Origin of the sequence: Psychrobacter sp. Sarcosine-02u-2, from assembly GCF_002836335.1 — a bacterium.
Classification (GTDB): domain Bacteria; phylum Pseudomonadota; class Gammaproteobacteria; order Pseudomonadales; family Moraxellaceae; genus Psychrobacter; species Psychrobacter faecalis.
This window is the reverse complement of sequence record NZ_PJBX01000180.1, coordinates 1-57,671: the sequence shown is the minus strand read 5'-3', so window position 1 is coordinate 57,671 and position 57,671 is coordinate 1. Positions and strand designations below refer to the sequence as shown.

The following is a 57,671-nucleotide window of genomic DNA, read 5'->3' as shown; positions in this document are numbered from 1 at the left end:
GCTCAGTATCCTGACCCTGTCGATGCTTGGGGCAGTATCGTTCAAGACCCTATCAAAGCTGAACAGTATAAATCTAAGCGTGGTCTTGGTGGCTTTATTCGCTCAACATGGGCAGAGGTCAACGAAATCATCGCTGCCAGCAACGTTTATACCGCTAAAACCTTTGGGCCGGACCGCATTATTGGTTTCTCGCCGATTCCTGCGATGTCGATGGTCAGTTACGCCTCTGGTAGCCGCTATTTGTCGCTTATCGGCGGTGTTTGTTTGTCATTTTATGACTGGTATTGTGACTTACCTCCGTCATCACCGATGGTTTGGGGCGAGCAAACCGACGTACCAGAATCAGCCGATTGGTACAACTCTGATTATATCATCGCGTGGGGCTCAAACGTGCCGCAAACGCGGACGCCAGATGCGCATTTCTTTACCGAAGTACGTTATAAAGGTACCAAAACCGTCTCTATCACCCCTGACTATGCAGAAATCTCTAAGCTGACCGACTTATGGCTCAATCCTAAACAAGGTACAGATGCGGCAGTGGCGCAGGCGTTTTGTCATGTCATTATCAAAGAGTTTTACCTCAAGCAGCCAAGTGATTATTTCTTAGACTACGCCAAGCGTTATACCGATTTGCCGGTGCTTGTAATGCTAGAAGGTGAAGATGGCGCGCGCCGTGCGGGTCGCTACCTGCGTGCTTCTGACTTGGTCGATGACTTGGGTCAAGAAAACAATCCTGAATGGAAAACCATCGCCTTAAATAATGACGGCGAATTGGTTTCTCCGCTGGGCTCAATCGGCTACCGTTGGGGCGAAAAAGGCAAGTGGAATCTTGAGCAAAAGAACGGCACCACAGGCGAAGACATCGATCTGACGCTTACCTTAAAAGACAGCGCTGAGACTTGTGTCGTGGGCTTTGACTACTTTGGTCATGTGGATCATCCGCATTTTACCTCGGTGCCAGGCGAGCCTATCCAGCAAAAAACCGTCCCTTGCAAAACCATTACCCTTGCCGATGGCAGCACCGCCATCGTTGCGACAGTATTTGATTTAACCGTGGCCAACCTTGGTGTTGACAATGGCGTCGGCGGCGAGCACGTCACCGATGATTATAACGATGCAAGCGTACCGGGCACGCCAGCTTGGCAAGAAGTAATTACTGGTCTTAGCCGTGAGCGCGTGATTCAAGTGGCTCGCGAGTTTGCTGAAAACGCCCATAAAACCCATGGTAAATCGATGATTATCATCGGTGCGGGTATGAACCACTGGTATCACCTCGATATGAACTATCGCGGCGTGATTAATATGCTCATGCTGTGCGGCTGTATCGGCAAATCTGGCGGCGGCTGGGCGCACTATGTTGGTCAAGAAAAACTGCGCCCACAAACTGGCTGGTTACCCCTTGCCTTTGCTCTTGATTGGCATCGTCCACCGCGCCAAATGGCCGGTACCAGCTTCTTTTATGAGCACAGCTCACAGTGGCGTCATGAAACCATCTCAGCTCATGAGATTCTCTCGCCAAATGCCAATAAAAAATTCTTCCCAGAGCACATGCTTGATTACAACATCCAAGCAGAGCGCGCAGGTTGGTTACCATCAGCGCCGCAGCTCAACCGTAATCCATTGACCATAGCCGCCGCCGCAAAAGCCAGCGGTAAAGACGTAGAAGAGTATGTGGTCGACTCATTAGAAGACGGCAGCTTACGCTTTGCTTGTGAATCACCCGACAACCCGGTGAACTTCCCGCGCAATATGTTTATTTGGCGCTCAAACCTCTTGGGTTCATCAGGTAAGGGTCATGAATATATGCTCCATTACTTCTTGGGCACCAGAAACGGTCTGCTTAACGAAGAAAACCCGACGGGTCATTTGCAGCCAAAAGAAGTCGATTGGGTAGAAAAAGGCCCTACTGGCAAGCTTGATTTGGTCGTAACGCTTGATTTCCGGATGTCCTCGACCTGTTTGTACTCTGATATCGTCCTGCCGACCGCGACTTGGTATGAAAAAGACGACATGAATACCTCAGACATGCACCCGTTTATTCACCCATTAACTGCCGCCACCGACCCTGCTTGGGAATCTAAATCGGATTGGGAGATTTATAAAGGCATTGCTAAGAGCTTCTCTGAGCTATCAAAAGGTCATTTGGGCGTGGAAACCGATGTGGTTACTCTGCCTATGCAGCATGATAGCCCAGGCGAGCTTGCGCAGCCATTTGGCGGCACCGACTGGAAAACGGCTGGCGAAAAACCGGTTCCTGGTAAAAACTGCCCAATGATTAAAATCGTTGAGCGCGACTATCCTAATACCTATAAGAAATTCACCTCTATGGGTCCGGCTCTAGAAAAACTGGGCAATGGCTCAAAAGGTTTGAATTGGGACATGAAAACCGAGGTCAAACAACTGGGTGATTTAAACCACCGTGTCACTGAGCCGGGTATCTCTGAAGGTCGTCCTCGTCTAAATACCGCGGTGAATGCGTCTGAGATGATTTTGATGCTGGCCCCTGAAACCAATGGCCACGTTGCCGTTAAAGGCTGGGCGGCACTGTCTGAATTTACCGGTCGCGACCATACGCATTTGGCCAAATCCAGTGAGCATGAAAAGATTCGCTTTAAAGATATCGTCGCGCAGCCACGTAAAATCATCTCAAGCCCGACGTGGTCGGGTATTGAATCTGATGAAGTGAGCTATAACGCCGGTTATACCAACGTCCATGAGCTGATTCCTTGGCGTACGATTACCGGTCGTCAACAGTTTTATCAAGATCACCCTTGGATGCAGGCGTTTGGTGAGCAAATGCAGCAGTATCGTCCGCCTATCGATACCAAGACGACGGAGATTATCCAAAATACCAAGCCCAATGGTAATAAAGAGATAGTGCTGAACTTTTTAACACCGCACCAAAAATGGGGTATTCATAGTACTTACTCTGAAAACTTGCTCATGCTGACATTGAGCCGCGGTGGTCCTTGTGTGTGGTTATCAGAAGTCGATGCTGCAAAAGCCGGTATCGTCGATAACGACTGGATTGAAGTCTTTAACGCTAACGGTGCCATTACCGCGCGCGCCATCGTTAGTCAGCGCGTCAAAGAAGGCATGACGATGATGTACCACGCCCAAGAAAAATTGGTCAACGTTCCAGGCTCGCAGCAAACCGGTATTCGCGGCGGTATTCACAACTCAGTGACCCGTACTATCCTAAAACCGACGCACATGATTGGCAGCTACGCGCAGCAGTCTTACGGTTTTAACTACTATGGCACTGTCGGTTGTAACCGTGATGAGTTTGTGGTGATTCGCAAAATGTCGAAAATCGATTGGTTGGAAGAAAAACCAGATGACTCATTACCACGCCCATTGCCAACCACCCTTGATGGTTAATAGCACGTTTATACATTGCTACTGATAAGTACTTATATTAATTGCTTTTATACAAAAGCTTGGAGCACACCCCATGAAAATTCGTTCACAAGTCGGCATGGTGCTTAACCTCGATAAATGTATCGGTTGTCACACCTGCTCGGTCACCTGTAAAAACGTTTGGACCAGCCGCGAAGGTATGGAATACGCGTGGTTCAACAACGTTGAGTCAAAGCCTGGTATCGGTTATCCCAAAGAGTGGGAAAATCAAAATAAATGGAACGGCGGCTGGATACGTAACGCCAACGGCACGATAAACCCGCGTATCGGTGGTAAGTTCCGCGTGTTGGCAAATATTTTTGCCAACCCTGACTTACCAGAGATTGATGATTATTACGAACCCTTTGATTTTGATTATCAGCATCTGCATACTGCTCCGCTCGGTAATTACTCGCCTATCGCCCGCCCGCGCTCAGCCATTACTGGCAAGCGTATGCAAAAGATTGAGTGGGGTCCGAACTGGGAAGAGATCCTCGGCTCAGAGTTTGAAAAACGCCGTAAAGATAAAAACTTTGACAATATCCAAGCCGATATTTACGGCCAGTACGAAAACACCTTTATGATGTACTTGCCGCGTCTGTGCGAGCATTGCTTGAACCCAACCTGCGTGGCGTCATGCCCAAGCGGCGCGATTTATAAGCGTGAAGAAGACGGCATTGTCTTGATTGACCAAGAAAAATGCCGCGGCTGGCGTATGTGTATCTCAGGCTGCCCGTACAAAAAGATTTACTACAACTGGAAATCGGGCAAGTCTGAAAAATGTATCTTCTGTTATCCGCGTATTGAAGCTGGTCTGCCAACGGTTTGTTCTGAAACCTGTGTTGGCCGTATTCGCTACTTAGGCGTCCTACTTTATGATGCGGACAAAATCGCCGAAGCCGCTAGCACCCCTAACGAGCAAGATTTGTATCAAGCACAGTTGGATGTATTCTTAGATCCTAATGATCCTGCGGTCATCGCCCAAGCGTTAAAAGACGGTGTACCACAATCGGTGATCGATTCAGCTCAGCGCTCGCCAGTTTATAAGCTGGCGATGGATTGGAAACTTGCTCTGCCACTGCATCCTGAGTACCGTACGCTACCGATGGTTTGGTATGTACCGCCATTATCACCAATTCAAAACGCCGCCGAAGCCGGTAAAGTTGGTATGGATGGTCTGATTCCAGACGTCGACAGCTTACGTATCCCGCTGCGCTATCTTGCCAATATGCTAACCGCGGGCGATGAAGAGCCAGTACGTTTGGCGCTAAAACGCCTACTTGCCATGCGTAGTTATAAGCGTATGCAATTGGTAGAAAAACAAGAAGTGCAAAGTATCTTGGACGATGTTGGTCTGACCAAACTGCAAGTAGAAGAGATGTATCGCTACTTGGCAATCGCCAATTACGAAGACCGTTTTGTGATTCCAACCGCGCACCGCGAAGAAGCCTTAAGTGACGCTTTTGCTGAGCGTAACGGTTGCGGCTTCACCTTTGGCGAAGGCTGTTCAGGACATTCTGACAACAGCATGTTTGGACAACGTAAAGCCAATCGCCGTGATTTCATCGATACTGTCCAAAAGTGGGAGTCATAAGATGCAAACTACTCAATTTCCTAACAGTCATTCCATGCATGAGCCTATGACGCCCCCGACTATTGGTGCTTCGGACTTGAAGCTGCTCAAAGTATTAAGCTTACTGATAGATTATCCAAACAATGAGCTATTTAGTGGTGATACCCTCGCTGATTGTACCGAAATTGTCGCGCGCTCGACGCTAATTAGCCCAGAAGTACGCACCCATATCATCGACTTGATTGAAGATTTAATCGATACCGGCTGCCTTGAGGCTCAAGCGCGTTATGATGGTCTGTTTGAGCGCGGTCGTTCGCTATCGCTGTGGTTGTTTGAGCACGTACACGGCGAATCGCGTGATCGCGGTCAAGCGATGGTCGATTTGATGGGTCAATATGAAGCAGCCGGTTTTGAGATTAGTGTTAAAGAATTACCCGACTATCTGCCTTTATATCTTGAGTTTTTAGCCTATCAAGCGTCGGTGATTAATGACGATATTCAGATTCGTATGGATATTGCCGATGTTAGCCATATTATCGCCTTGCTTGCTGCTCGATTAGAGGATCGCGGCAGTATTTATCAAGGCTGCTTTAATGCGCTATTGCAAATCGCTGGTAAGCCACTTGCTATCGTTGAAGAGTACCAAGAGCAAATCAGCAAAGAACAGCGCGACGACACCTTTGAGGCGCTAGATAAAGAATGGGAAGAGGAAGTGGTGACGTTTTTGGATGCGCAGCAAGAAGATCGCTGCCCGTCACAAACGAGTACCCAAAATCTTGCGGCCAAAGCGGGCGTTCGAACCACTCCCGCGACAAATACGGTCGATGCCCCTGTACATTGGGTCGATTTTAAAACCAGCCAACCGGTTAAACAATAATAAGGAGAGATGACATGAATATTGCAGATCCGAGTGTACAGTCTGTCGCCAACCTCAATTGGCTACAAATCTTCCTTTTTGGTGTTTATCCGTATATTGCGTTGACCATTGCAATCATTGGTACTTGGGTACGTTTTGACTTATCTCAGTATTCATGGAAATCCGGCTCAACACAGATGCTCAGAAGCAAAAACATGCGCCTTGCCAGCAACCTCTTTCACGTTGGTATTATCGTGGTTTTGCTCGGCCATTTATTTGGGATGTTGACGCCGCATTTTCTTTACGACCGCTTTATTAGCGCCGGCAACAAGCAGATTTTAGCGGTGGTGGTCGGTGGTATCGCGGGAGTATTTTGTTGGTTCGGTCTGGTGATGCTACTATGGCGACGCTTTACCGATGAGCGTATCTCCCACACCTCGTCGTTCTCGGACAAACTGGTACTGGTATTGTTATTTATTCAGCTCAATCTTGGTCTAATTTCTATCTTTACCTCAGTCAAGCATTTAGATGGTTATACCATGATGAATTTGGCCGGCTGGGCACAAGACATTACCATTTTAAGACCTTGGCAGGCAGCGGCGCGTATCGAGCAAACCGACTTGATTTATCAGCTGCATATGGCGCTCGGTATTACACTGATTGCGATATTCCCGTTCACACGGCTTATCCATATTATCAGTGCGCCAATCTGGTATTTCGGTCGCCGTTATCAGATTGTGAGAGAGAAACGTTCGCAATAGAAACGTTCCTAATAGGAATAGCCACAATAGTGATACAGCATTCAAGTTTAGATAAAGCTACGATACCATAAGATTCATTTTTAATGAATCTTATGGTAAAATATTAATTATTAGACCGCTAAACGCTCAATCCCAGCGTTTTCTAAAGCAGTTTAATGAAGGTTATTACGCTCATACACTGAGCTAACGCTTCTAAACTTATCACTGTGTAAATCACTAAAGGATCCACCATGGCGTCACCAAAAACACTAGAGATCGTAAAAGCAACTGTTCCTGTACTTGAAGAACATGGCACAGCAATTACGACCGTCTTTTATAAAAACATGTTCAACCAACATCCTGAACTCTTAGATATCTTTAACGAAACCAACCAAAAACTAGGTCGCCAGCAGACTGCACTGGCTATGACGGTTTTGGCCGCAGCAAAGCACTTGGATAAATTGGCTATACTACTACCACAAGTCACGCAAATCAGCCATAAACACCGCGCCTTACAAATTTTGCCAGAGCACTACCCGATTGTTGGTCATCACTTAGTAGGCGCTATCAAAGAAGTATTGGGCGAAGCCGCCAACGATGACATCATCGATGCGTGGACTGAAGCCTATGATGAAATTGCTGATGTCTTTATTCAGCTAGAAAAAACCATGTATGAGCAAGAAATGTGGGAAGGCTTTGCACCGTTTAAAATCACTGAAAAAGTAGAAGCCGCGACAGATATCGCCGCCTTTACCGTCGTTCCCGCAAACGACGATATCGATTTAAGCAAATTAAGCCTGAGCGCCGGTCAATACATCACGGTCAAAGCCGACCCAGAAGACAGCGACCATCTTGCTCTACGTCATTATTCTTTATACTCAGCCACGAGCGATAAAGGTATCCAATTTGCTGTTAGACGCGACAACCGTAATGAGCATTATGGCTTGGTATCAAACCACTTACATGATCACTTAGACGTTGGTGATACGATTTTATTATCTGCACCCGCTGGTGATTTTGAGCTCAACCAAGACTTAATTCAGCAAAATGATATTCCGTTGGTACTGGTGAGCGCAGGCGTTGGTGTCACTCCGATTTTGTCGATGTTAGAGGCGCAAGTCACCGCCAATCCAAAACGTCCTATCGTTTGGGTTTATGCTTGTCAGAATAAAGAGCATCATGCCTTTGATAGTAAAGTTAATGAATTACTTGCCGCCGCCGACAACGTAGACAAGCACATTTTTTACTTTGAATCTGGGCAAATCCTAGATGAAGCATGGCTTGCTAACTTACCAAAGCCTGCTGATATTTATGTCTGTGGTTCTATGATGTTTATGGAAAGCATCATCGATGGTCTAATGGCCTTAGACCATGGCGTTGATAGCGTTCATTATGAGCCGTTTGGCCCTAAAATGAGCCTAGAGCTGGCTTAAATGATCCATTTAATAAAGTATTGAGGGTGCGAAAAATACGCTCGATACTTTGTTAAAGAAATATAAAGTCAGTGAGCAATTGCCATTAGAGTCACCTTTAAACGCTTCATTAGTGAGTAAATATTTAAAGGTGGCTCTATTTTTTTGTTTAGACCTTTATAAATAGTCTTAATACTTATGGTTTTTATAAAGCTTGTTTTAAAGATAATCGTTATTAGCCATATTTTTTACAGTAACATGATATCGTATTTTAAAATTTCTATTACCAAAATCCTTAGTGGAGTAACGCCATGACTGTCAGTACTTATAATCCAGCCGACCATGCAAATCATCAACACGCTCATGGGCATGGCAGTCACAACCATGACCATCATAGTCATAGCCATGCTCCGACGGGTCGCGGTGATGATATCTTGCGGGTTATGCCAACCTTAAATGATTTGCAAAAACCGCATTCTGACCAAGAGTTTATCGAAAAAGCCATGGCAGAAGAGCGCAGCAACCATAAAAATCTGATTGCCTCTAGCCGTGATGAACTGCCCTCTGTAACCGTCAATGGTGTGATGATAGATAGAACCGCGATTGCCCAAGAGCTGCAATACCACCCTGCCCCAAATAAAGAAGATGCGGTGTTTTTAGCGACGCAAGCCTTGGTGGTGCGTGAACTCTTGCGCCTTGCCGTTTTAGATGAGCCAAGCCTTGGCGAGACAGCATGGCTTGACGATGAAGAAAAAGCCATCTCTGACTTAATAGAAAAAAACGTGCAAGCAACGATGCCCGATATGGCAACCTGCGAGCGCTATTATAAGCAGAATATCACTGACTTTAAGACCGACCCTATTATGAATGTCCGTCATATTTTGTTGGCATGTCCGCCTGAAGACGGCGATGAACGATTAAAACTTAAAAAAACCGCTTACGAATTTATCGAACAAATTAAAGATAATGCCAACCCTGATGCCGAGTTTATCCAACTGGCGCGCCAGCATTCCGCTTGCCCATCGAAAGAGCAAGGCGGCGAGCTTGGCATTATTAATAAAGGTCAGACTGTACCAGAATTTGAAGGCGCGTTATTTAAAATGGATGCAGGACTGGCGCCAAGCCCTATCGAGAGCCGTTACGGTTTTCATGTTGTCGACGTGCTAACCAAAGAGCCTGGCATTCAGATGACTTATGAGCAAGTCAGCCCTGCGATTCATAATAAGCTGAGCCAACAAGCCTTTCACCAATCCTTGTGCGATTACTTATTTACCTTAGCAAACGATGCCGATATCGAAGGTATCGAGATGTCGCTTGAACAAGAAAACATATTTCGCGGCTGAACAATCTATTTTCAGTCAATTAATTTTCATATGATAAAGCCGCATTATGATAGGTAGTGATGATATAAAGTAGCTCGTATGGTATAACGTATCTTGTTAGGTTATACCATCTCGATAGCTAGATGACTTTAGCCGTTGTATAAGCTAAATAGCTATCTCAGTTCAATACCAGTTCAATATATATAAATAAAATAAGTAGGGATTTATGATTACTGTCGCAGGGCTTACCGCAAAAATAACGCAGCGTATAGAAACGTATAATAATGACGATTTTCCGCTCAGCAAAAGAGACGTCGTAAGCTACGATTTATTAGACAGTCGCAATCATATCCTGGCAACAGATATCGTCTCGCCGTTTGCTATCCCTAGACAAAATCTGTCGGCGATGGATGGTTATGCGTTGGCACAAGGCAGTACGCTTGACGCCGAAAGCACGATTGCGATCGTCGGTGAGTCGCAAGCGGGCAGTCCTTATCGTGGTGACATTGTCGCAGGACAAGGGGTGCGCATCTTTACGGGTGCCGTCGTTCCTGACAGCTGCGATACGGTTATCATGCAAGAAAACACCAATTTTGCCGCTATAAAAGACCGTATTGATAAATCAAAGCCTTATGATATGACGCTTAGAAAAACTGCTAAGGCTAATGACAATATCCGTAAGCAAGGCGAAGAGATTGAAGCTAAGGATGTGGTATTACAAAAAGGTAAACGCTTAAATCCTACTGATATCAGCCTATTAGCGAATTTGGGTTTTGATAAAGTCGATGTTTATCAGCCTTTAATCGTTGGTGTACTCGCGACGGGCGATGAATTGGTGGCGATTGGCAATGAGCTGACCAGCCTAGCGCAAATCTATAATTCCAACACCCCGACGCTAAAAACCTTACTCTCAAGCTTACCCGTCACTGTCCGCGATTATGGCATCATCCCTGATGATTTAGATAGAACCACCGCTGCCGTAACCCAAGCGATGCAAGAGTGCGACGTCCTTATCTCTACCGCTGGCGTATCGGTTGGTGACTATGACTTTTTAACCACCGTCATTGAGCAGCTGGGGCAGATTAATCATTATAAAGTCGCCATGAAACCCGGAAAACCGTTTGTCTTTGGCGAGCTGACGCAAAATCTTGCCAAGCCGGTACTATACTTTGGTTTACCCGGCAATCCCCTATCAACTGTCGTTGGCAGCTTACAATTTGTCATTCCCGCTTTGTGGCAAATGGCAGGCGCTGCACCACAAGAGCGACCCATGCAGCTTAGCCTGACCGCTACCCTTAAAAACGATATCAAAAAATCAGCCGGACGGATGGACTTTCAAAGGGGCATTATGTCGCAGAATGCAGCTGGTGAGTTTGAAGTAGAAAGCTTTAGCAAGCAGCAATCGCACCGTATCAAACAGCTGAGCCACGCCAATTGCTTTATTGTCTTGGCGCAAGATTCTGGCAATGTAGCCGCTGGCGAGCAAGTATTGGTTCAGCCTTTTCCTTGGTTATATAGCTAAACGCTGTGTTATTAATAAGGACTGCACTATTAATCCTTACATAGCGGATTAATGGTTACATAGTTAATAACTCTTTATGCCATTAATCGTGAGAAACTGAGGCTTTGCTATCAAATGCTATCTACTACTTTGGTGGTAGTTTTTAGCTTACTTACGGTGAATGGTTATTTGCGCGCAAGCTGTCATAATTAACTATAAATGGAATTTCCCACTCACAACCTGAGGCAACGCCTAAAAGTACACACTATACTTAATATTAATGGTAATCATCTATGAACCATCTTGCCCCCAACGCAGGCAATGTGCAATTGTACTCGCCTGCCGCTGCACCTGCTATTTTTGACGGTGACTTATCGTCGAAAACGGCTCTCTCGTCGACGTATTCTCCGGTCACGCTCTCTCAACCATTAACCGATGGTTTCGCACGACGTCTTACCTATTTGCGTTTATCGATTACTGATTTCTGTAATTTTCGCTGTGAATATTGCCTGCCAGATGGCTATCAAGGCAAACCCCCACAAAACGAACTCAGCGTCACGGAAATTGCTACCCTAATCCGCGGCTTTGCCCAAGTTGGCACCAAAAAAGTCAGGATTACCGGCGGTGAGCCCTCTATACGCCGTGACGTGGTAGACATTATTAAAACCATCAAAAACACCGAAGGTATTGAAACGGTTGCTATGACCAGCAATGGCTATAAACTTGGCAAGCATTTGGCTAACTGGCAAGCAGCTGGGCTGAATCAGCTAAATATCAGTATGGACAGCTTTGATGCTGCGACTTTTCATAAGATGACAGGCTTCGATATGTTGCCGCAGCTGTTGGCTGATATGGATACTCTGCTTGCGACCACAGATATTAAGCTAAAGATTAACAGTATTTTAATGGCAGAAACCGCCTTTGAGAATCTGATAAATGCAATCGACTATGTCAAAGAAAGAGCGGTCACCTATCGCTTTATCGAATTTATGCAGACCAGTGACAACAGCGATTTGTTTTTTGCCCAGCACGCACAGTCTGACATCATCACCAATTATCTAATCAAGCACGGCTGGCAAACCCATGTGCGTGGCAGCAATGACGGTCCAGCGATAGAATATAGCCATCCAGATTATAAAGGCCGTATCGGCATGATAGCCCCTTATGCTGCCCATTTCTGTGACAGCTGCAATCGTCTGCGGGTCAGTAGTCAAGGTAAGGTGCATCTGTGTCTATTCGACCAAGGTAACTACGATATTCGTCAGTATCTCGAGCAAGACGATGTCGCAGGGCTTGTGAATACCCTGCATAGCTTTATGCCGATTAAACCTGAGCATCATCATCTTCACGAATCAAATAGCGGCATGATGAATAATTTGTCGATGATTGGCGGTTAGAATCAAAAATATACTAATAATCAAATTTTTCATTTTTTATCACAAGCGTATTTATTAAGGAACATTCATGAGTAAGCTGCAAGCACCCTTTACCCCGCTTAATATCGCTATTTTAACAGTTTCTGACAGTCGTACTCTTGCAGAAGATACTTCAGGGCAATATTTGGTCGATCAACTGACCGCAGCAGGGCACCAGCTGGCAGATCGTCAGCTGATTATTGATGATATTTATAAAATCAGAGCCGTTATCAGCGGTTGGATTGCCGACCCAGATGTGCACGCTATTATCACCACGGGCGGTACTGGTTTTTATATCCGCGACAGTATGCCAGAGGCGGTTGGCGTCTTATTTGATAAATCAGTTGATGGTTTTGGCGAAATGTTCCGCTTAATCTCAAAAGACGATATCGGCATGTCTACCATCCAATCTCGCGCCGTTGCTGGTATGGCAAACGGTACGGGCATCTTCTGCCTGCCCGGTTCATCAGGTGCTTGCCGCACTGCGTGGGAAGGTATCTTACAAGAGCAGCTCGATAGCCGCACGCGTCCTTGTAACTTTGTGCCGCACTTCATGCGTACCAACCCAGGTCACGATTGATTGATGCTGCAAGTTGCAGACAGCTCAACCCAAGCAGATGAACTCAGCTGCTTAGCCGGTATCGTTATTTTAGCAGGCGGCGCCTCCAAACGTATGGGGTCGCCAAAAGCTGAGCTTATCTTGCCAACGGGTGAGCGTTTGCTTGATTATCATGTCAGACAAGCGCTTGAATTAAGTGCTGCGATGACGAGCGACCTACCTATTATGATTGCGGATAATGGGCGTGGTTTTAGCGTCCATGCAGACTTAATGAAGAAAGATCTGCAGTCGTCAATTTTTCATATTGGAGATTATCTTTCTAGTAATGATAACAAACAAATTGAAACCGGCGGCGCATTGGTAGCGATTGAGGCAGCGCTGCAATCATTAAAGCGTTTGGCAAATTCAAAGCAATTAACGAAAGAGGCAAACTGGCAACAATCTTGGCTGCTGGTCATTAGCTGTGATAGCCTGATTCCTATCAGCGATTTATGGCAAAAACTGCAACCTTATATCACGCAGGCTGACGGCAAGTCTGTCATTTGTCTAACCGATGACAGCCACTTATATCCATTGTTAGGTTTATATCGTTTAAGTATTGAGCCTGAGTTAAAGCAGTATATTGACAATGGACAGCGGCAGGTCATGAAATTTATTAAGCCGATTGTGCAGCCTGTTCCCTTTACCCAAGCATGGCAAGCGTTAACCAATTTTAATACGCCTAAAGATTTTGCCCGTGCTTGTTTGGCTTTAAACGTCTCATGAACCAAGCGACTTATGAAAAAGTTTATTGAAAAAAACCGACCGTTTAAGAGAAATTTGTTTTCTAAGAGAAATAAAGAATGAATAGTGACAATCCAAAAACCAATAATCAACCAAGCAATCAGTCTGGTTTATCGCATTTAGATAGCGACGGTGATATCACCATGGTTGATGTGAGTGGCAAGACAGCCAGTACCAGAGAAGCGTATGCAAGCGGACAAGTGGTTTTTCCTGCGGACATCTATACGCAAATCAAAGCCGCTGACGGTATGACCAAAAAAGGTAGCATCACTCAAACCGCTCATATTGCTGGTATCATGGCAGCCAAACGCACCCACGACCTGATTCCCCTTTGTCACCCCCTGCCCTTGGATAAAATTAGCTTAAGCTTTGCATACGATGATGTCCACCATAGTATTACCGTCACCGCCACGGTGAAAGTCACACATAAAACTGGGGTGGAAATGGAAGCGTTAACCGCCGTTAGCGTCGCCTGCTTGACTATTTATGATATGACCAAAGCCATCTCGCATGACATTGTGATTGATAATATCCATCTTATGAAAAAAACCGGTGGTAAATCCGACTATCAGCATAAGTAAGAATGATTTAAAAAAATAAAGTTCTGAGAAGCATACCGTTAGACAGTGAATAAGCAGTTTATCAATAAGGGAGATTGCTATGAGCACCTTAGTAGAAAGCAATACAGACTCTAAATTAGAAACCATGATGAATATTAACGTCTTATATTTTGCCAGCTTAGCCGATGAGGCCAATTGCCATGAAGAAAAAATCACGGTGCCACAGTCGACTTCATTGACCGAACTCTATGAGCAGCTGCGCCAAAAGCATCGTTTTAGCCGTCCGCAGTCGGAGCTACGGGTGGCGGTAAATGACTATTTTGCTAAGTGGACGGATGATATTTATGACGGCGATAGCGTGGTTTTTATCACGCCAGTGGCTGGTGGTTAATTTAACATAGATTTTTATTAACCTACTTATTCATCCTTTTTTATCAATCTACTTTTTATAAGCGCCGTGACTTTTTGCAATGCTTAAAAGTTAAAAATCTCGTTATACAATATTGTTAAATAATAGGCAGAAAAAATGACAGACAACGTACATGGGCAATCTATGAGTATCAAACGTAGCATCGATGAAGCGTACCTCATCGCTGAACGTGATGGTTTTGCGCTGTTAGATACCGATATTGACGAAAGTCGCCTTAAAAAGACGCTCGATAATGACAGCTGCGGCGCCTTTGTCTGCTTTGAGGGTCGCGTACGCAATCATAATAATGCCACGAGTGTTAATCGTCTAACCTACTATGGCTATGAAGATTTGGCCATCAATCAAGGCCGAGCCATCATTGAAGAAGCCAAAAAGCGTTTTGAGATTCTCGATGCCATTGCTATCCATCGCATTGGCGCGTTAGAGATTGGCGATGTAGCAGTTTGGGTTGGTGTGGTTTCTGCCCATCGCTATCCTGCTTTTGACGCTTGCCGCTGGATATTAGATACCATTAAAGCCGATATTCCGGTGTGGAAACAGGAGTACTATCAAGATGATTCTTCAAAATGGCTGAGCAATAATGGTTAATTAACGGTTAATTAATGATGACTCACTCAATAACATTGATGAAAAATAGGTAGTCGTGATATGCATATCGTTTAGAAAATAATTAAGCCAATAACTATAAAAAACTGATGTATACTGCAAAATTATTCATTTTTACTGACTATTGTTCTTTTTTTAAAGTAGAGGATGTAGGTTATGCAATCAAAACTATCAAATGCTCAGCATCAACCCATTACCAATTTTTCTTATTTAAAACGGTATAAATCGATAGCAACATTGGGCGCATCCGCGTGCTTGGCTTTGGCACTAGGCGCTTGTAGCCAAGAAAACAGCCCTAATGAAACCGCAGTGGTTACAGAAAACGCACCACAGACCACTCAACCTAGTGAAGCCATTCGCATTGCTGCCGCCGCCAATTTATCGGACGTATTGCCTGAAATCATCGAAGGTTATAAAAAAGATAAGAACCTGCCCAATCAAGAGATCGAGGTTACCTTTGCTTCTTCAGGTAAGCTATATTCGCAAATCACTGCCGGCGCACCTTACGATATTTTCTTAGCAGCCAACCAAGAGTTTCCGGCCAAATTGGTCGATGATATGTTTAAAGGTGACAGCAGTCGGACGCCGTTTACCTATACTCAAGGTCAACTCTCCATTTATAGCGCGGCCAAGCCGGTTGATAGTTTGAATCAGAGTACACTGACTGAGTTATTAAAGCGTGATGACAAGACGAAAATTACTATTGCCAACCCTGAGCTTGCGCCTTATGGCGAATCTGCCAAGGCTTATTTACAAGCACAGAACCTTTACGACTCTCTAACGGCACAAAAGCGCATCATTCAGGCGGAAAATATTGGCCAAGCCTTTCAATATGCCCACACAGGTAATGTCGATTATGGCTTTGTCGCCCAGTCGCAAGTGACCGCCATCAAAGCGACGCCTGAGCAATTTTATATTTTACCAGCCGACTCTTATCCTGCTATCCTGCAGGACGGTATCGTTATTACCGATGTTGCTAGCGCAGCAGATTTTACTGATTACCTGCGCTCGCCTGCTGGACAGGCTTATTTTGCTAAAGCGGGTTATTTGGCTGTTAAGTAGCTTGTTTGCAGCAATCTATCGAAAGAATAGGTACGGCTTAGGTTTGCTCAAGTGAGTACTTTAGCCCTTGATATGCTTGCCTTCGTGAAATAAGTGAAATGTGACATAAGTGACATAAGTGACACGTTATCAAGGCAAGCTATCTATAAATAACATGGCATCATAAATAATGTCCTATCAGTGGCGCACTGGATAAAAGGTAGATAGATAATCACGCTATGACGTCCCAGTTTCTTATTTCAGACATGCTGCTGCCGGTATGGGTAAGCATCAAGCTTGCCAGCATTACCACCCTTTGCTTATTGTTATTTGCAACGCCACTCGCCTATTGGCTTGCCAAGCCTAGCCGCGGAAATATCGTTGGGCGCATAAAGATTCTATTGATGGGCATCATTGCGATGCCCCTTGTTTTGCCCCCTACCGTCATTGGTTTTTATTTATTATTATTACTCAGCCCGAGCGTCGGTATTGGACAATGGCTTATCGAGCATAATATCAGCCCTTTGGTTTTTACCTTTGAAGGGCTGGTGATCGGCTCTATCATCTACTCCTTACCCTTTTATATTCAGCCCGTCTATGCTCAGTTTTTGCGTATTCCTCAAAGCGTAATGGAAGTGGCAAGCTTATTAGAGCCTAGCCGTCTTAGACGTTTTATAAAAATTGTCCTACCGCAAGCGCGTATCGGTATTATTCTAGGCGGCTTAATCAGTTTTGCGCATACCATTGGCGAATTTGGCGTGGTACTGATGATAGGGGGCAGCATTTCAGGTGAGACCAAGGTTGTCTCTATTGCGATATATGAGCAAGTAGAGGCACTAAATTATGAAGCAGCGCACCTGATGTCGGGGATTCTTATTATTATGGGTGTTATTATGGTGGCGCTGATTGCTACTGTCAGTCGGCTTAATCAGCGCCCATAAGCACTTGTTTTATAAACCAATAACAAGTCAAATTTCTTGTTGTAAGCAATCAAACTTCTGGCTTACGGCTTTTTTTCGCCAAATCCAAATCGCTGGCATAAGCAAATAAAGCCGGCGCACCGCCAGTATGCCAAAACAACACACTATCGGTTTTCTTAATCTTCCCCCTACGAATCATATCGATAAGTCCGCCCATCGCGCGACCAGTATAAACAGGGTCGACCAATATCCCTTCTGTTTGCGCCGTTAAAGCAATCGCCTCATTTTCTAATGCACCCACTACGCCATAGCCTGCGCCAACATAATCAGAGTTAAGAATCAAATCTGACGCGGTAAATTCATAATCTGTCTTGATTAATTTTGCCGTGCTATTAGCAAGCGCTAGCGTATATTGATCAAAGGCGACTTTATCGGTTTCGCTTTTATCAATATTAATACCGACGATTTGATAAGGTGAGTTAAAGATTTTATTGCCAAGCATTAGGCCTGCTTGCGTACCGCCAGAGCTTGAGGCAAATACGATATGGGTCAAGGATATATCCAGGCTTTGACGCTGCAATTCTAGCTCTTTAAACGCCTCTACAAAGGCTAACGCCCCAAGCTCGCTTGAACCACCGTACGGCACCACGTAGACGTTTTTACCTTGGTTGGTTAATTGCTCAACGATGCTAGGAATGTCCTCGCCTTTGCGATGATTGCCTGCCCAGTGGATATGACAACCAAACAGCTTATCTAGTAAAAGGTTGCCATTTGCCTGCTCCGGCTCTTCACCGCCCAAGACTAAATGACACTCTAGTCCTAAGCTTGCCGCCGCCGCTGCTGTCTGACGGCAATGGTTTGACTGTATCGCGCCCGCAGTGATGATGGTATCGGCACCTTTGGCAAGAGCGTCACCGAGGATAAATTCAAGCTTGCGGGTTTTGTTGCCACCCAATGCCAGCCCCGTATTGTCATCTCTTTTCATATAGATTTTGGGACCGCCCAAGGCTTGACTCAATCGTTTCAGCTCAACCAGCGGGGTTGGAAAAAAGCCTAACGGCTCTCTAGGTATGTGGTTATATTCCATGTTATTTTCTATCCTTATTAACAATAGCCATGTAAAATTTAGCTATTAGCACAGCATACAATAGAAATATAAGTCACGCCGCTACTATTTAAAATGAGCAGACACAAAAAAACCCCAAACAATCTAATGTTTGAGGCGAAACTTGCTTAGACTTAACAGTCTAAATTCGTTTTCTAATACTACAGAAAATGGCGCAGCGGACGGGACTCGAACCCGCGACCCCCGGCGTGACAGGCTGAGCCCATCCCACTCAAGCGTATCAGCGCAGTAGATGGCCTTTAAATCAGCCGCTACGGCTTTCTTATCCGTCCATGGCACAAACTTCATGGAGTAACGCACCATATGCACGATACACAGCTGAACCTGAGCGTTGGGGTAAACGGTGTTGATGGCATCAGGGAAGCCTTTTAAACCATCGACACAGGCCATGAGGATATCTTGTACCCCGCGGTTTTGAAGCTCGGTAAGAACACCCAGCCAGAACTTAGCGCCTTCATTCTCTGAGAGCCACATACCAAACAGCTCTTTTCTGCCGTCAAGTCCCACGCCTAGCGCCAGATAGATAGTCTTGTTGATGATCTGCTTGTCTTGACGTACTTTGACGACGATGCAGTCCAAATAGACGATAGGATAAACACTGCTCAGCGGCCGGTTCTGCCAAGTGGTGATGTCCTCTAATATGTTATCGGTGACTCTTGAGATAAGAGAGCTTGAGATGTCGACATCGTAGAGCTTTTTAATGCTCTCTACAATCTCGGTGGTGGTTTGACCCTTGGCGTATGAGCGAGGATAAGCAAGTGTGTGGGGCACACTTGCCCGAAGCGCAAGACGTCAGGCTATGCCTGTAGTGGAATATGATTTTATCATCGAGACCTGAGATACGGGTTTGGTGCTTACTGACCAGCACAGGCTCAAAGCTGCTATCGCGGTCTCTTGGAGTAGATATCTCAAGATCGCCTGTGTCACTGCGGACGGTCTTTTTAGGGTGCCCATTGCGCTTATTAGGTTTATTGGCTTTCTCATGCTTAGGATAGCCGAGATGATCTTCCATCTCAGCCTCTAAGGCAGTATCGATAAAGGATTGCATGAGCTGCTTTTGGAAGTCTTTGATGTCATCGAAGCTGCTCATGCTACCAGCCATTTGTTCAGCTAGTTTCTTGATATCAGATTGAGTTGTCATTGCTTATCCTCCGGTTAGTGAATTATAAGCAGTTACACACTTTTTAGGAAAGGCTCATTACCCCTTATACCCCTTGAGCTATAAGGGTTTTTTATTGCCGAATTACAATTAACTGAACCTGTCAACAGCGCTTCTTTACCAACTTAAACCTTCTATTTTGATATTTAGACTTATCAAGACAGTAGAACTCCTTACCCCTCCAACACATTTGTTCTGCCCAGTTTTAGCCCCTTAAAGAAACAATGGCTTTTATTCACAAGTATTAATAAACCATCGTGGTGCATAGGAGCCTATAGGTCTATTTTGGTGCAAAAAAAGAAGGCTTCTTACTCAACAAAGAACCACAGTGGTGCAATTTTCTATATTTTTGGCTGGCATAGATATTGAAGTAATAAAAATAGTAAAAACAGTCAAAGCCATTGATTGACTCACCTTGTTGCTATTTTACTCTTTTTGGAGAAGTTTATGTCTTTATTGCCGACCTTTGCTACCGCTACCACACAGAACAGCGCCCCTCGTACCGACTTACGATTGACCTCACGCTTATCTATAGTGGCGCTTGCCGTTGTAGGTAGTTTGAGCCTTGCTGGCTGTCAAAAGCCAGCCGAGACGAGCTCGGAGACGACAGCTAGCGATACCACCACTCAAAGCGCAGCGGCGGCTAATGGCGATACTATTAAAGTCGGTATTTTGCACTCTTTATCAGGGACGATGGCCATCTCTGAGACCTCGCTAAAGGACACCGCGCTAATGACGATTGAGGAGATTAATGCCAACGGCGGGGTGCTCGGCAAGCAATTAGAGCCTGTCGTCGTTGACCCTGCCTCTGACTGGCCGTTATTTGCTGAAAAAGCGCGCCAGCTCCTCACGCAAGATGAAGTAGATGTCATCTTTGGCGGCTGGACCTCAGTGTCGCGTAAGTCGGTATTGCCCGTCGTTGAAGAGCTCAACGGCTTGATGTTTTATCCGGTGCAGTACGAGGGTCAAGAGCAGTCTGAAAACATCTTTTATACCGGTGCGGCGCCCAATCAGCAAGCTATTCCTGCCGTTGAATACTTGATGAGTCCTGAAGGCGGTAGCGCTGAGCGCTTTGTATTATTAGGCACGGATTATGTCTATCCTCGTACCACCAACCAGATACTACGCGCTTTTTTACAATCTAAAGGCGTTGCCGATAGCGACATTATGGAAGAGTACACGCCATTTGGCTTTAGCAATTATCAAACCATTGTCTCTAATATCAAAAACTTCGCTACGGGCAAAAAGACAGCAGTGATATCAACCATCAACGGCGACTCCAACGTGCCTTTTTATCGCGAGCTTGGTAATCAAGGTATTGACGCCGCTGATATTCCAGTCATGGCATTCTCAGTTGGTGAAGAGGAGCTACGCGGTATCGATACTAGCGCGCTGCAAGGGCACTTAGCGGCATGGAACTACTTTATGTCGGTCAAAAACCCAACCAATAACGACTTTACCAAAAAGTACAAGCAGTATGCGCTCGATAACAACTTACCCAATGCCGACAATGTCGTCACTAACGACCCTATGGAGGCCACCTACGTCGGTATCAATATGTGGAAGCAGGCGGTGGAGGACGCGGGTAGCACAGATGTGGACAAAGTCCGTATCAGTATGGGCGGTCAGACTTTTGCTGCCCCTTCAGGCTATACGCTAAAGATGGATGCAGAGAACCATCACTTGTGGAAACCGGTCATGATCGGTCAGATTCGCCCCGATGGTCAATTTGATGTGGTCTATAAGACACCCGAGGTTATCCAAGCTTCACCGTGGAGCCAATACATTCCTAAGTAAGGATTATCCTAAGCTTTACTTTCTTATTGGTATCAATATCAGCAAACCTTGATAGTCCCGCCAAGCTATAGGCTAGCTTGGCAGGGTTGGAGGAGTGTTTACTATAAAAAAGGATTCCACTATGTCGCCTTATCCCTCTTTTATATATGCTTTTATATATGACGCGCAGGCTAGCGGCTTTAACAAGGCCTTTAGTGCTGTTAGTCTTAGTCTGAGCCTATCATTTGTGCTTCTTTGCTTAGCATTTGTGCTCGCTTTAACCCCGCTTCCCGCTTCGGCTGCCGACACCGCAGTAGACAGTCATTCCCCTGCCAATACAGTAGCGACCACCTCTAATCTTGCCAGCGATGATAAGAGTTTGCTTACGCAAAATGCGCAGTCTTTGACTACGCCTGCCGCGCTTACCAGTCCAGTTACCAGTCCAGTTACCAGTCCAATTAACAGTCAGGGCGATGCCATTGAGCAGTTTGTGGCTGCAGACTTTAGTCAGCGCCAAGCGATGCTGGGTCAGTGGCCAGGCTCCGCTGAGAGTCTCGATACGTTAGTTGAGCTGATTGATAATGATGAGCTGTATCAAGGCAACGGTGGGCAAACTTATTTGCTAAACGCTGATGACGAGCTGTTTACCTATCCTGATAGAGATCTGACGGACGAATGGCCAAGCGATCTGGCGCAAGTAACATTGACTAATGCCCTGCGCTCCGCACTGGTGTTTGGGCAAGCAAAAGTGAAGCTGGATTCAGACGATCCGGCGCAGCGCTTGCAAGCGGTGAGTATCCTTGCTGATAACATCGAACAAATAGATCCTGCAATCGTCAGCGCAGCGGCCGTGCGCGAAGATGACGCAGAGGTGAGCGCCGCGCTTAGTATCTTGGAGGCGAGGCTAGATTTTCGCGATGGCGACGTGGCTACCCAAATCGCCGCGCTTGACGTGCTCGCTGACAGCGATAGCCCGCAAGTGTTAATCGATGTCAAACAGGCGTTGGCAAACGACAATCTTGATCCTAATCTTGAGACGGCGTTGCTGGCGGCTGAAGCAAGTATTGAGCAGCGCATCTCGATCAGCACATGGTCGGGGCATCTGTTCACCGGTCTTAGTACCGCCAGTATTTTACTACTAGCAGCGCTAGGGCTTGCAATTACCTTTGGGCTGCTTGGCGTCATCAATATGGCACATGGCGAGCTGATTATGATTGGCGCGTACGCCACTTATGTGGTGCAAAACCTATTTCAAGCCTATCTGCCTGAGATGGCAAGCTGGTACTTACTCGCCGCGATACCCAGTGCGTTTTTGGTCAGCGCTGTGATCGGTATGGTCATCGAGCGTATCGTGATCCGTCCGCTCTACGGGCGTGAGCTTGAGACCCTACTGGCGACGTTTGGTATCAGTTTAATTTTGATGCAGCTGATACGCATGGTGTTTGGCGCGCAAAACGTTGAGGTCAGCAATGTCTCATGGCTTAGCGGCGCGTATCAAGTGTCCGCAAGCCTTGCCCTTCCCTATAACCGCATTGCTATCATCGGCTTTACGGTCATTATTCTGCTGCTATTGGTGTATTTACTTAACAAGACGCGCTTTGGGCTATTTGTACGCGCGGTAACGCAAAATCGGCAGATGGCACGCGCGGTTGGTATCTCCTCTGCGCGCATCGATATGCTGGCCTTTGGGCTTGGCTCGGGGCTGGCAGGATTGGCAGGCTGCGCACTCGCGCAAGTCGGCAACGTCGGACCCAGCTTAGGTCAGACGTATATCATCGACGCGTTCTTAGTTGTCGTCGTCGGCGGTGTCGGTCAAGTATGGGGCGCAGTGCTCGCCTCTTTAGGTTTAGGCGTCAGTGGTACGGTGCTTGAGATTGGTATTGGCGCGGTGCTTGCCAAAATTGTATTACTGGTTCTTGTGATTCTGTTTATTCAGAAGCGGCCACAAGGTTTATTTGCACTAAAAGGCCGTTTTGTTGATTAAGGAGAAGGCTATGAGAATCATCACATTATTATCTGATACCCCGCGCAGCGCTGTATTTATCGGCTTATGCTTTTTGCTATTACTTATCGTACCGTGGCTGCATCTGCTGCCTATCACCTCTCCTTTTCACCTCTCCGCTTACTGGATTACCCTTATTGGTAAGATTATGGCGCTAGCAATGGTGGCGCTGGCCCTAGATTTAGTCTGGGGGTACGCGGGTATTTTGAGCTTAGGGCATGGGCTGTACTTTGCGCTTGGCGGTTATGCCTTTGGTATGTACCTCACGCGTGAGACCGCAGGCGACGGTATCCCTGATTTTATGCGCTTTTTGAGCTGGACTGAGCTGCCGTGGTATTGGGCAGGGACGCAGCACTTTTGGTGGGCGAGCGCTTTGGTGCTATTGGTGCCAGGTATCGTTGCCTTTATCTTTGGCTTCTTTGCTTTTCGCTCAAAAATAAAAGGCGTGTACTTCTCGATTATTACCCAAGCTATGACGTACGCGGCGGCCTTACTGTTCTTTCGTAATGAGACAGGCTTTGGTGGTAACAATGGTTTTACCGGTTTTACCACTCTTTTGGGCTACGACATTACTGCCGCCTCCACGCGCGCTACCTTGTGCTTTGTGACCGCACTGGCACTACTGCTATCTTATGCTGGCCTGCGTTATTTGATGGGTCAGCCTTACGGGCGCGTGCTTGGCGCTATTCGCGATAGTGAAAACCGCTTGCAGTACTTAGGGTATCGCACGCTTTGGTACAAGCTATCGGCATGGGTGCTATCAGCGGTTATCGCTGGTATCGCAGGGGCGCTGTACGTCCCGCAAGTGGGCATCATTAATCCTGGCGAGATGAACCCGATTAACTCCATTGAGATGGCTGTGTGGGTCGCTGCTGGTGGCCGCGGTAATCTTATCGGTGCCATCTTAGGCGCAGGCGTCGTCAACGCGCTCAAGACTTACTTTACCGTCGCCTATCCTGAGGTCTGGCTATTAATACTTGGCAGTCTGTTCGTCGTTGTCACCCTATTTTTACCAAACGGCATTATTGGTCTGCTTGGACGCTTTAAAAAGGAAAAATCTGATGCTCAATAATCATTTATCAACATCGCTTGTCTCTAAGCTGTCTAGCAATTTACCTGATAAAGCGCCTAAGAGGTCGCTAGCTATGACAGCTCAGGCGCTTGATGAATACGACTACGATGACGACCATAGCGACGGTTTGAGTCACCCTAAGCCTCGCGGCGCAGACTTTAGCCACGGTATTGCGCTGTACCTTGAGGAAGTGAGCGTCTGGTTTGACTCATTTCGGGCGCTGAACAACTTGTCCTTGTACATCGAAGAAGGAGAGCTGCGCTGTATTATCGGTCCTAATGGCGCGGGCAAAACAACCTTGATGGATGTGATAACCGGTAAAACCCGTCCTACCGAAGGTAGCGTGTTCTTTGGGCAAACCTATAATCTGGCGACTATGTCAACAGAACAAATCGCAGAATCGGGTATCGGGCGCAAGTTTCAAAAACCGACGGTGTTTGAGAACTTTAGCGTGCTCGATAATTTACTGCTTGCCGCGCCCAAAGACAAACGCGTAATGGGCAGTTTGCGCCGTAGGCTTGATGCCGATACTCGAAACACACTTGAGGCGACCCTTGAGCAGATTCGCTTGACAGACAAAACCCGCCTGCCCGCAGGCCTCCTCTCGCATGGGCAAAAGCAGTGGTTGGAGATTGGTATGCTGCTGATGCAAAGTCCTAAGCTTATCTTGCTCGATGAGCCAGTCGCTGGTATGACGGACGCTGAAACCGAGCACACCGCTGAGCTATGTCTGCGCCTCAAACAAAATCATACCTTAATCGTCGTCGAGCACGATATGAGCTTTATTAATGCCATTAGTGAAAAGGTCACGGTACTTGCCCAAGGGGCTATTTTAGCCGAAGGTACTTTAGCTGAGGTGCAAGAAAATGAGGCGGTCATTGAGTCCTATCTTGGACGCTAATGGCTTGACTTTTACTGCTTAAAACCATTTAAACATAGGAGCCTCTATGCTAGACGTTAAGGCAATCAATCAGTACTACGGCGGCAGTCATATTTTGCGTGACGTGTCATTTACTGCGCCGGTTGGCGAGTGCAGTGTAATACTCGGGCGTAACGGCGTTGGCAAAACCACTTTGCTTAAATGTCTGATGGGCATACTCCCAATCAAGTCAGGACAGGTTGTCCTCGATGGTACAGACATCAGTAAGCTCACTCCTGAGCAGCGCGTGCGCGCCGGACTCGCTTACGTGCCCCAAGGGCGCGATATATTCTCAACACTGACGGTAGAGGAAAATATTTTGATCGGTATGGCCAAGTTCTCCCGCAGCAAAGCGGGGCGCGTTCCCAAACACTTATACGACATCTTTCCGGTACTCGATGAGATGAAGCACCGGCGCGGCGGTGATCTGTCAGGAGGTCAGCAGCAGCAGTTGGCAATCGCACGCGCACTGGCCTCAGAGCCGCGCGTGCTGGTACTCGATGAGCCTACCGAAGGCATCCAGCCCTCAATTATCAAGGATATCGGACGGGTCATTAAGGATTTAGGCCATCAAGGGGATATGGCGATTGTACTGGTTGAGCAGTTCTATGAATTTGCAGAGGAGCTGGCGGATAACTACACCGTGCTCTCGCGCGGACAAGTGGTCGCTCAGGGCGCAGGAGAGGATATGGCAAACAACCACATTCAAGAGTTGGTAGCCATCTAAAAGCATACGTTTCAAGAATGCTTTTAAAAGCGCTTTTTTAATAGCATACGTCTCAAAAGGAACATTTTATTTTGACTTGGCAATCTACGCTACATCTTTATTTTGACCATACAGCTGACGCGGCAAAAACTCGGCTGTATCACCGTGCCCATACTGGGGCACTGGTGGTACAACGCGCACTGTATCCTGAGCCTGATCACCAAGCAGGGATTTGTCATATCTATGTGTTATATCCTCCCGCTGGTATCGCGGATGATGACCGCTTAACACTGGAGTACAAGCTAGAGGCCAATAGTCATGCGGTGATTACTACCCCAGGCGCGGGAAAATGGTACGGGCAACGACAGGCGCAGCGCCAAGCGCATTATGGCGAAGCACAAAAATGTGGCAAATCAAGTCAGCCTATAGACAGCAGTAGCAGCACTTTGCTTGATAAGCGCTTATTAAGCGCTACGGTTGAGGCCGTACAACATATCAGCGCCTACCTCGATGACCACGCTATCCTTGAGTGGCTGCCCCAAGAGAGCATTTATTACGATCACTCTGTCTCTAACGCTACTAACCGCTTTTATTTAACCCAAACCGCCAGTTTGCTCACTTGGGATATCGCCGTGTTTGGTCGTCAAGCGTACCGAGAGACTTTTGCTCATGGTCACTATGCCAATCGTTTAGAGATATGGCGAGATAACGTGTTATTGGTCAAAGAGCATACCGCGCAGCAGGCCGATACCCGCTGGTTTACCTCAGTACTCGGGCTAAATAATCAGCACGTGCATGGCTCGTTTTGGGCCATACCCAGCATTGATACCATTCAAGCAGAGCTAAAAAACAACCCATTAAAGCTGGGACAGTATTTAGATGAGACGATCAGCGAGATACGCAGTCTTATCGATAAACATTCCTTACCCATTTATTGTACGCACAACTATCAAGGGATCAATTGTCGCTACCTAGGGTCTGATGTACGAGCTTGTTTTGAAGCCTTTTACCAAGCCCGCGAGCTTATCAGGCGCAAATGGTATGCGCTTGAGCCGCATCGACCAAGGATTTGGGACACTTAGTTTTTAACTCTGACCTATTCTAAAGCGATAGCTTTTGACAATAGACTCTATTGATCAACAGCGATGTGACTAGGGCGTGTCCCTATTTTAAAAATGGTGATGAAAATGAGATAAATTAAAGGCAAACAAGGAAAATAGCGCAGGTAATATCAAGATATTGGCCAGCTATTTGACACCGTTTGCCAAAGATTTAGCCATTTTTAGCCCGTTTAGTCATAAACGCTTGAATTAGGGACACGCCCTAATGTGATAAGTAAATAAACAAATAACATGACCACTCATTATTAAGGCTATTAAGGATAATCCGATGCAACTAACCCCTACCGAAAAAGACAAACTCATGCTATTTACCGCCGGTATGGTCGCTGAACGTCGTAAAGAGCGCGGCGTCAAGCTCAACTATCCAGAAGCCATCGCTTATATCAGTATGCTGCTTATGGAAGGCGCCCGTGATGGCAAGACCGTAGCGCAGCTAATGAGTGAAGGCGCGACTTATCTCTCAACTGATGATGTCATGGACGGTATTGCTGAGATGATTCACGATGTACAAGTCGAAGCCACCTTCCCTGATGGCACAAAACTTGTGACCGTACACAACCCTATCGTCTAGTAAGACCTATAGAACCATGAAGGATGACAAAAATGAGCAAAAATAAAAAGATAAAAGCAGGCGAATATAGAATCAAAGCAGGAGATATGGCCCTAAATGCGGGTCGCTGCGTGCAAAGCGTAGAGGTCGTCAATACAGGTGACCGTCCCATTCAGATCGGCTCGCATTATCATTTCTTTGAGGTCAACGAGGCATTAAGCTTTGATCGAGAACCCACGCTTGGCTACCGTCTCAACATCGTACCCGGAACTGCGGTACGCTTTGAGCCGGGGCAAGCGCGTGAAGTAGAGCTGGTTGCCATCGCAGGTCGTCAGCACATCTATGGTTTTGCAGGTAAAGTGATGGGAGCGGCCGATATCAAGAGCACGCCACACACCTCGCAAAAACGCGTGGATAGACGCATCCATGCCGAGCACTTTGGCCCGACCACAGGCGACAAAGTGCGCTTGGCCGATACCGACTTATGGCTTGAAGTGGAGTATGATTTGACCAGCCACATCGACCAGCGTCCTAATACGTGTAGCGTCAGTATCGGTGAGGAGGTGAAGTTTGGCGGCGGCAAGGTCATCCGTGATGGCATGGGCCAATCACAGCTGCTTGGTAGTCAAGTAGCCGACACCATTATCACCAATGCTTTGATTGTTGACTATACCGGTATTTATAAGGCCGACGTGGCTATCAAAGAGGGTCGCATTAGCGGTATTGGCAAAGCCGGCAACCCTGATATTCAGCCCAATGCGACTCTGCCGATTGGCGCAGCGACTGAGATTATCGCTGGAGAAGGCAAAATCCTAACTGCTGGTGGTGTTGACAGTCACATTCACTTTATTGCTCCCCAGCAATGCGAAACAGCCTTGATGTCTGGAGTCACCACCATGCTTGGCGGCGGTACTGGGCCTGCCGAGGGCACTCTAGCCACTACTTGTACGCCAGGCGCTTATCATATTCAAAGTATGCTAAAAGCCAGCGATGCTATTCCTATGAACATTGGGCTGCTTGGTAAAGGTAACGTTAGCTTACCTGAGCCTATTATCGAACAAGTTGCAGCGGGGGCTATCGGTCTAAAACTGCATGAAGACTGGGGCTCAACACCGCAGGCTATTGATAATTGCTTGAGTGTGGCTGATGAGTACGATGTGCAGGTCGCTATCCATACCGATACATTAAATGAAAGTGGCTATTTGCATAGCACGTTAGCTGCTTTTAAAGAGCGCTGCATCCATACCTTTCACACCGAAGGCGCAGGCGGTGGTCATGCGCCAGATATCCTAAAAGCCATTGGCGAACCCAACGTCTTGCCGTCGTCAACCAATCCGACGCGTCCTTTTACGGTCAATACCATCGATGAACACCTCGACATGCTCATGGTCTGTCACCACTTAAGCCCAGCCATCGCCGAGGATGTGGCTTTTGCTGAGAGTCGTATCCGCCGCGAGACTATTGCTGCTGAGGACATTTTGCAAGATATGGGCGCCATCTCCATGATGAGCAGCGACTCGCAAGCGATGGGGCGCGTAGGAGAGGTCATTATTCGCACGTGGCAGACCGCTGATAAAATGAAAACGCAGCGTGGTCACTTAGCACCTGACCAAACGGCCAAAACGGAGCAGTCCTCAGAACATATCACCTTAAGTCATGCCGACTTTGATAGCGGTAATGATAACTTTCGTATCAAACGCTATATCTCTAAATACACCATCAATCCCGCTATTACCCACGGTATCAGCGATGAGGTCGGCTCTATTGAAGTTGGCAAATGGGCGGATCTGGTTTTATGGTCACCCGCGTTTTTTGGGGCAAAACCGGACAATATTATCAAAGGCGGGTTGATAGCTGCCGCGCCTATGGGCGACCCTAACGCCTCCATTGCTACCCCGCAGCCTGTCCACTATCGCCCTATGTTTGGCAGCTTCCCTAAAACGGTAGCGCAAACTTGTATCACCTTTATGTCGCGTACTGCCTTAGAGAAAGGTGTTGATAAGCAGTTGGGACTAAATAAAGTCATTAAAGCAGTACACAACATTCGTCAAATGCGAAAACAAGATATGAAATTTAACAGCTACTGCCCGATTATGGAAGTCAATCCAGAGACTTATGAGGTTCATGCTGATGGGGAGCTGTTGACCTGTGAGCCTGCTGACTATTTACCAATGGCTCAGCGTTACTTTTTATTCTAAAGGGCTTTTATAGTAGTGCTAACTCAGCTCACTAGACATCAACCCCCTATTCCCCTATTTGAACGGACGATAAAGCAATTTATGAAAATATATACACAGCGTCTCGACCCAGCAGCGCTTAGCGCCAAGCAGCAAGCCGTTATTGATGATCAAAAACAGGCACATCACTTTTTATATCTCGATTTCGATACCCGTCAGCGTAGCCGCTTTAAAGCGCAAACGCAGCAGCAACAAGCCGTCGGTATTGACCTACCGCGCACAGAAACCATCAAAAATGGCAGTGTGCTGGCTAATAATCAAGGCGAATTGATACAGGTGATGGCCGCTAAGCAAGCGTTAATCAAAGTCACCGCTGATAATAGCTTCGATCTTATGAGGGGCGCTTATCATCTAGGTAACCGTCACGTGCCTTTAATGATTACCCCTGACGCCCTGTACTTTGAGCCTGACCACGTGTTAGAGGCGATGCTGGGTCAGCTTGGCCTACATACTCAAGCGGTACAAGCAGCGTTTGAACCAGAAACGGGAGCCTATAAAGGTGAGCACGGGGGACACGCTCACGGTCATGCGCATAGCCATACTGATAGCCATGGACACAGTCACGCTCATCACAGCCATGCTTATGCATATGCTCATACTCACAGCGCTCAAAGCGATAACGGACATTCGCATAGCGATGGCAACGCTTATGACTAATCATGAGACGCCCTTAGCGCAATCGAGCGCAAACGCGGTAGACGCAATAGACGCGATAACTGCGCTAAACTCTATAGATATAGACGTCACCGGACGTTTGCTTATGCTGGCGTCAAGTAACCTGCCGATCGGTAGTTACACCTATTCACAAGGTATAGAACCGGCTATTGAGTCCGGGCTTATTTGTGACGAGGCCAGTAGCTTGGAGTTTATGAGCGACTATTTAGCACTGGCATTATGTCGTTACGAGCTACCGCTATTGGCGCTTATGATGGCAGCGCTTATGAGTGATGATAACGCCCTTACTGATGCTTTAGGTGCCGATTACCACGCCAGCCGCGAAAGCAAAGAGTTTGTCTATGAGTCGAGCCAACTGGCACTGTCTTTATCGGCTTGGCTTGGTGATGTGCTTGAGCTTGACGTGCCTGATCGTCTGCTTGCTCATGGGTTTTTACCCTTATTTGCACATATCAGCTCGTATTGGCAACTTGAGCCTGCGCAAGCTATGACTACCTATGCTTTTGGGCAAATTGAGAACATGGTGCTGGCGGCGGTCAAGACTGTACCACTTGGACAAATGGCAGGTCAGCGTATCATCTGGCAGTTGCAGCAGTTATTAAGTGAGCGCATACCGCCCTTAGCAGCTAGCGTTCAGCAAAGCTTTTTGCAGGTGCAAAAACTATCGTTAGCGGCTAACAGCCTAGAGGAGACTAGCATCTTAAAGCTAAACCTGCTTTATCAAGAGCTGCATATGTCAGCTAACTTGCCGAATTTAGCGATACTGTCATGTCAGCATGAAAGACAATATAGCCGTTTGTTTCGCTCTTGAGTGCTAACCCACACTATTTCACTTAAACACTATTTATTTGTACCAAACTTTTAATTACTCACGACTTTATTGAGGATATTTATTTATGGCACTTACACCCAAAGCCGACCATACCCATTCAGAGACTAGCTTATCTCCTCTACGTTTAGGTATTGGCGGTCCCGTTGGCTCAGGAAAAACCGCACTCACGCTAAGATTGTGTCAACGCTTGCGTGATGACGTCAATATGGCAGTGGTGACCAACGACATTTATACCAAAGAAGACTCTGAATTCTTAACGCGTCACGAGGCCATGCCAGCCGAGCGTATTCGCGGTGTCGAAACGGGCGGCTGTCCGCATACTGCTATCCGTGAGGATGCCTCCATCAATTTATCTGCCATCGCTGAACTACAACACCAATTTGCAGGGCTTGAGCTTATTATTATCGAATCTGGCGGCGATAATTTGGCAGCGACCTTTAGCCCTGAATTATCTGATTTAACCCTATATGTCATCGACGTCTCAGCAGGCGATAAAATCCCTCGTAAAGGCGGACCTGGCATTATGAAATCTGACTTACTTATTATCAATAAAACCGACCTTGCCCCCTTAGTAGGCGCCTCACTTGAGGTGATGGCGCGCGATGCCAAAAAGATGCGCGGCGATAAGCCCGTGGTCTTTAGTAACATGAAAACCGGCGAAGGTCTCGATGATATCGTTACCTTTATCCTAGATAAAGGCATGATTAGCGCGGCATAAGGTGCTGCGTATAAATAGATGTTCTACAAATCCCTATAGTCAATCAATATTAAAAGTGGTACAAGGCAAACGAGTGCAAGTACTACAGTAGTAAGCTAAACGAGTCTAACGCTGTAACACTTTAATAGTGGTTCGACTATATATCGACTTATTAAACCATTAAGGACACATCATGAGCACACAAGCTTCAAAAACCATGACTAAAAATAAGACAGCTAAAAATCTAATCGATAAGGCGGCAATGACTCGCACTCTAGCACTGTCATCTTTGTTAACGGGACTGCCAACACTAGTATTTGCTCACCCTGGGCATGGGGTGATAGCAGCTGATGGAGCCTTTGGCAACTCAGTACTGTCAGGTATCATGCACCCTTTGACGGGGCTGGATCATCTTGTACTAGCGCTCGGTATGGGCATGCTCTTGACGCAAATGCACAGCTTTAAAAAAGGCTTTGTCTCGTTGAGCTTAGGTTTAGTGGCAGGTTTTGCCCTAAGCTTAAATATGAGCTTGAACAGTACGTTTATTGAGTCCGGCATTGTACTGTCTATCGTCTTACTCACCATGGCACTGATGAGCCGCTACTTTAACCGTGGATTCAATCAAAGCAATGAAGCGTCGGTAAAAACGTGGCATAACTTAGCCATCGCAGGCTTTGGTGCACTTGCTATGCTCCATGGGGCAGCGCACGCTATCGAAGTACCCGCTAACAGTAGCACAACAGGCTTTTTCATCGGTATGATTATTGCCATGCTTGGTCTGTATACTGTGGGTAGAGGCGTTGCCACTTACCTAAATACTCACTTGCAAGACAGCCTGATGATCCAGCGTGTACTGGCGGTGGTTGGTCTATGCGGCGTGTTGTTTATTTAGTTTTATAAGACATTAGCAGTTTTGTTAAACACTTTGCTAAGTATAGACGATTGTCTTTGCCAACTATCAATCAAAATAGAAAAGCGGTCATACCCCTAAACGCTCTCGTTTAAAGCAACGAGATTTCGATAAAGAAATGTACAAGTGGCGTCATTTGATCGAGAACTTCTTCTGTAAGCTGAAAGATTTCAAGAAAATTGCCATGCGTGCTGAAAAAACGGATGAGTCGTTTGCTGCTAATATCTATTTAGCAGCGACGATTATCCTTTTACGGTAATTGTCAACACACCCTAAAAGTTCTTTAAACTCAGCACTGTAAGTTCTACGTTTGGGTTTGTTAGGTGGTTGTGTTGTCATGTTAGTGTCCACGATTATTAATCGTGGACACTATCTCGCATTTTTTAAGTGAGGGAAAGATGGGATGGTCGGATGCTTACCCTTCTAAAACATTATGTCCCTGTCTTTTCCTAGCATCTTGTCCAGATAAGGATTTAGTTCTAATATTGGTAGTACTCCTACCTGTTTTTTTAGATCTACCTTTTGCTCCTTTGTGATTTGAGGATAGTGTCTTAGCACGTCCTTTACGTTCTCATTGCCTACTTTCATATCTGGATGATAGTATAGTCAATCCTACTTAAAAATGTTATAAAATAATTAACAAATTCAATTGTTATTATAAAGACCATGACTTACTCACTAGATTTCCGCAAACAAGTACTAAAAAGCTTAGACGAGGGTATGACCTTTGCCGAGGCAGCTAAATTCTATAACCTCAGCCCAACCACCATACAAAACTGGAAGAGACGTGTTCATAGTAAAACAACCAGGCAAACCAAACCCTATAAAATACCAGATGACGTGCTACTCAATGATGTCAAAGAACATCCTGATGATTATCAGTACGAGCGAGCACGTCGTTTAAACTGTAGTAAAACAGGCATTCATCATGCCCTAAAGCGCCTAGGCATCAGTCAAAAAAAAGACATTAGAGCATCCAAAGGCATGTCCGATAAAAAGAGCGATATATCACAGTAAGCTTAATAGCTTTATGCAGCAAGGCTATCCTATTGTCTATATGGATGAAAGTGGCTTTGAGGCTGAAACCATTCGTTCCCATGGTTACGCGCCTATTGGTAAGCCTTGTATTGATCGCTACAACTGGCAAGGTAAAAAGCGAACCAATGTCATTGCTGCTCTTTATGAGAAGATGCTGTTTGCACTTGATTACTTTAAGTACAACATCAACAGCAGCATATTCTACGGCTGGTGCAAACAAACCCTAATCCCAAGTCTTAAAACCAAATGCGTGATTGTGATGGATAACGCCAGATTTCATAAGAGCAAACGCATTCAAAAGCTACTAAACAGGCACGGGCATCGTATTCTTTGGTTGCCGCCGTACAGCCCAGACCTAAACCCTATCGAAAAGAAATGGGCTCAGGTGAAGTTTCTACGCCAAGGCTGGATGGAAAACGACTTATCCAAATTGTTTTATGATGTTTGCCCTAACCATAACAATTTTATTTTGAGCTGACTATATTTGGATGGTTGTGGGGACATGATGCTAATTTATCCTAAACATCATCAGTTCAACATACCTTTGGAATGTTTTGATTTAGCAGAAGAATTGAGATTATGGGCTATACCGTTTTGCATCGAGACTGACAAATTAATTACAGGTAAATGGATAGAAAGGTTTCCATCTTTATCTTAAACTTAGTTTGAGGCTAATCCTTTAAGCTTCTAAATTTATCGATAAGCATAAAATTTGGGGGTCAGTTGCCACATCCAAATTTTAATAACCTTGGTCACGAAATGGTCACCGTTTGGTCACCAAGCACTTGGTCACCGATTTTCAAAAGATAGAGCTCATGCGAAAAAACTTATCATTTACGCATTATTAAAGAGCAGACCTTTTCTTAACGGTCGATAGAGGCAAACAACCAGAGCTTATAAATAAAGGCCTTAAGAGGAAAGCTAGACACAAAAAAACCTCAAACAAGCTAATGTTTGAGGCGAAACTTGCTTAAACTTAATCGTTTAAATTCGTTTTAAATATGGCGCAGCGGACGGGACTCGAACCCGCGACCCCCGGCGTGACAGGCCGGTATTCTAACCAACTGAACTACCGCTGCTTAGGTCGTCTTTAGCATGTCGTCTTCTAAAAGACCCACTCGCTAAATGAGTGGTGGGTGATGACGGATTCGAACCGCCGACATTCTGCGTGTAAGGCAGACGCTCTACCAACTGAGCTAATCACCCTGAAAAGCGTTAAAAAATTGCACTGCAATTTTAGCTTCGCAAGGGAAATCCTTTAAATAGAATTCCCTGAAAGTTTTAACATTCAAAGCTGTCACCCTTTAAATAACTTTCAACAGAAGAGAACTAACTAAAGCCTCGCTCTGTGGGTGTGTATTATATAGATTTACACATGGCTGTCAAACCCTATTTGCCTTTTTCTTGCGTATTTTTTCTTAATTTAGCAGCAATTTATGCAAACCTATGTTTTTATTGGCTTTATATTTTACATAAAATTAATAATTTCTCTAGCTTATTATTTATTTGGCCGCTAATGCTTGTTCAATATCTGCTTTCAGGGCTTCAGGCTTCGTCGTTGGCGCATAACGGTCAATCACTTGCCCATCGGCACCAATCAAAAACTTAGTAAAATTCCATTTGATACCATCTGTCAGCAGCCCGCCTTTTTGGTCTTTAAGCCAATCAAAAATCGGATGCGCATCTTTACCGTTGACATCAATTTTTGCCATCATTGGAAAGCTGACGCCATAATTTTTTTGGCAAAACGTGCCAATCTCCTCGTTAGTCCCAGGGTCTTGCGCGCCGAACTGATTACAAGGAAAGCCAATCACCACTAATCCTTGCTCTTTATATTGTTGATACAGCGCCTCTAGGCCTTCAAACTGCGGCGTAAAGCCGCATTTACTGGCGGTATTGACGATTAATAATACTTTGCCCTTATAATCAGCAAAGGCTTGCGAGGTGCCATCCATACGTTCAGCGGTAAAATCGTAAATAGTGCTCATGATTCATCCTTAAATTGATTGTTTTATTATTTTTACTATTAACGTGCGTACTGATAAGAAAAAAGGAAGCACCGCGTACTTCCCTTTTATCATGCTAACTTTGACTAAAACATTGATTATATTAATACTTATTATTCAGCTTTATCCAAATCGATAGACACTGAGTTGATACAGTAGCGCATACCAGTGGTCTCACGTGGGCCATCAGGGAATACGTGTCCCAAATGCGCGCCGCAATTGCTACACGTCACTTCGGTACGGCGCATGCCAAGTGAATTGTCTTCGTGCTCATCGATAGCGCTATTATCGATACTCTGATCGAAGCTTGGCCAGCCGCAACCGGCGTCAAACTTATTGTCCGACTCAAACAAGCTGGCACCGCAGCCTTTACAGCGGTAGATACCTTTATCATTGACATCGTTATAAACGCCGGTAAATGGACGCTCTGTGCCCTTCTCGCGCATGACGTGATACTCGTCGGCACTTAAACGCGCTTTCCAATCTGCGTCGGTCAATTGGCTGATTTCTTCTTTGCTTAATTGATTGTCTTGCATCTTTTATCCTTATTAAATGATTGGTTATCTCATTTGCGATATGTCAGTTACTGACCAATTTATCGTACGTTTTTATAAAAACGCTAGGCTTTATCTGCTGCTGATTGTCTGACTATTCAAGGTAGTGATTATAAAAGTCCTCAATCTAGCAGTGTAAAGTTTCAGGTTTAAAGAAATAACATTAGAGATAGAGAAGTAAAATATAGCAAATTACGCTGCCGCCTAAATCAGTAAAGTTGTAATTTTATTAAACGCGCATTTGGCTCATTTTTTTATTGCTGAAAAATCACGATAGATTGCAAGTTATTCTTGCATTAAATATCAACTTTATAAAAATTCTGTCTTTAGGCTTGCATTAATAAAGTGTATGCAATAATATCTTGCATTAGGAATAGATTATCTTTAATAAAAGGCTCAAACAACAATGTCTGATAGCGAATTTTCCCAAACTTCTCAAAGTATGCAAGCCGAACGACTGGTACAGCTGCGCCGCGATAAAGGCATGACCGCCGAACAATTGGCGCAGGCGATGACGGCAGCAGGGGCCAAGGTGAGTCGCGGTGCGATTTCTAATTGGGAGCGCGGCACCAATGGTATCGTGTCATCGAAGCTGCCGACCCTAGCGCGTATCTTAGGCTGTAGCGAAGGCTATTTATTACGTAGCGATTTGCAAAACGACATGGATAGCGTTGCTAATTCAAATCAACCTATCAATTCTTATAATACAACCAATATTCATAATAAAAACGAAACCCCTGGGCAGCAAAGCGTAGCCCCTACTTCTACCGCAAATTTACAACCCAACCCGATAAGTGGTCACTCTATGAATCCAATTAAAAAATCCGATAAATTACAAAACGTTTGCTACGACATTCGTGGTCCGCTTTTGCAAACAGCCAATAAAATGGAAGCTGAAGGTAAGCGCATTTTAAAGCTAAATATTGGCAACCCTGCGCCGTTTGGCCTTGAAGCACCGCATGAGATTTTGCGCGATGTAGCGATGAACCTGCCAGAAGCGACAGGATACTCGGACTCGCAAGGGATTTTTGCGGCACGTAAAGCGGTCTTACAATATTATCAATCAAAAGGTCTGCTATCAGCTGTCGATGTGCGCGATGTATATTTGGGTAATGGTGTTTCTGAGCTGATTGTGATGACCATGCAAGCACTCATGAACGATGGCGATGAGGTGCTTGTGCCAATGCCCGACTACCCGCTTTGGACAGCCGCGGCCAACTTAGCAGGCGGTACAGCGGTACATTATCGCTGTAATGAAGACGACAATTGGCATCCTGATATCGAAGATATCAAGTCTAAAATTACGTCCAAAACCAAAGGCATTGTGGTGATCAACCCCAATAATCCAACGGGCGCGCTGTATAGTGATGAGGTGTTATTGCAAATTATCGAAGTCGCCAAAGAGCATGATTTAATCATCATGGCCGATGAGATTTATGACCGTATTCTTTATGATGACATGACGCATACGCCGATGAGCACCTTGACTGATGATGTACTGGTGCTGTCTTATAACGGCTTATCAAAGTCGCACCGCATCGCCGGTTTCCGTGCTGGTTGGATGATGGTGTCTGGTAAAAAAGACCACGCTGCCGACTTTATCGAGGGCTTAGATATGCTAGCGTCTATGCGTCTATGCTCAAACGTTCAAGGGCAATATGCCATTCAAACGGCAATGGGCGGCTATCAAAGTATGAAAGAGCTCACTTCAAAATCAGGACGGCTATCAAAGCAGCGCGAACTGGCCGTTTCACGTCTTAACGCAATAAAAGGCATTTCTTGTACCATGCCGCAAGGGGCGTTTTATTGCTTTCCAAAGATGAATCCTGAGGTTTATCCTATCAAAGACGATATGCAGTTTATGATGGATTTATTGATAGAAGAAAACGTTTTAATGGTACAAGGGACCGGCTTTAACTGGGATGCACCCGACCATTTCCGCTTGGTGTTTTTGCCCAATCTGCATGATTTAGAAGATGCGATGGACAGATTGGACCGCTTTTTTGCCAAAAAACGTAAGCAGTTTGGTACCGAGTAAACATTCAAACTTGTATAAAAAAACGCTTATCAGCAGCTGCCGATAAGCGTTTTTTATTTATTAATAGAAAACCATAATAAATAACGATAAAACTTTTATTTAAAAATATTACTTAATAACAGATAGCTGATAGCCGACATCGAAGCGGCCGCAGGCAGGGTAATTACCCATGCCAAACCGATAGGCTTCATCAGCGCCCAATTGGTATCACGATTGACGATGCCAATCCCCAATACCGCACCAACCAGCGTATGCGTACTCGATACGGGCAGACCCATGGTCGACGCGCCCATGACGACGGCAGCCGCAGCCAATTCCGCGGAAAAGCCTGAAGCTGGGTGCATTTTTGCTAGATTAGTACCAACGGTTTGAATAACTTCTTTACCGATAAACCAAAGACCAACGATGAGCGCCACACCAAAGGTCAACATCACCGCAGGCGGTACAGCCGCTTCAGTCGCTATACTATTGGTACGGATAACGTCCATAATCGCCGCAAAAGGACCGACAGCATTGGCGATATCGTTTGAGCCATGACTAAAGGCAAAGGCGGAAGCAGTAAAGACCTGCATCCAGCTAAACATAATAAACGTCGCTTTGGTCAAATCTTCTTTATGCTTGCCGCGGATACTTTTGGTATAAATAAAGGTCGCAAGCCACACCAGCGCCGCGATCATACCCATGATGAAAAAGCCTTGAATCGTCGTCATGTTACTGTTGACGTTTTTTAGGCCTTTGAACACCACCAAAGAGGTCATGACCGCGCCGCCTGCACCAGCGATGAGCGGTACCCACTGTTTGAGGGCTTTTAGGGTATCAAGGTTGCTACGTTCGTGCTCAATCTTATAAAGCTGTTTGTAATAATCGGTTTCTAAATCCTCGATGTCACAATCATCATCTTTATAGATTTCTTGATCGCGCAGCATCGCTGAGGTATACGCCAATTGCTCTGACTCGGTTAGACTTTCTAGATACTCTTTGTGGTTTTGCTTGACGGTTTTTTTATCGTCTTTTAGCGTCGCAATATGCGCTTCGGTTCTATCATTATATTCAATGATTTTTTTCTTAATTTGGCCGTATAACAGGTAAGAAAATACGCCGCCTAACACTGGTGAGATGACCCAAGAGATGGCAATTGTTCCAATCGTACCCCAATCGACGGTCGATAGTGCCATGTCGGTACCACCTAAAGAGATACCGAGTACAATAGAGCTACCAACGACGCCACCGATAATGGCATGCGTAGTCGAAACGGGCAAACCTTTTTTGGTGGCAAACAACAGCCAAAATGCCGCCGCGATAAGCGCTGAGAGCATGACATAAATAAACTGATTGGGCGAAACCGATAAACCATCTAAGTCAACGATGCCGCTGCGAATGGTATCGGTGACTTCACCGCCCGCCAGTACCGCGCCCGACACTTCAAATATCGCGGCGATACCCAAAGCTTGCGGAATCGTCAACGTCCCTGCTCCCACCGAAGTACCGAAGGAGTTGGCGACGTCATTACCGCCGATATTGAATGCCATAAACACACCAAAAGCCGTCGCTACGATAAATAGCGTCGTCTGCTGATGCATGGTGTAATCTAGACCCCACCATAAAAAGTAGGCGGTCATCGCAATCAGTAAAATGGCAAAAAATAGATTGATTCTCATAGAACCGACTGCTTTGGTTGGTCCTGTAGAACTGCTGCTAATACCCATACGTTGATACGTCCTGCGTAAGCTGATTGAAATTATAGGTGATTAATGACGTTGCGGCGCTAACGATGGCATTGTTTGCACCACCCAACATTATGATAGCGCGTCCGCAACGTGGTTTTGACTTACTATGTTGAATTTGTTTCTCGAAATACTGCTCTGAATGTACGAATTTGAAAATATGGTTATAAAAAATTGCTATCTACTGCGCTCTATATCGTCCTGATAGTTTTGCGTGCTTGTAAATATTCACGCGCAAGCTTGCCCACCTATCAGCGAAAAACCTAAGCCACAAAATGCCATAAAGCCGCAAGTAGTCTTGCCAAATCATCCGATTACAGCAGCTTGCGGCTTAGGTTTTATAGTGATAGCGTTGGTTATAAAAAATCTGTTGTTAATAATTAAAACATTTATAGGATAAATACCATCTCTGACTGTGCAGCTATTTTGTGAGCAGGCAGAAGTTATTACGCGCCTATTATATTAAATATAGACACAGATTGCATGATGATATTGCGAGATTTGTAACTTTGAATATATCACTCAAAAAAGCCGCCTATTTAGTAGAAAATTGTTGCTAATTTTTCCTAAGACTTCAAATAAGAAATAATACTAACCTTTAAACTCGTATAAAGCCTTTATCACTATTACTATTCAATACGAGCCATCACTTATCATCCATTTATTTAGTATCAGCAGTGATAGACAATGCCGCGGATAGCTGTTTAATAGCGTGGTCTAATACCTCTAGTCGCGCTTGACGCTTTTCATTAGTCGCGATGATTGCCCAAGGTGCATCCTTGGTATTGGTACGTGCCAACATATCAGCCGCCGATTGCACATAATCCACCCATTTATCACGATTACGCCAATCATCATCGGTCAGTTTAAACTGCTTATGCGGCGTCTCTTCACGCGCCTCAAAGCGTTTGAGCTGCTCCTCTTTATCAATAGCGAGCCAATATTTGATAACTATCGTGCCAGCGGCGACCAAATCTGCTTCAAAACGATTGATTTCAGCATAAGCCCGCTGCCATTCTGCGTCAGTCGCAAAGCCCTCGATACGTTCGACCAATACGCGTCCATACCACGTACGATCAAAGATGGCGATACGGCTGATACGATCGATTTGCTCATTGGGCAGCTTGGTCCAAAAACGCCATAAATAAGGATGCTGCAATTCATATAGCATCGGTGCGCCAATATTATAAATCTGATATTCGCGCGGATCGAGTGGCGCAACCAGCCTTTTGATCGCGCCGCCTTTGCCAGCGGCGTCCATCCCTTCAAAGGCAAAGACCACGTGCCGACCCTGACGCGCCCGTAGCAATTTGGCAAGGTGTGCTTGCTTATCGGCAAGCGCTTTATGATAGTCAGATTTATCTATCTCGGTATCGTCAACCTCTATCAAAATTTTAGGGATTGCTACAAGCTCGAATTTTGCTGCTTCTTTTATATTCTGACTTTCTGCTTTACCGCTTTCTGCTTTACTGCTTTCGAGCGCGGTTTGCATCGCTTGCAATACTTCATGACAAAAATGAGTGGCAGCCTCTGATTTATCATCACCATTGATAATAATCCAGTCATTCTGCTGGCGTAATAGCGCGGTTGCTACCTTATTAAAAGTATCGACGACCTGTTTACTTTTCCAATCGATTTGATATAAAAACTCTGGATCAGCTTCATCGTCATTTAGCCGCGCCTGCAAGGTTTCGATATCGACATGAAACCAGCATTTAAGCAGTTTGGTTTGGTTAGCAGCAAGATCTTGTTCAAAGGCTTGTAGTTTGGTGAGTTCTTGCTTTAAATAGTCTTGCCATTGGCCAATAGGCAAGGCGTTATTTTTCAGCGTCTTATTATTCTTATCTTCACTTTTTTTCACCTTATCGTCATCATCTAGGGTCGCCATGCGCATGACGTTATAGAGTAAGTCGGCATACCAGTTGCCAAAATACACCATCACATCGCCATGACGTGGCAGCGCTTTGGTATGCGCTTGCCAAATCGGCTGATGCTCTAAGGGACAATCTCCGATAGTCGCCTCAACCTTGAGTAAGCGCGGGTCAACCCATTGCCGCAGCTGGGTGACTGCGGTGCCCTTGCCCGCTTGCTCCATGCCGTTGACCAGCACCAAGAGCCCAGTTGGTTTATTGGTAGTCGGCGGTGTTTGCTGCCGCGTGGCGCGTAGGGCAAACTGAGCGGTGACTAACGCCAAGCGCAATGTATCTTTGTCCATAGCAAAGATATTTAACGGATTGGGCGTCAAACGCTGCTCGACGACTTGCTTACTAAACTGGTCACTTACCGCTTCTGGCGCTTGGCTTTCAGTCGATTTATTTTTTTTGCTCATGTCCATACTCGCTTTATTATTAGATAATTTTTATATAGGTCTTATTTATGGTTTTTATTAGCTGTCTTATTTATATAGTGAATCATAGCATTGCGTAAAACCAGTAAATAACCCTGCTATGTAACAGTTTGGCATTTGTATTCTGTGGTATTTTCTTTTAAGGTGAACAAAATCTTGCGCGCATGCTTTAATAGCTGCCCACAAAGATAAGAATTTAGTATTATCTCAACCCTTTTATTAGCAATTTTATTGCCATTTTTACTTTTTATAGGATTACTTGCCATGTCTGCGTTAGCCAATTTACAACAGCACTTAAACCGTTTTTGGGCGCTGCCACACCATAAAGATGCTGCCTTAAATACCAAGCTCAAAGAAGTGCAAGCATGGCAACAAGCACGTATTAAGCGCACCCATAGCGCGCTGTTTGAACAACCAAAAAACAAACCGATGGCAGAGTATTTTTTAACCCAGCTATATGGTGGTGATGAATTTAAAGTATTGGCAGAGCAGTTAGATCGTATTCTTCCCAAAGCCAAAAAATTAGAGCGCCTTGCTAAAGAAGGTTCTTTAGAAGCGGGCAGCATGGGCATTCAAGCGTCTATCTTGGCAATTGAGCTGGATTTACATTTGGCCGAGTGGTTGGTTGCGCAAGATTTAGCAGTCAATGAAGAGAATATGCTTGCCGCTTACCGCGCAGTCGATGAGGCCAATGAGCGCCGCATGCAGATTAACAATCTAAAAGAGGTCTGCTACCGTACCGATAAAGATTTGAATTCATTTATGCTCAAAAAAGCCTTTGGTCTCGCAAAAGGAACGGCTTATCGCCATAACTTCCAGCCGCTTTACGACTTTATCGATTCAGGCTTTAAAGCGATGAAACCGCTAAAAAGTGTCAGCAGCTTTATTGAACCGTTTTGTGAGCGCGAGCTTGAGATTATTGACGAAGTTCATGACACCAATAATGGCGGTAAGCCAGCAGCGTTTGGTGTATGATAGGGTCAATAATGCCCGTGGCTAACTGACCGCTATAGTGCTTAAATAGGGTTTAAACCGTATGCAATCGGTGTTTAAACCCTATGCAAATAACGCTTAAATACGCCATCATAAAAACAAATAATAGGATAATCGTATGACTGATAACTCAAATAACAACCTTAGCCAAGCCGATCAATCCCATACTGATAACCCTACTTCTCATGGTCATCTGCAAGATAAATTGGTTAAAGATAGTATTGCTCATAATCAAAGCATCACCGCGCAAGTAAAAGCGCGTCAAAACCAAAGCGCTAGTACGACGCTGAATGCCAATGCTGCAGCCGATAGCAGCAATAATAATGACTTTACCCAAGTGCACGACTTACCAACCGGAACCCCACAAGGTCAACAAACGACTATGCCAAACACCATAAATAACAGCGTCAATCCTACTGCTACGCACGCACAAACGGCCAAGCAAACGCTATTTAACCAACGTGATGACATCAATAACCCGCATACGCCTGATACCGATGGTAATGAGCAAACGCATTTTGGCTATAAAACGGTCAATAAAGCAGAAAAACAAGCGCGCGTTGCCGATGTTTTTACCTCAGTTGCCAAAAAATACGACATTATGAATGACTTAATGTCGTTTGGTATTCATCGCCTGTGGAAACGTTATGCGATTAGCTTATCGGGTGTACGCGCCGGTCAGCAGGTGCTCGACATCGCTGGCGGTACGGGTGATTTGGCCAAAGTATTTAGCCGTGAAGTCGGTCGCAACGGCCATGTGGTATTATCAGATATCAATGCGGCGATGCTAGAAGTTGGCCGCGAACGCCTCATCAATGCCGGCTGTAATAACGTTGATTTCGTCTTAGCAAACGCTGAAACTTTGGCGCCTTTTGATGATGAAAGCTTTGATTTGGTGACTATCAGCTTTGGTCTGCGTAACGTTACAGACAAAGATGCGGCGCTAAAATCTATGTATCGCGTCCTCAAGCCAGGCGGTCGTTTATTGATTTTAGAATTCTCAAAACCTGTGTTTGAGCCATTATCAAAAGCTTATGATTTGTATTCATTTACGGCGTTGCCGATTATGGGTAAGTTGGTTGCTAATGACTCTGAGAGCTATCAATACTTGGCAGAATCAATTCGTATGCACCCCGATCAGCAAACGCTTAAACAAATGATGCAGCAAGCAGGCTTTGAAAATTGTGATTATCATAACTTGACCGCTGGTATCGTTGCGGTGCATCGCGGTTTTAAAGCCTAGTTTTAAAAAATCATAGTTTTAAAAAAGCACAGGTTTAGAAAAGAATAGCTGTAGAGCTTAGTTTTGACAGCTGCTTAGATAACCAAGCTTTTTATCATGTAAAAACGTCTGTCATTGAACAGGCGTTTACATCGTCATAACAGCCAATATTGAAATATGCGCCACGCTTATGGCGCTCAACCAAACATTGTGAGAGCCTTATGCTGACTGTTTTACTTTTGGCAGGTGCCGAAAAGCTGATTAATATCGCCATTGCCAGCGATGAGATTACTAAAGCTGGGCTAGCGCCGCTTGCGGGCAAAGTGCTGCGTCTCAATATGGGCATGCCTGAGATTAATATAGACGTTCTATTTACCGAAGAGCGTTTGCGCTTTGAGCCGGTCATGACAGAGAGCGTGTTTGAACCAAGCGGCAGTATGAATGAGCGCCAACAGGCCAGCCTAGAGCGTTCGCGACTTGGCCATAGTCGACCAGATTGCACCATTACCGTTGATAATCCAGCGCAGCTGCTGAACCTGATGCGCGGCACAGAAGGCAACTTACCGATTGCAGGGGATTACAAAGTGCTGATGCAACTTAAGCAGCTGGTTGCAGGATTTGACCCTGATGTCGCCGGCCAGCTTGAGCCGTTTATTGGAAAACCGATGGCCAGCCAACTGCATTTGCTTATCTCGCAGCTAAAAGGTAGTTGGCGTCATAATGCTAAGCGCGCCTTTAACGATGTCAGCGACTGGGCCAATGACGTAGCGGGTAATGTTACTCCTGATCCGATGGAAGCCGCCGAAGTTAATGACCTAAAGCAGCAGTTATTAAAACTGCGTGCGGATATCGAACGTGAAGAAGCCAAGCTTGCCGCTATCAAAGATGAGCAAGCACGTTTAAGCAATCATAGATAATCATAAATAGAGTCTATGACGACCTAAACGCTAACTATGCGCCATCATAGACTCTGCCCTATTTTCGACTTTTTAGAGTAACCCTATCTCATGCTACTATCCCATCGCGCTCGCTTACTTGAACTTTGGCGTATTGCCGCCGCTTATCGCATTGATACCCATTTGTCTGTCGAAGAAGCGCCGCAGCTGCAACCGTTAGCGCGTTTAATCCGTTTACATCCAGCAGCTTGGGGTAAAAAACATCAGCCTAATGCCATCAAATATGCGCTTGAGGACATGGGGACATTATTTTTAAAACTGGGACAACTGCTATCGACGCGCCGCGATTTGGTGCCGCCTGAGATTATCGAGCAATTGGTGCAGCTACAAGACAAGGTCAAGCCTTTTGACTCTGATGTTGCCATTGTCCAAATCCAAGACCCAAAACATGGTTTGGGTCAATCTATCGCTACGCTATTTGCACGCTTTGACGTTAAGCCGTTAGCAGCAGCCTCTATCGCTCAAGTACATACGGCCGCTTTGCACGATGGCCGTGAGGTAGTGGTTAAGGTCGTTCGCCCTGATATTCGCACCACTATCGTGGCAGACTTTGAGCTACTGCGTGAGCTTGCTAATTGGGCATCAGCGCGTATCGAAGCGGCGCGCGCGATTCACATTGTTGATATTGTCGAAGATTATCGCCAAGTGATGCTTAATGAATTGGATTTGACCTTAGAGGCAGACAATACCACCCATATGCGCAACAACTTTTTAGGTTCAGCACTGATGTATGTGCCTGAAGTTTATGACGCTGCTAAAAATGTCATGATTATGGAACGTATCCAAGGCGTTCCTATCTCGCAAGTTGAGGTGTTTGATAAGCTTGGTTATGACCGTGCGACACTGGCAGAAAAAGGCTTAACGATTTTTTTCACCCAAGTATTCCGCGATAACTTTTTTCATGCCGATATGCATCCGGGTAATGTCTTTGTAGAAACGCCGCCAGTTAAAACGCTCACTGCAAATATGACAGCGGTTGACTTAGGGCATGAGCCACGCTATATCGGGCTTGATTGCGCCATCATGGGTACGCTGTCAAAAGACGACCAACTTATCGTCGCGCGCATGCTGTTGGCGGTGATGAATAATAACTTTACGGCGATGGTTGATATCGTCAGCCGTGCTGGGTGGATACCGCCCAATACCGATAAGCATGCGCTCATGCGTGATATGAAACGCACTGTCGGTCCGATGCTGCAAAAATCCATTAACGATATCGACTTTGCTGGCGTCTTGATGCAAATTTTAGATATCGCCCGTCGCCATCATATGAGTATCCCGCCGCAATTGATGCTACTGCTGAAAACCTTGGTGCATGTTGAGGGCCTTGGTCGCGATTTATATCCTGAGCTGGATATTTGGTCACTTGCGAAGCCCATTTTAAGCGGCTGGATTAAAGAGCAGCTAGACCCGATGCGTAACTTGCAACACTTACGGCAGCAGTTGCCAGAGATTTTATTATCAACGACGGATATTCCTAAGCTGCTAGATCAGGGTTTACAAAGCCTTGCCTCACAAGGGTCGCGCCAAGACAGTCAGCTACGAGAAATCCAACAAATACGCGCTGATATGCTCAATGACCGTCGCCGTGATTGGCTAGCGCTATCAGGTTTTGCGGTATTTATTGCCATCGCCACGCAAGTCGGTTGGTTTGCGCCTATTTTTTACCTATTGGCTATCATCGTCGTTATTTGGCGGGTTTTAGCTTAGACTATTAATTTTTAACGAAAAAATATCCGTTAATTACTATCAAAATATCTCACTTGAATAAGCTCTAATGCATTTTAATTGTCGTTAAAGGGCAATTAAAATGCATTAGAGCTTAACTTTTTATCTTATTTAGCATGTCGTTTAACCAGTAAATATACGTCTTATATGGAGAATTTACCTATGTCGACCATATCATCTACATCACCTTCCAAGTCTCATGATTTAATCAAAAAGGATCATAGTGACGCGATTGCCGCTTTGCAAACACGCTTTGGCAAACAACTTAGCACCAATATCACCGTACGTGAACAGCATGGACATACCATGACCTGGCTTGCTAACCAGCCACCCGACGCGGTATTGACCGTGCAGGATAAACACGAAGTCGCTGCAGCGGTTGAGATTTGCAATCAGTATGAGATGCCAGTCATTGCCTTTGGTATTGGCTCATCTTTAGAGGGTCAATTGAACGCGCCCTATGGCGGTTTATGTATCGATATGCATGCCATGGATGCGATATTGCAGGTTAATAATGAAGACCTGACCGTTACCGTACAACCTGGGGTCACGCGCGAGCAGCTCAATCATTATTTACGCGATACTGGCTTGTTTTTTCCGATAGACCCCGGTGCCAATGCCAGTATCGGCGGCATGGTCGCGACCCGTGCTTCAGGCACCAATGCCGTCCGTTATGGCACCATGAAAGATGTGGTACTTGCCCTTGAAGTGGTGACCGCGAGCGGAGATATTGTGCGCACAGGTACTCGCGCCAAAAAATCTGCCGCTGGTTATGATTTGACACGCTTAATGATAGGCTCTGAGGGGACACTTGGCATTGTCACCGAGATTACTCTTAAACTATTTGGTATTAGCGAGTGTATTGGTAGTGGTATTTGTCATTTCCCAACGGTTGAGGATGCTTGTCAGGCGGTGATGTTGACTATTCAAATGTGCTTGCCAATTGCCCGTATCGAGCTGCTTGACGCGATGCAAATCAAAGCTTGTAACCAATATGCCAATTTGAATTTAACAGAAACGCCTACGCTATTTGTAGAATTCCATGGCACAGAAGCCAGCGTCGCCGAGCAAGCGCAAATCTTTACCGATATCATCGAAGAGTTCGGCGGTACAGATTTTGCTTGGGATACCAACGAAGCCGAGCGTAAACGTCTGTGGCAAGCGCGCCATAACGCCTATCACGCCAGCTCTGCCCTACGACCTGAAGCCAGCGCTCTATCGACTGATGCCTGCGTGCCCATTTCACGCTTAGCAGAATGCGTCAGCGCTACGGCAAAAGATATCGAAGCGTCAGGCATGATTGGACCTATCGTCGGTCACGTCGGCGATGGTAATTTTCATGTTCTTTTATTGGTCGATACCAACAACCCTGAAGAAGTCGCTACCGCTGACGGTATTATCAGCCGCCTTGCCTCGCGTGCGATTGAGATGGATGGTACTTGTACCGGTGAGCACGGTATTGGACAAGGTAAGCAAAAATATATGCAGCAAGAGCATGGTAATGCCTTATTGCTGATGCAAGCGATTAAATCTGCCCTTGACCCTAAAAACATTTTAAATCCAGGGAAGATATGGCCTGAAGCTTTACCTAAAGCTTAATTTTAAAAAACTGCAGTACGAAAAAGCGTTTACCTTTAATTGTGCGATTAAAGGTAAACGCTTTTATAGTTTTAATATGGTTCATTTATTTTGAAATAAATGCGTGGCTGCAGGTATGAGTTTTTCAAAGCCTCTGGAATGCAAAGCACACAGCAAGCGAGGAAAATTGTTACCTGCACAATGCTATTAAAGACACGTTTCGTGCGTTTCGAACTGACTATCCTACAACATCTGGTCAATCGCCATTTGCGTCAATACCCGACCACGCGCCGTACGCAGCACATAACCTTGCTGTATTAAATATGGCTCAATCACATCTTCAAGCGTACCGCGATCTTCGGCCATCGCTGCTGCTATCGCTTCAACGCCAGCTGGCCCCCCATCAAAACGCTCGTGTAATATTTCGATATAACGTCTATCTAAATGATCAAGCCCGCGTCTATCAACGGCGAGCATATCAAGCGCACTACCCGCTATCGCGCCATTGATACTACCATCGCCTCTGACTTGCGCATAATCACGCACACGGCGTAATAGCCGATTGGCAATCCTTGGCGTTCCGCGCGAACGGCGCGCAATCTCTACTGCGCCATCTTCGCTCATCGGCACCCGCATCAAACGCGCCGCACGGCTAACAATCGTTGTCAAATCAGCAATATTATAAAATTCTAAGCGCTGCACGATGCCAAAACGATCTCGCAGTGGCGAGGTCAGTAGTCCTGCGCGCGTAGTTGCTGCCACCAAAGTAAAAGGCGGTAAATCAAGCTTGATAGAGCGAGCAGCTGGTCCTTCACCAATCATAATATCGAGCTGAAAATCTTCCATTGCTGGATAAAGAATTTCTTCGATGACCGGACTTAGACGATGAATCTCATCGATAAAGAGCACATCGCCCGCTTCTAAATTGGTCAGCATGGCGGCCAAATCCCCTGCACGCTCAAGTACAGGCCCTGAGGTAGAACGCAGATTGCCACCCATTTCACGAGCGATGATATTAGCAAGTGTGGTTTTACCAAGCCCCGGCGGACCAAAAATCAAGGTATGATCTAATGCCTCGTCGCGACCGCGTGCCGCGCCAATAAACACTTCCATTTGCTCACGCACCACCGGCTGACCGATATATTCAGCCAATAATGCCGGTCGAATGTTAGAGTCAGGCGCATCACCTGCCCCTTCTAACGGATTAATCAAACGATCTTGCATCATAGGTTTTATCATTTTATTAAAATCATTATTTTTAAAGGACTAAATCATAAACAGCATAACCAAACGCTGCGCATAAGTCATGCAAAACATCATAAAGCAGGTAGTCAATAAAACACAGCCTAAAACTAAAATAAGCGACAATGAATGTCGCTTATCTGTTTAAAATTTAACATAATTACTTATAGTTTAAATGATTAAAAGCCAGAGAGCTGTTGCAAAGTGGCTTTTAACAAGCTCTGCGTATCGGCAAAGGTATCACCATTACTTTTCGCTGCTTTAATCGCTTGCTGCGCTTCTCGTTCTTTATAGCCCAAGCTAATCAACGCGCCCTCGACCTCAGCGATGATACTGCCTTCAGCAGACATAGGCGCAGGCTGAAGCGCAAATTCTAAACTGCTATTATCCACTTCGATATTTTTCAGCTTATCTTTTAACTCAATCAATAAACGCTGTGCAGTCTTTTTACCGATACCGGGAATACGCGTTAATGCCGTCTCAGACTCTTGCTCGACGTGCATTTTTAGCTCAGCCGCCGACATCGCAGACAGCATCGCCAGCGCCATTTTTGCCCCAACGCCATTGATTTTAATCAATTGGCGAAAAACATCACGCTCTTTACGATCGATAAAACCAAAAAGCAGCTGCGCATCTTCACGCACGTGAAAATGCGTCCAAATGCTCGCCTGCTCATTAAGACGCAACTGACAAAATGACGGCAGCGGCAGCTCTATATCGTAGCCTACGCCAGAGGCAGTCATGACACAGGCAGTCGGCGCCATCAAATATTGCACCTGCCCCGTAATCAATCCAATCATTAATCCACCACCTTTTATAAGATTTAATATAAAAACTGCTTATAGCGTTTGCGCTAAAAATAAGCGGCTGTTATGGCTCAATGAGCATGCTTTTTTGGCCACACTTATTTATAAAAATCGACCATACCTTCAAGGCTGATTGGACGAATTTTATGCGCCTGACCCGCTGAACCAAAGGCTTGAAAACGATTGGTACAGATATCTGACATCGCAACCATAGAGGCTTTGAAATATTTACGTGGATCAAATTCGCTAGGGTTTTCTGCCAAGAATTTACGGATAGCGCCCGTTGATGCCAAACGTAAATCGGTATCGATATTGACTTTGCGGACGCCGTGCTTAATCGCTTCAACGATTTGTTCAACCGGCACACCATAGGTTTCACCGATATCACCGCCGTTTTCATTAATAACTTTTAGCCATTCTTGCGGTACTGACGACGAACCATGCATCACCAAGTGAGTATGCGGGATACGCGCATGAATCTCTTTGACGCGCTCAATCGATAAGATATCGCCTGTCGGTGGACGAGTAAATTTATACGCGCCATGACTGGTACCAATGGCAATGGCTAATGCATCGACATTAGTATCTTTAACAAACTGCTCGGCTTCATCAGCACTGGTCAATAGTTGCTCGTGATCCAATACACCTTCTGCACCTGAGCCATCCTCTTCACCTGCCATGCCGGTCTCAAGGCTACCTAAGCAACCAATTTCACCTTCGACAGAAACGCCGCACGCGTGGGCCATTTTCACCACTTCGCGGGTCACGCTGGCATTATAATCATAGTCCATAGGCGTTTTTCCATCTTCACCGAGCGAGCCATCCATCATTACTGATGAAAAACCAAGTTGAATTGAGCGCTGGCAAATAGCAGGTGACATGCCATGGTCTTGATGCATCACCACCGGAATATGCGGCCATTCTTCAATCGCAGCAATAATCAGATGACGTAAAAACGCAGACCCTGCATAACTACGCGCGCCCGCACTGGCTTGCACGATGACAGGTGAATCACAAGCGTCGGCCGCCATCATGATGGCACGCATCTGCTCTAAGTTATTGACGTTAAAGGCCGGGACACCATAGCTGTGCTCAGCGGCATGATCCAAAAGTTGACGTAAAGATATTAAGGCCATAAAACGCTCTCTGATTAGATTTTAAAATAAATACTTGTAACGATTTGGTGATTACAAGTGTTCTATCCTCGCTGCAAGGTAGGTAAATCGACAAGCAGCACTATAGAACAGTTGGGAAAATGCAGGATTTTTACTAGCAATTATCACGCGCAGATTATAGCAAATTTTGCCCACGCTTCGTAGCGGTTGAGCGACTATTTATTAGGCTCACATTATTAGGCTCGATTAAGCTTACGGTTTTATTGAGCATACCGATTGTATCGAGGTTACAGCTTTGGTTTAATTGATGAATGATGCTATTGCATACTTTACTTTTAACAATGCATAAAACGCAAAAAGCCTTGGTCATCACCAAAGCTTTTTAGTATTTCGAGGCTTATAAGACCGCTATTTATTATAGCGCTATGCATGCAAGTCAATTATTAAAATCAAATAACTTGAATGAATCATAACTGCTTAGCAATCAATTAGTACTGTTGTTCTGCTTCTACTGCGTTTTCACTGGCTTTCTCTTCAACAGCAGAGGCACCATCAGCAACCACGCCAGCAGTAGCGGAAACGGCTTCATTTGCGCCAACTACAACTGCTTCACCAGTATTTTCTATCGCGTCAGTCGCAGCAGCCCCAGCTGTCTCAGCACCATCAGCAACTTCGGTGCCAGCGTTTTGGGCAGCAACTTCAGCGTCAGCAGCAGCGGCTTCTGTTTCAGCAGCGGCAACTTCTGTGTTAGCAGCAGCGTCGTCACCAGCAGACTCAGCAGCAGCTTCCGTTTTATCTTGTGTTTCTTGGCTACATGCAGTAATTGCAAAGGTACCAGCAAGGACACTAGCAAGTAACAAATGACGTTTTAACATAATAAACCTCTCGTAAATAAAGCATGCCAAATACATGATTTTCGCTATTTTATAGAGTACAAATTGGGCATGCAATCATAATTTTCAGTATGGAAACAAATAATTACTACTTAATAATAAGCTGTGACCTTTCACGCTCACTTTTATCCTGCAGCTCTCATACAGACAGGCCAAACAACAATAAAACCAACACGGTGGTCACTTTATTATTTTTATAGCCTACCCCAGATGCTCATAATAAGTTGTACGTCTAATGTTACTTAATTGGTAAATGACGATAAAACGATTACTCGCTGATTTGTAAAGCAGCGACTGCTGGCAACACTTTACCTTCTACAAATTCCAAGAACGCGCCGCCGCCCGTTGACATATAGCTAACCCCATCAGCCACTTGATATTTATCAATTGCCGCTAACGTGTCACCGCCGCCCGCAATCGAGTACCCTTGGCTGTCTTTAACCGCGTTTGCCACGATTTGCGTACCTTGACCAAAAGCATCGACTTCAAATACGCCGACCGGACCATTCCATAAAATGGTTTTTGCCTTAATAATAGCAGCCGCTAATTGCTCGGCGCTCTCTGGCGCGATGTCTAAAATCATTTCGTTCTCGCCGATGGCATCTACTGACTTAATAGTAGCGGTAGCTTTCTGTAACGAGCCGGTAAAGTCCGCAAAATCAATCTCATTTTTATCGGCCACGACCACATACTCTGGCAATAAAATCTCAGTCTTACTCATAATGTCACGAGCGGTATCGACCAGTTCCGCCTCATATAATGATGCCCCAACGCTATGACCTTGCGCTGCCAAAAAAGTATTGGCAATACCGCCGCCAACGATAATTTGCGAGCAGACTTCAGCTAAGCTATGCAGTACTTCAAGCTTGGTCGAGACTTTTGAGCCACCAACGATTGCCAGCATCGGTTGGGCTGGCGTTTCAAGCGCAATACTTAAGGCATCAAGCTCAGCGGCCAATAAAGGTCCAGCGCAAGCGACTTTGCCCGCTTGATGCATGGCTTGAGTTACGCCTTCGGTTGACGCTTGCGCGCGGTGCGCCGTGCCAAAAGCGTCCATGACAAACACATCGCACAAATCCGCATATTTTTGCGCCAACGCTGCGTCGTTTTTCTTCTCGCCGTTATTAAAGCGCACGTTTTCTAGCAGCACGACTTCGCCTGCCTTGATTGCCACGCCTTGAGTTAGATAGTCTTTATTCAAGCTGACTGGCGCAGCTAGCTTATCGCTTAAATAGTCAGCAACTGGTGCAAGCGAATAGATGGCCTCAGGACTGCCTTCTGTCGGACGACCAAGGTGTGAGCAAACAATCACCGCCGCGCCCTTTTCTAACGCCATTTTGATGGTAGGCAAACTGGCTTGCAGGCGCGCATCGCTTGCGACTTTGCCATCTTTGATAGGCACATTTAAGTCTTCACGAATCAATACCACTTTATCCGCTAAGCTCAGCTCACTCATACGCAAAAAATTCATTACCTGCTCCTATGCATCATCTATGGTTAATCTACAATATGGCTGTTTGCTAACTGCAAAACGTTTTCACGAAATAGTCATTTTAAGACGTATATTATGGGTCATTCTCGCACTTGGTGTTATAGAACTGTCCAAGCAAGAATTTCAGCGGTGTATTCTAGCAGTTTTTAGTCTTCTCTTATAAAGAACTGCGATAAATTTTGCGCTATAGATTATCAATCCATATAACTGCCAAATTTCAATAGTAATCACATGTACTAAAAACAGTAACATTTCGTGGTGGTACTTTATCGTTAGGCTGTCTATGATAAAAGAGTGTTTGTGATAAGCACCGCTCATTATAAGAAAGCGGCTTATTATAAAACCTATGATGATAATGAATAATAAACCTAACAATGAAAACAATTTCTCAGGAGAAAATTATGAGTATTGATATTGAAACTGCCAAACAAGACCTGCTAAACCTAAAGGAAGAATATGAAACTCGCATTGATAAAATCGAAGACCATATTCAAAACCCGCAAGACGACCTCAATGAACATTGGGAAGATCAGGCCATCTCATACCGTCAAAACGACATGCGCGCAAGCTTGATGGATGAAGCGCGTCAAAGCCTTATCTACGTCGAAAACGCGCTAAGCCGTATTGAAAACGGTACCTACGGTGAATGTGAAGTGTGCGGCAAACAAATTGAAGAGCAACGCTTGAAAGCGCTGCCATATGCCACGTTGTGTATGGAACATGCAGAATAATTTTTAATGGCTATTTCAAATAATGTTACTTGAAATAAATGTTAGCTTTAAAGATTAAAGAATTGATATAACTTTCTAATCAAGCAGGCGTTTGCCATCTGCTAAGCGCCTGCTGCCATTGCTGACAACGCGCGGCAATTTTCTCTACAGGCAAATCCATAATATCGCCAACGACCGCCACATAGGTAATTGGCAAACCCGAAAGCTCGGTTATATTTTCCGCCGTCAATCCCCCTATCACGCATATATCGATCCCCTGTTGACAACCTTCAATGAGCTGCTGGCGAGATATCACATTGGCATTAGGTTTGGTGTTTGAGGCAAAAACAGCGCCCATCGCCGCATAGCTTGCGCCATCTTCTTTTGCTTGTTTGATCAGCGCTACATCGCCGTGACAAGTTCGTCCGATAATTTCACTTGGTGCTAGGACAGTTTTGGCGTTATTTATCTCACCATCTTGTTGACCTAAATGTACCCCGATACCAAGTTTTTTGGCAAGTGCAGTGTCATCGTTCATCACAATATCGACATTATAGGCTCTAGCTAAGCTGACCACCTGCCGCGCTTCCTCATAGAGTTTTGCTTTGCCATTTGCTGATTGTAAGGTTTTTTTACGGCGAATTTGCAATAATGCTACCAGCCCTGTTGCTAATGCTGCTTCCAATTTTGCATATAACAGCGCGAATTCATCATCATTGGTAAGTAAGTATAATCTGGGCGCGGGCGCCATAGCCGATGCTTGGAACATATCATTTTTCCTCAAACAAGCTCAAATTTGACCCAATAAAAAGGCCGTTATATTACATAACAGCCTTGCACATCAATATTAAAATAGCACGCTTATACGGTACGGCGAGTCGCCAAACTGTTTAAGATATTTTTAGCATCACCCCAACGTGTCGCTGAACTGTTTGCGCCCAAAATCACGATAATCGCTGGACGATTATTGACGCGGGTTTCCATCACCACGCAGCGCCCTGCTTCATTGATAAAGCCAGTTTTTGAGATACCGATTGGATAGCTACCATCACGCACTAAGCTGCTGGTATTGTTAGCTTTATAGGTACGGTTGCCGCTTGAGTAGTTAGAGACATAAAAGTCATAGCTTTTGGTGGTCGAAAAACGACGAATGACATCGTAGTTACCAGCTGCACGTACCATTTTAACGAGATCATTTGATGAAGCGACATTACGCTTATCAAGACCCGTTGGGTCACCGAAGAAAGCGGTGGTCATGCCCAAATCTTGTGCTTTACGGTTCATAGCGCGCATAAAGGCACTATAACCACCTGGATAGTTACGCGCTAGGCTTTTTGCAGCTGGGTTTTCTGATTTCATCAATGCCATAAGTAGCATCTCAGCACGGTTCAAACGGTCACCTGACTTAAGGTTTGAGCTGGCGCGTTTTGGACCGACGAAATCTTCTGGATCAAGGGTAATCTCTTCACGCATGTCAAGACCGGCGTCTAGCACCACCATCGCTGTCATAATTTTGGTAATACTTGCCATCGGACGGGCAATATCAGCAGCTTTTTCGTAGATAGATTCGCCGGTTTCAGCATCGATAACCGCAACACTGCGCGAATCGGTACTGATTGGAATCATACTACCGCTGTTAAAACCGCCACGATAAGCGGTGTTATAGCTGTTGGTATTGTTAAAGTTATTATTATTGGTACTTCCAAAACTGTGTGCATTAGTAATATTGGTGGCGCCGTAACCATTGTCTACTTTTTTAATCGCCGAGCTATTACTGCTGTTGTACATGATTTTACGTGCTTCAGATAAGCTGTCGGCACCGCCCCAGCTCACACGAGCACTAGACTCAGAGTTAGAACTACCATTAATGGTAAGTGCCGCTTGCGCAACACTGCCCAAACTCAATGAAATCAGAGCAGCGATTAATTGCTGTTTGGTTAATGGTAGTTGCTTCATTATGCCTCCTGCAGCCGCGCTGCCATTAGTTAGATAATCGGTTACATACTAACTAATATCAACAACGTACGTAGCGTTTGTGGTTGTGTTTGTAGATACTCGCATAGAGTTTTTGTATTTTTAGTGTATCATGGTTTGCATTTAAGTTTAATCTACTAAATCAATTAGATGTCGTTTTTTGACCACATTCAAATTTTACTACATTTACTTTATATTACAGCAATATTAATTAACAATGGCGCAATATAGCATTACATTTAAGCTTATAAGGGCACAATTGCAAGGTTCATATAAAAGTATGCTGCTTAATATAAGGGAGTTTGTGAGTTTACATATTTTAGTCAATAAATTTATAGCAGCTGACATTTATAATA

At 45.4% G+C, this 57,671-nt stretch carries 48 protein-coding genes, 2 tRNA genes and 2 pseudogenes (1 of these 52 running past the window's edge); 37 read left to right on the top strand and 15 right to left on the bottom strand.

Going from position 1 to position 57,671, the window contains the following annotated elements:
• From CXF58_RS13550 to modB, 15 genes are all read left to right on the top strand, one after another.
• A protein-coding gene (locus CXF58_RS13550) for a nitrate reductase subunit alpha (protein WP_068404989.1) crosses the window boundary here: on the top strand, nucleotides 1–3,381 show its 3' portion. 378 nt of this gene lie to the left of the window's left edge; the window shows 3,381 of its 3,759 coding nt (coding positions 379–3,759); its start codon lies beyond the left edge, outside the window; its stop codon occupies nucleotides 3,379–3,381.
• Between the two features lie 73 nt (nucleotides 3,382–3,454).
• Nucleotides 3,455–4,993 carry a nitrate reductase subunit beta gene (gene narH / locus CXF58_RS13545; protein ID WP_068404987.1) on the top strand — a complete coding sequence of 513 codons (1,539 nt, stop codon included), beginning with the start codon at nucleotides 3,455–3,457 and terminating at the stop codon, nucleotides 4,991–4,993.
• A 46-nt stretch (nucleotides 4,994–5,039) separates the two neighbouring features.
• Entirely contained in the window at nucleotides 5,040–5,849 is an 810-nt protein-coding gene (gene narJ / locus CXF58_RS13540; RefSeq protein WP_228706617.1) for a nitrate reductase molybdenum cofactor assembly chaperone, read from the top strand.
• A gap of 14 nt (nucleotides 5,850–5,863) precedes the next feature.
• Entirely contained in the window at nucleotides 5,864–6,589 is a 726-nt protein-coding gene (gene narI, locus CXF58_RS13535) for a respiratory nitrate reductase subunit gamma (RefSeq protein ID WP_102077830.1), read from the top strand.
• A gap of 230 nt (nucleotides 6,590–6,819) precedes the next feature.
• Nucleotides 6,820–8,001 (top strand): globin domain-containing protein, encoded by a 1,182-nt coding sequence (locus CXF58_RS13530; RefSeq protein WP_102077829.1) that lies wholly within the window; start codon nucleotides 6,820–6,822, stop codon nucleotides 7,999–8,001.
• A gap of 422 nt (nucleotides 8,002–8,423) precedes the next feature.
• Nucleotides 8,424–9,323 carry a peptidylprolyl isomerase gene (locus CXF58_RS13525; RefSeq protein WP_373681943.1) on the top strand — a complete coding sequence of 300 codons (900 nt, stop codon included), beginning with the start codon at nucleotides 8,424–8,426 and terminating at the stop codon, nucleotides 9,321–9,323.
• Nucleotides 9,324–9,528: 205 nt separating this feature from the next.
• On the top strand, nucleotides 9,529–10,824 hold the full coding sequence (glp, locus tag CXF58_RS13520; protein WP_102077827.1) for a molybdopterin molybdotransferase MoeA: 1,296 nt from the start codon (nucleotides 9,529–9,531) through the stop codon (nucleotides 10,822–10,824).
• 272 nt (nucleotides 10,825–11,096) lie between these two features.
• A complete protein-coding gene (gene moaA, locus CXF58_RS13515) occupies nucleotides 11,097–12,200 on the top strand; it encodes a GTP 3',8-cyclase MoaA (protein ID WP_102077826.1) in 1,104 nt (367 codons plus the stop codon).
• Between the two features lie 67 nt (nucleotides 12,201–12,267).
• The gene (gene moaB / locus CXF58_RS13510; RefSeq protein WP_089555991.1) at nucleotides 12,268–12,798 is read left to right on the top strand and encodes a molybdenum cofactor biosynthesis protein B; all 531 of its coding nucleotides are present in this window, start codon (nucleotides 12,268–12,270) and stop codon (nucleotides 12,796–12,798) included.
• A gap of 3 nt (nucleotides 12,799–12,801) precedes the next feature.
• Nucleotides 12,802–13,542: a molybdenum cofactor guanylyltransferase gene (gene mobA, locus CXF58_RS13505; RefSeq protein ID WP_102077825.1), complete on the top strand. Its 741-nt coding sequence runs from the start codon at nucleotides 12,802–12,804 to the stop codon at nucleotides 13,540–13,542.
• Nucleotides 13,543–13,619: 77 nt separating this feature from the next.
• Nucleotides 13,620–14,141 (top strand): cyclic pyranopterin monophosphate synthase MoaC, encoded by a 522-nt coding sequence (gene moaC / locus CXF58_RS13500; RefSeq protein ID WP_102077824.1) that lies wholly within the window; start codon nucleotides 13,620–13,622, stop codon nucleotides 14,139–14,141.
• Nucleotides 14,142–14,220: 79 nt separating this feature from the next.
• The gene (locus CXF58_RS13495; RefSeq protein ID WP_102077823.1) at nucleotides 14,221–14,511 is read left to right on the top strand and encodes a MoaD/ThiS family protein; all 291 of its coding nucleotides are present in this window, start codon (nucleotides 14,221–14,223) and stop codon (nucleotides 14,509–14,511) included.
• Nucleotides 14,512–14,646: 135 nt separating this feature from the next.
• Nucleotides 14,647–15,138 carry a molybdenum cofactor biosynthesis protein MoaE gene (locus tag CXF58_RS13490; protein WP_102077822.1) on the top strand — a complete coding sequence of 164 codons (492 nt, stop codon included), beginning with the start codon at nucleotides 14,647–14,649 and terminating at the stop codon, nucleotides 15,136–15,138.
• Nucleotides 15,139–15,312: 174 nt separating this feature from the next.
• Nucleotides 15,313–16,218: a molybdate ABC transporter substrate-binding protein gene (gene modA / locus CXF58_RS13485; protein ID WP_082894282.1), complete on the top strand. Its 906-nt coding sequence runs from the start codon at nucleotides 15,313–15,315 to the stop codon at nucleotides 16,216–16,218.
• Nucleotides 16,219–16,436: 218 nt separating this feature from the next.
• The gene (gene modB, locus CXF58_RS13480; protein ID WP_068404973.1) at nucleotides 16,437–17,138 is read left to right on the top strand and encodes a molybdate ABC transporter permease subunit; all 702 of its coding nucleotides are present in this window, start codon (nucleotides 16,437–16,439) and stop codon (nucleotides 17,136–17,138) included.
• Between the two features lie 49 nt (nucleotides 17,139–17,187).
• Here modB and CXF58_RS13475 read toward each other — a convergent pair whose 3' ends face one another.
• Together CXF58_RS13475 and CXF58_RS14070 are read right to left on the bottom strand one after the other, a co-directional pair.
• Complete coding sequence (locus CXF58_RS13475) at nucleotides 17,188–18,204, bottom strand: D-cysteine desulfhydrase family protein (protein ID WP_068404971.1); 1,017 nt, start codon at nucleotides 18,202–18,204, stop codon at nucleotides 17,188–17,190.
• A 249-nt stretch (nucleotides 18,205–18,453) separates the two neighbouring features.
• Nucleotides 18,454–19,384, bottom strand: a pseudogene (locus CXF58_RS14070) (IS256 family transposase); the annotation flags it as partial.
• Between the two features lie 465 nt (nucleotides 19,385–19,849).
• Here CXF58_RS14070 and urtA point away from each other — a divergent pair.
• From urtA to CXF58_RS13390, 15 genes and pseudogenes are all read left to right on the top strand, one after another.
• On the top strand, nucleotides 19,850–21,199 hold the full coding sequence (gene urtA / locus CXF58_RS13460) for an urea ABC transporter substrate-binding protein (RefSeq protein ID WP_102077820.1): 1,350 nt from the start codon (nucleotides 19,850–19,852) through the stop codon (nucleotides 21,197–21,199).
• Between the two features lie 121 nt (nucleotides 21,200–21,320).
• Nucleotides 21,321–23,162, top strand: coding sequence for an urea ABC transporter permease subunit UrtB (gene urtB / locus CXF58_RS13455; RefSeq protein ID WP_102077819.1), 1,842 nt, complete (start codon nucleotides 21,321–21,323; stop codon nucleotides 23,160–23,162).
• A 10-nt stretch (nucleotides 23,163–23,172) separates the two neighbouring features.
• On the top strand, nucleotides 23,173–24,252 hold the full coding sequence (gene urtC / locus CXF58_RS13450) for an urea ABC transporter permease subunit UrtC (protein ID WP_025643641.1): 1,080 nt from the start codon (nucleotides 23,173–23,175) through the stop codon (nucleotides 24,250–24,252).
• Between the two features lie 73 nt (nucleotides 24,253–24,325).
• Entirely contained in the window at nucleotides 24,326–25,153 is an 828-nt protein-coding gene (gene urtD / locus CXF58_RS13445; RefSeq protein WP_180952598.1) for an urea ABC transporter ATP-binding protein UrtD, read from the top strand.
• Between the two features lie 46 nt (nucleotides 25,154–25,199).
• Nucleotides 25,200–25,898: an urea ABC transporter ATP-binding subunit UrtE gene (urtE, locus tag CXF58_RS13440; RefSeq protein ID WP_102077817.1), complete on the top strand. Its 699-nt coding sequence runs from the start codon at nucleotides 25,200–25,202 to the stop codon at nucleotides 25,896–25,898.
• Between the two features lie 71 nt (nucleotides 25,899–25,969).
• Complete coding sequence (locus CXF58_RS13435; protein WP_102077816.1) at nucleotides 25,970–26,959, top strand: urease accessory protein UreD; 990 nt, start codon at nucleotides 25,970–25,972, stop codon at nucleotides 26,957–26,959.
• A gap of 307 nt (nucleotides 26,960–27,266) precedes the next feature.
• Nucleotides 27,267–27,569 (top strand): urease subunit gamma, encoded by a 303-nt coding sequence (gene ureA / locus CXF58_RS13430; RefSeq protein ID WP_025643648.1) that lies wholly within the window; start codon nucleotides 27,267–27,269, stop codon nucleotides 27,567–27,569.
• 32 nt (nucleotides 27,570–27,601) lie between these two features.
• Complete coding sequence (gene ureC / locus CXF58_RS13425) at nucleotides 27,602–29,746, top strand: urease subunit alpha (protein WP_102077815.1); 2,145 nt, start codon at nucleotides 27,602–27,604, stop codon at nucleotides 29,744–29,746.
• A gap of 81 nt (nucleotides 29,747–29,827) precedes the next feature.
• Nucleotides 29,828–30,442 carry an urease accessory protein UreE gene (gene ureE, locus CXF58_RS13420; protein ID WP_102077814.1) on the top strand — a complete coding sequence of 205 codons (615 nt, stop codon included), beginning with the start codon at nucleotides 29,828–29,830 and terminating at the stop codon, nucleotides 30,440–30,442.
• Nucleotides 30,435–31,271 (top strand): urease accessory protein UreF, encoded by an 837-nt coding sequence (locus CXF58_RS13415; RefSeq protein WP_102077852.1) that lies wholly within the window; start codon nucleotides 30,435–30,437, stop codon nucleotides 31,269–31,271. Before ureE ends, CXF58_RS13415 begins: the two co-directional genes overlap by 8 nt.
• A gap of 85 nt (nucleotides 31,272–31,356) precedes the next feature.
• Nucleotides 31,357–32,010, top strand: coding sequence for an urease accessory protein UreG (ureG, locus tag CXF58_RS13410; protein ID WP_025643656.1), 654 nt, complete (start codon nucleotides 31,357–31,359; stop codon nucleotides 32,008–32,010).
• Between the two features lie 172 nt (nucleotides 32,011–32,182).
• Nucleotides 32,183–32,881, top strand: a complete 699-nt coding sequence (locus CXF58_RS13405; protein WP_102077813.1) for a HupE/UreJ family protein — start codon at nucleotides 32,183–32,185, stop codon at nucleotides 32,879–32,881.
• A gap of 97 nt (nucleotides 32,882–32,978) precedes the next feature.
• Nucleotides 32,979–33,158: pseudogene (locus CXF58_RS13400) on the top strand (transposase); the annotation flags it as partial.
• Nucleotides 33,159–33,565: 407 nt separating this feature from the next.
• Nucleotides 33,566–33,916 (top strand): IS630 transposase-related protein, encoded by a 351-nt coding sequence (locus CXF58_RS13395; protein ID WP_102077811.1) that lies wholly within the window; start codon nucleotides 33,566–33,568, stop codon nucleotides 33,914–33,916.
• On the top strand, nucleotides 33,891–34,415 hold the full coding sequence (locus CXF58_RS13390) for an IS630 family transposase (protein WP_145989812.1): 525 nt from the start codon (nucleotides 33,891–33,893) through the stop codon (nucleotides 34,413–34,415). The genes CXF58_RS13395 and CXF58_RS13390 overlap by 26 nt, the downstream gene beginning before the upstream one ends.
• A 524-nt stretch (nucleotides 34,416–34,939) precedes the next feature.
• Here CXF58_RS13390 and CXF58_RS13385 read toward each other — a convergent pair.
• The 4 genes from CXF58_RS13385 to msrB form a co-directional block, all read right to left on the bottom strand.
• A tRNA-Asp gene (locus tag CXF58_RS13385) sits at nucleotides 34,940–35,016 on the bottom strand.
• Nucleotides 35,017–35,067: 51 nt separating this feature from the next.
• Nucleotides 35,068–35,143, bottom strand: a tRNA-Val gene (locus tag CXF58_RS13380).
• Between the two features lie 296 nt (nucleotides 35,144–35,439).
• Nucleotides 35,440–35,925 carry a glutathione peroxidase gene (locus CXF58_RS13375; protein ID WP_068404969.1) on the bottom strand — a complete coding sequence of 162 codons (486 nt, stop codon included), beginning with the start codon at nucleotides 35,923–35,925 and terminating at the stop codon, nucleotides 35,440–35,442.
• Between the two features lie 131 nt (nucleotides 35,926–36,056).
• Nucleotides 36,057–36,479, bottom strand: a complete 423-nt coding sequence (gene msrB, locus CXF58_RS13370; RefSeq protein ID WP_068404968.1) for a peptide-methionine (R)-S-oxide reductase MsrB — start codon at nucleotides 36,477–36,479, stop codon at nucleotides 36,057–36,059.
• Nucleotides 36,480–36,903: 424 nt separating this feature from the next.
• Between msrB and CXF58_RS13365 the strand changes: the two genes are divergently transcribed.
• Nucleotides 36,904–38,535, top strand: a complete 1,632-nt coding sequence (locus CXF58_RS13365; protein ID WP_102077810.1) for an aminotransferase class I/II-fold pyridoxal phosphate-dependent enzyme — start codon at nucleotides 36,904–36,906, stop codon at nucleotides 38,533–38,535.
• A 95-nt stretch (nucleotides 38,536–38,630) separates the two neighbouring features.
• Here the strand turns inward: CXF58_RS13365 and CXF58_RS13360 are convergent, their stop codons facing one another.
• A complete protein-coding gene (locus tag CXF58_RS13360) occupies nucleotides 38,631–40,241 on the bottom strand; it encodes an inorganic phosphate transporter (protein ID WP_102077809.1) in 1,611 nt (536 codons plus the stop codon).
• Nucleotides 40,242–40,920: 679 nt separating this feature from the next.
• The gene (locus CXF58_RS13355) at nucleotides 40,921–42,588 is read right to left on the bottom strand and encodes an ATPase (protein ID WP_102077808.1); all 1,668 of its coding nucleotides are present in this window, start codon (nucleotides 42,586–42,588) and stop codon (nucleotides 40,921–40,923) included.
• 282 nt (nucleotides 42,589–42,870) lie between these two features.
• Here CXF58_RS13355 and CXF58_RS13350 point away from each other — a divergent pair, with 282 nt between their 5' ends.
• From CXF58_RS13350 to CXF58_RS13330, 5 genes are all read left to right on the top strand, one after another.
• Entirely contained in the window at nucleotides 42,871–43,581 is a 711-nt protein-coding gene (locus CXF58_RS13350) for an FFLEELY motif protein (RefSeq protein ID WP_102077807.1), read from the top strand.
• A gap of 412 nt (nucleotides 43,582–43,993) precedes the next feature.
• Complete coding sequence (ubiE, locus tag CXF58_RS13345; protein ID WP_369958262.1) at nucleotides 43,994–44,842, top strand: bifunctional demethylmenaquinone methyltransferase/2-methoxy-6-polyprenyl-1,4-benzoquinol methylase UbiE; 849 nt, start codon at nucleotides 43,994–43,996, stop codon at nucleotides 44,840–44,842.
• Nucleotides 44,843–45,042: 200 nt separating this feature from the next.
• On the top strand, nucleotides 45,043–45,738 hold the full coding sequence (locus CXF58_RS13340) for a ubiquinone biosynthesis accessory factor UbiJ (protein ID WP_102077850.1): 696 nt from the start codon (nucleotides 45,043–45,045) through the stop codon (nucleotides 45,736–45,738).
• Between the two features lie 90 nt (nucleotides 45,739–45,828).
• On the top strand, nucleotides 45,829–47,487 hold the full coding sequence (locus CXF58_RS13335; protein WP_102077806.1) for an ABC1 kinase family protein: 1,659 nt from the start codon (nucleotides 45,829–45,831) through the stop codon (nucleotides 47,485–47,487).
• Nucleotides 47,488–47,667: 180 nt separating this feature from the next.
• Nucleotides 47,668–49,104 (top strand): FAD-binding oxidoreductase, encoded by a 1,437-nt coding sequence (locus CXF58_RS13330; RefSeq protein ID WP_102077805.1) that lies wholly within the window; start codon nucleotides 47,668–47,670, stop codon nucleotides 49,102–49,104.
• A 222-nt stretch (nucleotides 49,105–49,326) separates the two neighbouring features.
• Here the strand turns inward: CXF58_RS13330 and ruvB are convergent, their stop codons facing one another.
• From ruvB to CXF58_RS13300, 5 genes are all read right to left on the bottom strand, one after another.
• Nucleotides 49,327–50,307, bottom strand: a complete 981-nt coding sequence (gene ruvB / locus CXF58_RS13325; protein WP_068404994.1) for a Holliday junction branch migration DNA helicase RuvB — start codon at nucleotides 50,305–50,307, stop codon at nucleotides 49,327–49,329.
• Nucleotides 50,308–50,504: 197 nt separating this feature from the next.
• Nucleotides 50,505–51,125: a Holliday junction branch migration protein RuvA gene (gene ruvA / locus CXF58_RS13320; RefSeq protein ID WP_068404947.1), complete on the bottom strand. Its 621-nt coding sequence runs from the start codon at nucleotides 51,123–51,125 to the stop codon at nucleotides 50,505–50,507.
• 104 nt (nucleotides 51,126–51,229) lie between these two features.
• Nucleotides 51,230–52,267 carry a class II fructose-bisphosphate aldolase gene (fba, locus tag CXF58_RS13315; protein WP_068406687.1) on the bottom strand — a complete coding sequence of 346 codons (1,038 nt, stop codon included), beginning with the start codon at nucleotides 52,265–52,267 and terminating at the stop codon, nucleotides 51,230–51,232.
• Between the two features lie 467 nt (nucleotides 52,268–52,734).
• On the bottom strand, nucleotides 52,735–53,121 hold the full coding sequence (locus CXF58_RS13305; protein ID WP_068406683.1) for a hypothetical protein: 387 nt from the start codon (nucleotides 53,119–53,121) through the stop codon (nucleotides 52,735–52,737).
• A 286-nt stretch (nucleotides 53,122–53,407) separates the two neighbouring features.
• Nucleotides 53,408–54,610 (bottom strand): phosphoglycerate kinase, encoded by a 1,203-nt coding sequence (locus CXF58_RS13300; RefSeq protein ID WP_102077803.1) that lies wholly within the window; start codon nucleotides 54,608–54,610, stop codon nucleotides 53,408–53,410.
• Nucleotides 54,611–55,032: 422 nt separating this feature from the next.
• Between CXF58_RS13300 and CXF58_RS13295 the strand changes: the two genes are divergently transcribed.
• Nucleotides 55,033–55,362, top strand: coding sequence for a TraR/DksA family transcriptional regulator (locus CXF58_RS13295; protein WP_068406677.1), 330 nt, complete (start codon nucleotides 55,033–55,035; stop codon nucleotides 55,360–55,362).
• A gap of 79 nt (nucleotides 55,363–55,441) precedes the next feature.
• Here the strand turns inward: CXF58_RS13295 and CXF58_RS13290 are convergent, their stop codons facing one another.
• Nucleotides 55,442–56,110 carry a thiamine phosphate synthase gene (locus CXF58_RS13290; RefSeq protein ID WP_068406675.1) on the bottom strand — a complete coding sequence of 223 codons (669 nt, stop codon included), beginning with the start codon at nucleotides 56,108–56,110 and terminating at the stop codon, nucleotides 55,442–55,444.
• Nucleotides 56,111–56,202: 92 nt separating this feature from the next.
• Entirely contained in the window at nucleotides 56,203–57,297 is a 1,095-nt protein-coding gene (locus tag CXF58_RS13285) for a serine hydrolase (RefSeq protein WP_102077802.1), read from the bottom strand.
• Nucleotides 57,298–57,671: the final 374 nt, after the last annotated feature.

Coding starts and splice junctions, on each gene's coding strand:
- narH (WP_068404987.1), top strand. CDS start 3,455: ATGAAAATTCGTTCACAAGTCGGCATGGTGCTTAACCTCGATAAATGT.
- narJ (WP_228706617.1), top strand. CDS start 5,040: ATGACGCCCCCGACTATTGGTGCTTCGGACTTGAAGCTGCTCAAAGTA.
- narI (WP_102077830.1), top strand. CDS start 5,864: ATGAATATTGCAGATCCGAGTGTACAGTCTGTCGCCAACCTCAATTGG.
- CXF58_RS13530 (WP_102077829.1), top strand. CDS start 6,820: ATGGCGTCACCAAAAACACTAGAGATCGTAAAAGCAACTGTTCCTGTA.
- CXF58_RS13525 (WP_373681943.1), top strand. CDS start 8,424: ATGCCAACCTTAAATGATTTGCAAAAACCGCATTCTGACCAAGAGTTT.
- glp (WP_102077827.1), top strand. CDS start 9,529: ATGATTACTGTCGCAGGGCTTACCGCAAAAATAACGCAGCGTATAGAA.
- moaA (WP_102077826.1), top strand. CDS start 11,097: ATGAACCATCTTGCCCCCAACGCAGGCAATGTGCAATTGTACTCGCCT.
- moaB (WP_089555991.1), top strand. CDS start 12,268: ATGAGTAAGCTGCAAGCACCCTTTACCCCGCTTAATATCGCTATTTTA.
- mobA (WP_102077825.1), top strand. CDS start 12,802: ATGCTGCAAGTTGCAGACAGCTCAACCCAAGCAGATGAACTCAGCTGC.
- moaC (WP_102077824.1), top strand. CDS start 13,620: ATGAATAGTGACAATCCAAAAACCAATAATCAACCAAGCAATCAGTCT.
- CXF58_RS13495 (WP_102077823.1), top strand. CDS start 14,221: ATGAGCACCTTAGTAGAAAGCAATACAGACTCTAAATTAGAAACCATG.
- CXF58_RS13490 (WP_102077822.1), top strand. CDS start 14,647: ATGACAGACAACGTACATGGGCAATCTATGAGTATCAAACGTAGCATC.
- modA (WP_082894282.1), top strand. CDS start 15,313: ATGCAATCAAAACTATCAAATGCTCAGCATCAACCCATTACCAATTTT.
- modB (WP_068404973.1), top strand. CDS start 16,437: ATGACGTCCCAGTTTCTTATTTCAGACATGCTGCTGCCGGTATGGGTA.
- CXF58_RS13475 (WP_068404971.1), bottom strand. CDS start 18,204: ATGGAATATAACCACATACCTAGAGAGCCGTTAGGCTTTTTTCCAACC.
- urtA (WP_102077820.1), top strand. CDS start 19,850: ATGTCTTTATTGCCGACCTTTGCTACCGCTACCACACAGAACAGCGCC.
- urtB (WP_102077819.1), top strand. CDS start 21,321: ATGTCGCCTTATCCCTCTTTTATATATGCTTTTATATATGACGCGCAG.
- urtC (WP_025643641.1), top strand. CDS start 23,173: ATGAGAATCATCACATTATTATCTGATACCCCGCGCAGCGCTGTATTT.
- urtD (WP_180952598.1), top strand. CDS start 24,326: ATGACAGCTCAGGCGCTTGATGAATACGACTACGATGACGACCATAGC.
- urtE (WP_102077817.1), top strand. CDS start 25,200: ATGCTAGACGTTAAGGCAATCAATCAGTACTACGGCGGCAGTCATATT.
- ureA (WP_025643648.1), top strand. CDS start 27,267: ATGCAACTAACCCCTACCGAAAAAGACAAACTCATGCTATTTACCGCC.
- ureC (WP_102077815.1), top strand. CDS start 27,602: ATGAGCAAAAATAAAAAGATAAAAGCAGGCGAATATAGAATCAAAGCA.
- ureE (WP_102077814.1), top strand. CDS start 29,828: ATGAAAATATATACACAGCGTCTCGACCCAGCAGCGCTTAGCGCCAAG.
- CXF58_RS13415 (WP_102077852.1), top strand. CDS start 30,435: ATGACTAATCATGAGACGCCCTTAGCGCAATCGAGCGCAAACGCGGTA.
- ureG (WP_025643656.1), top strand. CDS start 31,357: ATGGCACTTACACCCAAAGCCGACCATACCCATTCAGAGACTAGCTTA.
- CXF58_RS13405 (WP_102077813.1), top strand. CDS start 32,183: ATGAGCACACAAGCTTCAAAAACCATGACTAAAAATAAGACAGCTAAA.
- CXF58_RS13395 (WP_102077811.1), top strand. CDS start 33,566: ATGACTTACTCACTAGATTTCCGCAAACAAGTACTAAAAAGCTTAGAC.
- CXF58_RS13375 (WP_068404969.1), bottom strand. CDS start 35,925: ATGAGCACTATTTACGATTTTACCGCTGAACGTATGGATGGCACCTCG.
- msrB (WP_068404968.1), bottom strand. CDS start 36,479: ATGCAAGACAATCAATTAAGCAAAGAAGAAATCAGCCAATTGACCGAC.
- CXF58_RS13365 (WP_102077810.1), top strand. CDS start 36,904: ATGTCTGATAGCGAATTTTCCCAAACTTCTCAAAGTATGCAAGCCGAA.
- CXF58_RS13360 (WP_102077809.1), bottom strand. CDS start 40,241: ATGGGTATTAGCAGCAGTTCTACAGGACCAACCAAAGCAGTCGGTTCT.
- CXF58_RS13355 (WP_102077808.1), bottom strand. CDS start 42,588: ATGAGCAAAAAAAATAAATCGACTGAAAGCCAAGCGCCAGAAGCGGTA.
- CXF58_RS13350 (WP_102077807.1), top strand. CDS start 42,871: ATGTCTGCGTTAGCCAATTTACAACAGCACTTAAACCGTTTTTGGGCG.
- CXF58_RS13340 (WP_102077850.1), top strand. CDS start 45,043: ATGCTGACTGTTTTACTTTTGGCAGGTGCCGAAAAGCTGATTAATATC.
- CXF58_RS13335 (WP_102077806.1), top strand. CDS start 45,829: ATGCTACTATCCCATCGCGCTCGCTTACTTGAACTTTGGCGTATTGCC.
- CXF58_RS13330 (WP_102077805.1), top strand. CDS start 47,668: ATGTCGACCATATCATCTACATCACCTTCCAAGTCTCATGATTTAATC.
- ruvB (WP_068404994.1), bottom strand. CDS start 50,307: ATGCAAGATCGTTTGATTAATCCGTTAGAAGGGGCAGGTGATGCGCCT.
- ruvA (WP_068404947.1), bottom strand. CDS start 51,125: ATGATTGGATTGATTACGGGGCAGGTGCAATATTTGATGGCGCCGACT.
- fba (WP_068406687.1), bottom strand. CDS start 52,267: ATGGCCTTAATATCTTTACGTCAACTTTTGGATCATGCCGCTGAGCAC.
- CXF58_RS13305 (WP_068406683.1), bottom strand. CDS start 53,121: ATGTTAAAACGTCATTTGTTACTTGCTAGTGTCCTTGCTGGTACCTTT.
- CXF58_RS13300 (WP_102077803.1), bottom strand. CDS start 54,610: ATGAATTTTTTGCGTATGAGTGAGCTGAGCTTAGCGGATAAAGTGGTA.
- CXF58_RS13295 (WP_068406677.1), top strand. CDS start 55,033: ATGAGTATTGATATTGAAACTGCCAAACAAGACCTGCTAAACCTAAAG.
- CXF58_RS13290 (WP_068406675.1), bottom strand. CDS start 56,110: ATGTTCCAAGCATCGGCTATGGCGCCCGCGCCCAGATTATACTTACTT.
- CXF58_RS13285 (WP_102077802.1), bottom strand. CDS start 57,297: ATGAAGCAACTACCATTAACCAAACAGCAATTAATCGCTGCTCTGATT.